49 protein-coding genes, 6 tRNA genes, 3 pseudogenes and 1 other annotated feature are annotated in these 57,671 nt (G+C 57.9%); of the genes and pseudogenes, 26 read left to right on the forward strand and 32 right to left on the reverse strand.

From position 1 onward, the window contains the following. The 10 genes and pseudogenes from D3F01_RS08945 to D3F01_RS08990 form a co-directional block, all read right to left on the reverse strand. Nucleotides 1-702: DUF4366 domain-containing protein (locus D3F01_RS08945; protein WP_242888026.1), on the reverse strand; the 702-nt coding region annotated here is incomplete at its 3' end. Further along, on the reverse strand, nt 686-958 hold the full coding sequence (locus D3F01_RS08950; RefSeq protein ID WP_015536499.1) for a DUF4315 family protein: 273 nt from the start codon (nt 956-958) through the stop codon (nt 686-688). The genes D3F01_RS08945 and D3F01_RS08950, both read right to left, overlap by 17 nt. Before the next feature lie 12 nt (nt 959-970). After that, nucleotides 971-2,713 carry a C40 family peptidase gene (locus D3F01_RS08955; RefSeq protein ID WP_207699205.1) on the reverse strand — a complete coding sequence of 581 codons (1,743 nt, stop codon included), beginning with the start codon at nt 2,711-2,713 and terminating at the stop codon, nt 971-973. Then, a pseudogene (locus D3F01_RS08960) lies at nt 2,706-3,191 on the reverse strand (conjugal transfer protein TraE); the annotation flags it as partial. The pseudogene D3F01_RS08960 and the gene D3F01_RS08955, both read right to left, overlap by 8 nt. After that, nucleotides 3,172-3,507: pseudogene (locus D3F01_RS08965) on the reverse strand (ParB N-terminal domain-containing protein); the annotation flags it as partial. The pseudogenes D3F01_RS08960 and D3F01_RS08965, both read right to left, overlap by 20 nt. Then, entirely contained in the window at nt 3,464-4,297 is an 834-nt protein-coding gene (locus tag D3F01_RS08970) for a ParA family protein (protein WP_242888028.1), read from the reverse strand. The gene D3F01_RS08970 and the pseudogene D3F01_RS08965, both read right to left, overlap by 44 nt. Next, a complete protein-coding gene (locus D3F01_RS08975) occupies nt 4,297-5,193 on the reverse strand; it encodes a DUF6017 domain-containing protein (protein WP_186850388.1) in 897 nt (298 codons plus the stop codon). The genes D3F01_RS08970 and D3F01_RS08975 overlap by 1 nt, the downstream gene beginning before the upstream one ends. Continuing rightward, nucleotides 5,156-5,410: a hypothetical protein gene (locus D3F01_RS08980; protein WP_005924919.1), complete on the reverse strand. Its 255-nt coding sequence runs from the start codon at nt 5,408-5,410 to the stop codon at nt 5,156-5,158. Before D3F01_RS08980 ends, D3F01_RS08975 begins: the two co-directional genes overlap by 38 nt. Then, nucleotides 5,407-5,667 (reverse strand): hypothetical protein, encoded by a 261-nt coding sequence (locus D3F01_RS08985; RefSeq protein WP_005924922.1) that lies wholly within the window; start codon nt 5,665-5,667, stop codon nt 5,407-5,409. The genes D3F01_RS08980 and D3F01_RS08985 overlap by 4 nt, the downstream gene beginning before the upstream one ends. Before the next feature lie 397 nt (nt 5,668-6,064). Beyond that, nucleotides 6,065-6,138, reverse strand: a tRNA-Arg gene (locus D3F01_RS08990). A 536-nt stretch (nt 6,139-6,674) separates the two neighbouring features. Here D3F01_RS08990 and D3F01_RS08995 point away from each other — a divergent pair. Then, nucleotides 6,675-8,048 (forward strand): potassium transporter TrkG, encoded by a 1,374-nt coding sequence (locus tag D3F01_RS08995; RefSeq protein ID WP_242888056.1) that lies wholly within the window; start codon nt 6,675-6,677, stop codon nt 8,046-8,048. A gap of 77 nt (nt 8,049-8,125) precedes the next feature. Here the strand turns inward: D3F01_RS08995 and pepT are convergent, their stop codons facing one another. The 8 genes and pseudogenes from pepT to D3F01_RS09035 form a co-directional block, all read right to left on the reverse strand. Continuing rightward, nucleotides 8,126-9,343 (reverse strand): peptidase T, encoded by a 1,218-nt coding sequence (pepT, locus tag D3F01_RS09000; protein WP_097770959.1) that lies wholly within the window; start codon nt 9,341-9,343, stop codon nt 8,126-8,128. Nucleotides 9,344-9,501: 158 nt separating this feature from the next. After that, nucleotides 9,502-9,909: an ATP synthase F1 subunit epsilon gene (gene atpC / locus D3F01_RS09005; RefSeq protein WP_097770960.1), complete on the reverse strand. Its 408-nt coding sequence runs from the start codon at nt 9,907-9,909 to the stop codon at nt 9,502-9,504. Next, a pseudogene (gene atpD / locus D3F01_RS09010) lies at nt 9,909-11,323 on the reverse strand (F0F1 ATP synthase subunit beta). The gene atpC and the pseudogene atpD overlap by 1 nt, the downstream one beginning before the upstream one ends. Before the next feature lie 69 nt (nt 11,324-11,392). Continuing rightward, nucleotides 11,393-12,271, reverse strand: a complete 879-nt coding sequence (gene atpG / locus D3F01_RS09015) for an ATP synthase F1 subunit gamma (protein ID WP_097770961.1) — start codon at nt 12,269-12,271, stop codon at nt 11,393-11,395. After that, nucleotides 12,258-14,012 (reverse strand): F0F1 ATP synthase subunit alpha, encoded by a 1,755-nt coding sequence (atpA, locus tag D3F01_RS09020; protein ID WP_005933083.1) that lies wholly within the window; start codon nt 14,010-14,012, stop codon nt 12,258-12,260. Before atpA ends, atpG begins: the two co-directional genes overlap by 14 nt. Beyond that, nucleotides 14,002-14,493 carry a F0F1 ATP synthase subunit B gene (atpF, locus tag D3F01_RS09025; protein WP_156065580.1) on the reverse strand — a complete coding sequence of 164 codons (492 nt, stop codon included), beginning with the start codon at nt 14,491-14,493 and terminating at the stop codon, nt 14,002-14,004. The genes atpA and atpF overlap by 11 nt, the downstream gene beginning before the upstream one ends. Nucleotides 14,494-14,510: 17 nt before the next feature. Then, on the reverse strand, nt 14,511-14,735 hold the full coding sequence (gene atpE / locus D3F01_RS09030) for an ATP synthase F0 subunit C (RefSeq protein ID WP_005933085.1): 225 nt from the start codon (nt 14,733-14,735) through the stop codon (nt 14,511-14,513). A 37-nt stretch (nt 14,736-14,772) separates the two neighbouring features. Beyond that, complete coding sequence (locus D3F01_RS09035) at nt 14,773-15,456, reverse strand: F0F1 ATP synthase subunit A (protein ID WP_242888058.1); 684 nt, start codon at nt 15,454-15,456, stop codon at nt 14,773-14,775. A gap of 1,170 nt (nt 15,457-16,626) precedes the next feature. Between D3F01_RS09035 and D3F01_RS09040 the strand changes: the two genes are divergently transcribed. Both D3F01_RS09040 and D3F01_RS09045 read left to right on the forward strand, forming a co-directional pair. Beyond that, nucleotides 16,627-16,923, forward strand: coding sequence for a hypothetical protein (locus D3F01_RS09040; RefSeq protein WP_242888060.1), 297 nt, complete (start codon nt 16,627-16,629; stop codon nt 16,921-16,923). Nucleotides 16,924-16,993: 70 nt separating this feature from the next. Continuing rightward, on the forward strand, nt 16,994-17,296 hold the full coding sequence (locus D3F01_RS09045) for a Dabb family protein (RefSeq protein WP_097770964.1): 303 nt from the start codon (nt 16,994-16,996) through the stop codon (nt 17,294-17,296). Nucleotides 17,297-17,389: 93 nt separating this feature from the next. Here the strand turns inward: D3F01_RS09045 and D3F01_RS09050 are convergent, their stop codons facing one another. The 5 genes from D3F01_RS09050 to glgB all read right to left on the reverse strand — a co-directional run bounded on the left by D3F01_RS09050 (nt 17,390) and on the right by glgB (nt 25,911). Next, nucleotides 17,390-19,423, reverse strand: coding sequence for an ABC transporter substrate-binding protein (locus D3F01_RS09050; RefSeq protein WP_242888063.1), 2,034 nt, complete (start codon nt 19,421-19,423; stop codon nt 17,390-17,392). 233 nt (nt 19,424-19,656) lie between these two features. Then, nucleotides 19,657-20,901 (reverse strand): ferredoxin family protein, encoded by a 1,245-nt coding sequence (locus tag D3F01_RS09055; protein ID WP_242888065.1) that lies wholly within the window; start codon nt 20,899-20,901, stop codon nt 19,657-19,659. A 4-nt stretch (nt 20,902-20,905) separates the two neighbouring features. After that, nucleotides 20,906-21,886 (reverse strand): trigger factor, encoded by a 981-nt coding sequence (gene tig / locus D3F01_RS09060; protein WP_242888067.1) that lies wholly within the window; start codon nt 21,884-21,886, stop codon nt 20,906-20,908. Between the two features lie 17 nt (nt 21,887-21,903). Beyond that, nucleotides 21,904-23,826: a hypothetical protein gene (locus tag D3F01_RS09065; RefSeq protein ID WP_242888069.1), complete on the reverse strand. Its 1,923-nt coding sequence runs from the start codon at nt 23,824-23,826 to the stop codon at nt 21,904-21,906. A gap of 141 nt (nt 23,827-23,967) precedes the next feature. Further along, entirely contained in the window at nt 23,968-25,911 is a 1,944-nt protein-coding gene (gene glgB / locus D3F01_RS09070) for a 1,4-alpha-glucan branching protein GlgB (RefSeq protein ID WP_242888071.1), read from the reverse strand. A gap of 196 nt (nt 25,912-26,107) precedes the next feature. Here glgB and D3F01_RS09075 point away from each other — a divergent pair, with 196 nt between their 5' ends. From D3F01_RS09075 to D3F01_RS09085, 3 genes are all read left to right on the forward strand, one after another. Continuing rightward, entirely contained in the window at nt 26,108-27,466 is a 1,359-nt protein-coding gene (locus D3F01_RS09075; RefSeq protein WP_179859123.1) for an alpha-amylase family glycosyl hydrolase, read from the forward strand. 57 nt (nt 27,467-27,523) lie between these two features. Continuing rightward, nucleotides 27,524-28,033, forward strand: coding sequence for a transcription repressor NadR (locus D3F01_RS09080; RefSeq protein ID WP_242888073.1), 510 nt, complete (start codon nt 27,524-27,526; stop codon nt 28,031-28,033). A gap of 88 nt (nt 28,034-28,121) precedes the next feature. Further along, nucleotides 28,122-28,658 carry a TetR family transcriptional regulator gene (locus D3F01_RS09085; protein WP_097770970.1) on the forward strand — a complete coding sequence of 179 codons (537 nt, stop codon included), beginning with the start codon at nt 28,122-28,124 and terminating at the stop codon, nt 28,656-28,658. Nucleotides 28,659-28,743: 85 nt separating this feature from the next. On the opposite strand, the gene recG is transcribed toward D3F01_RS09085, so the two are convergent. The 7 genes from recG to D3F01_RS09120 all read right to left on the reverse strand — a co-directional run bounded on the left by recG (nt 28,744) and on the right by D3F01_RS09120 (nt 32,490). Continuing rightward, nucleotides 28,744-30,804 carry an ATP-dependent DNA helicase RecG gene (gene recG, locus D3F01_RS09090; RefSeq protein WP_156071354.1) on the reverse strand — a complete coding sequence of 687 codons (2,061 nt, stop codon included), beginning with the start codon at nt 30,802-30,804 and terminating at the stop codon, nt 28,744-28,746. A 65-nt stretch (nt 30,805-30,869) separates the two neighbouring features. After that, entirely contained in the window at nt 30,870-31,874 is a 1,005-nt protein-coding gene (locus D3F01_RS09095) for a PDDEXK nuclease domain-containing protein (RefSeq protein ID WP_186850399.1), read from the reverse strand. A 104-nt stretch (nt 31,875-31,978) separates the two neighbouring features. Next, a tRNA-Cys gene (locus tag D3F01_RS09100) sits at nt 31,979-32,053 on the reverse strand. Between the two features lie 29 nt (nt 32,054-32,082). Further along, nucleotides 32,083-32,158: transfer RNA gene (locus tag D3F01_RS09105), tRNA-Gly, on the reverse strand. A 36-nt stretch (nt 32,159-32,194) separates the two neighbouring features. Further along, a tRNA-Asp gene (locus tag D3F01_RS09110) sits at nt 32,195-32,268 on the reverse strand. A gap of 30 nt (nt 32,269-32,298) precedes the next feature. Continuing rightward, nucleotides 32,299-32,374: transfer RNA gene (locus tag D3F01_RS09115), tRNA-Gly, on the reverse strand. Between the two features lie 40 nt (nt 32,375-32,414). Next, nucleotides 32,415-32,490: transfer RNA gene (locus tag D3F01_RS09120), tRNA-Phe, on the reverse strand. Between the two features lie 326 nt (nt 32,491-32,816). Between D3F01_RS09120 and D3F01_RS09125 the strand changes: the two genes are divergently transcribed. From D3F01_RS09125 to D3F01_RS09220, 20 genes are all read left to right on the forward strand, one after another. Continuing rightward, on the forward strand, nt 32,817-34,808 hold the full coding sequence (locus D3F01_RS09125) for a toprim domain-containing protein (protein ID WP_242888075.1): 1,992 nt from the start codon (nt 32,817-32,819) through the stop codon (nt 34,806-34,808). A 184-nt stretch (nt 34,809-34,992) separates the two neighbouring features. Then, complete coding sequence (locus tag D3F01_RS09130; RefSeq protein WP_242888077.1) at nt 34,993-37,242, forward strand: DNA gyrase subunit A; 2,250 nt, start codon at nt 34,993-34,995, stop codon at nt 37,240-37,242. 211 nt (nt 37,243-37,453) lie between these two features. Then, nucleotides 37,454-37,939 carry a 23S rRNA (pseudouridine(1915)-N(3))-methyltransferase RlmH gene (gene rlmH / locus D3F01_RS09135; protein ID WP_097770974.1) on the forward strand — a complete coding sequence of 162 codons (486 nt, stop codon included), beginning with the start codon at nt 37,454-37,456 and terminating at the stop codon, nt 37,937-37,939. A 239-nt stretch (nt 37,940-38,178) separates the two neighbouring features. Then, nucleotides 38,179-39,600, forward strand: coding sequence for a glycine--tRNA ligase (locus D3F01_RS09140; RefSeq protein WP_117505341.1), 1,422 nt, complete (start codon nt 38,179-38,181; stop codon nt 39,598-39,600). Nucleotides 39,601-39,905: 305 nt separating this feature from the next. Further along, nucleotides 39,906-41,147: an aminopeptidase gene (locus tag D3F01_RS09145; protein ID WP_242888092.1), complete on the forward strand. Its 1,242-nt coding sequence runs from the start codon at nt 39,906-39,908 to the stop codon at nt 41,145-41,147. 220 nt (nt 41,148-41,367) lie between these two features. Continuing rightward, nucleotides 41,368-41,844: a hypothetical protein gene (locus D3F01_RS09150; RefSeq protein ID WP_156075063.1), complete on the forward strand. Its 477-nt coding sequence runs from the start codon at nt 41,368-41,370 to the stop codon at nt 41,842-41,844. A gap of 177 nt (nt 41,845-42,021) precedes the next feature. Continuing rightward, complete coding sequence (rimP, locus tag D3F01_RS09155; protein WP_097770978.1) at nt 42,022-42,513, forward strand: ribosome maturation factor RimP; 492 nt, start codon at nt 42,022-42,024, stop codon at nt 42,511-42,513. A gap of 35 nt (nt 42,514-42,548) precedes the next feature. Further along, nucleotides 42,549-43,664, forward strand: a complete 1,116-nt coding sequence (gene nusA / locus D3F01_RS09160; RefSeq protein WP_097770979.1) for a transcription termination factor NusA — start codon at nt 42,549-42,551, stop codon at nt 43,662-43,664. 36 nt (nt 43,665-43,700) lie between these two features. Next, nucleotides 43,701-43,997, forward strand: a complete 297-nt coding sequence (locus D3F01_RS09165) for a YlxR family protein (RefSeq protein ID WP_005933128.1) — start codon at nt 43,701-43,703, stop codon at nt 43,995-43,997. Further along, entirely contained in the window at nt 43,984-44,361 is a 378-nt protein-coding gene (locus tag D3F01_RS09170) for a hypothetical protein (protein ID WP_005933129.1), read from the forward strand. The genes D3F01_RS09165 and D3F01_RS09170 overlap by 14 nt, the downstream gene beginning before the upstream one ends. Continuing rightward, complete coding sequence (infB, locus tag D3F01_RS09175) at nt 44,358-46,835, forward strand: translation initiation factor IF-2 (protein ID WP_242888096.1); 2,478 nt, start codon at nt 44,358-44,360, stop codon at nt 46,833-46,835. The genes D3F01_RS09170 and infB overlap by 4 nt, the downstream gene beginning before the upstream one ends. Nucleotides 46,836-47,001: 166 nt before the next feature. Beyond that, nucleotides 47,002-47,391 (forward strand): 30S ribosome-binding factor RbfA, encoded by a 390-nt coding sequence (gene rbfA, locus D3F01_RS09180; RefSeq protein WP_097772525.1) that lies wholly within the window; start codon nt 47,002-47,004, stop codon nt 47,389-47,391. A 17-nt stretch (nt 47,392-47,408) separates the two neighbouring features. Beyond that, nucleotides 47,409-48,398, forward strand: coding sequence for a bifunctional oligoribonuclease/PAP phosphatase NrnA (locus D3F01_RS09185; RefSeq protein WP_097772524.1), 990 nt, complete (start codon nt 47,409-47,411; stop codon nt 48,396-48,398). Next, on the forward strand, nt 48,398-49,282 hold the full coding sequence (gene truB, locus D3F01_RS09190) for a tRNA pseudouridine(55) synthase TruB (RefSeq protein ID WP_347567998.1): 885 nt from the start codon (nt 48,398-48,400) through the stop codon (nt 49,280-49,282). Before D3F01_RS09185 ends, truB begins: the two co-directional genes overlap by 1 nt. A gap of 6 nt (nt 49,283-49,288) precedes the next feature. Continuing rightward, entirely contained in the window at nt 49,289-50,209 is a 921-nt protein-coding gene (gene ribF / locus D3F01_RS09195) for a riboflavin biosynthesis protein RibF (RefSeq protein WP_242888111.1), read from the forward strand. Between the two features lie 148 nt (nt 50,210-50,357). After that, entirely contained in the window at nt 50,358-50,612 is a 255-nt protein-coding gene (rpsO, locus tag D3F01_RS09200; protein WP_005933138.1) for a 30S ribosomal protein S15, read from the forward strand. Nucleotides 50,613-50,821: 209 nt separating this feature from the next. Beyond that, entirely contained in the window at nt 50,822-52,966 is a 2,145-nt protein-coding gene (locus D3F01_RS09205; protein WP_005933140.1) for a polyribonucleotide nucleotidyltransferase, read from the forward strand. Nucleotides 52,967-53,119: 153 nt separating this feature from the next. Next, nucleotides 53,120-53,500, forward strand: coding sequence for a GntR family transcriptional regulator (locus tag D3F01_RS09210; protein WP_005933142.1), 381 nt, complete (start codon nt 53,120-53,122; stop codon nt 53,498-53,500). Further along, a complete protein-coding gene (locus tag D3F01_RS09215) occupies nt 53,493-54,221 on the forward strand; it encodes an ABC transporter ATP-binding protein (protein ID WP_097770986.1) in 729 nt (242 codons plus the stop codon). Before D3F01_RS09210 ends, D3F01_RS09215 begins: the two co-directional genes overlap by 8 nt. Then, nucleotides 54,215-55,084, forward strand: a complete 870-nt coding sequence (locus D3F01_RS09220; RefSeq protein WP_242888113.1) for an ABC transporter permease — start codon at nt 54,215-54,217, stop codon at nt 55,082-55,084. The genes D3F01_RS09215 and D3F01_RS09220 overlap by 7 nt, the downstream gene beginning before the upstream one ends. A gap of 57 nt (nt 55,085-55,141) precedes the next feature. On the opposite strand, the gene asnB is transcribed toward D3F01_RS09220, so the two are convergent. After that, nucleotides 55,142-56,716, reverse strand: coding sequence for an asparagine synthase B (asnB, locus tag D3F01_RS09225; protein WP_005933147.1), 1,575 nt, complete (start codon nt 56,714-56,716; stop codon nt 55,142-55,144). A 143-nt stretch (nt 56,717-56,859) separates the two neighbouring features. After that, nucleotides 56,860-57,122, reverse strand: a binding site (T-box leader). Nucleotides 57,123-57,135: 13 nt separating this feature from the next. Then, nucleotides 57,136-57,612 carry a transcriptional repressor gene (locus tag D3F01_RS09230; RefSeq protein WP_156065546.1) on the reverse strand — a complete coding sequence of 159 codons (477 nt, stop codon included), beginning with the start codon at nt 57,610-57,612 and terminating at the stop codon, nt 57,136-57,138. Between the last annotated feature and the right edge of the window lie 59 nt (nt 57,613-57,671).

Raw genomic sequence — 57,671 nt, forward strand, 5'->3', positions numbered from 1 at the left:
GTCACCATCATCCTCCGGCAGCTGGAGCGTATCTTCATCCTCATCGTGATAATCCGCATCCGGGTCCGGCTGATTTTTCTTGGACGCAGGCTTTACGCCCTTCATCTTGATATAGAGATAACCGCCGCCTGCCGCCAGTGCAATCAGCACGACCACACCCAGAAAGCCGGATGCGATCTTTGTGACCTTGTTTTCCTTGAGCTGTTCCGTGCCGGATGCCGCCGCTTCTTCTGCGGCTTTCTTGGCTTCTTCCTCGGCTTTCAGCCTGTCCTGTTCAGCCTGCGCCGCCGCTTCCTTTTCGGCGGTATAAGCGTCCGCATCTTCTTCCTCCATCAGAGCCAACAGGTCGGCTTCATCCACAAGGTTCATAAAATGGACGGTCTGCGCCCCTTTACTATTCCTGTCAATGACCAGATAGAATGTGTTGCCGGACTTCGACACCAGCGTAATGAACTGCTGACCACTGCCATCGGAATAATTGGTGTGGTAATCGTCCACCAGTGTCAGGTTGCCCTCCGGGGTCAGAGCACCGGTTTCCTCATCGGTCACGGTGACTACATCTTCTTCATCGGTGGTAGAAGTCAGGACAGGCTGTTCCACTTCCTCCGTAGGCTCACCGCCATAGGCAAAAGCAGGAGCCGCCATGCCAGCGCACAGTGCCACCGACAACATCAGGGCACAGAACTTATTCATCATCTTCATTATCAGATTCCTCCTTGTTGAACGTAGCACCGACTGCGGACAACGCAGCCGGGGTCGGAGTGGAAGTTGCAGACTGGCGCAGCAGGGCGGCAAGCTGTTCCGGCGTAACCTTGGCGGTGCGCACCATCTCATTCACCTCGGCAGCTTCTGCTTCCTGAATCCGTCGTTCAAGGCTTTCAATGCGAGTGTTGATCTTAATGCGACGCTCCCTTTCCTTTTCCAGAGAAGCGCGCAGCTTATCGAGTTTTTCGCTCATGTTTTCCTCCAATCATTTTGAGAGCCGCCCGAAACCGGACAGATATTTCTGCCAGTAGGACGAGTGAATGTTTGCGTACTTGATGGGGTCGCCGGCGGACACCATCATCCCGTTTCCAAGGTAGATGCCCACATGACTTTTTCCCGGAGTATCATACGTTCCCTCGAAGAAAACAAGGTCACCGGGCTTTGCTTCGGCTTCGCTGATGTGCTGGCTCTTGTTCCACAGGCCGTTGGCGGTGGTGCGTCCCACATCGTAGCCGTTCTGGTTGTAGACCCAACAAACGTAGCCTGAACAGTCAAAGCCAGTTTCCGGGGTAGAGCCGCCCCACACATAGGGCGTACCCACATACTTTTGGGCTTCCTTGTAGATGGCGGCAAATTCCTCATCCGTCAAGGCTTCCGCTGGAACCTGATAATCAATGCCCGGCGCGCCAGAGCCATCGGAGCCACCGGGCGGCAGTCCACCTTTGAACAGATATGGCCGACCACCCAACGTATCCTGAAAGATCTCATAGCGTTTCCACTGGTCGTTGTCCAGTTCCTCCCGGATAACGACCTCCAGCCCTTTATTCACCAGCTTTGTGTGAAAAATTCGATACTCATAGGGGACTTGCACGGTGTAGGGGATGCCAGTAAAAATGTCGATCATCACTACCGTGCGGTACCGGGTCTGGACTTCCACCCATGTGGTCAGCTTGTATTGCTTGGCAAACGTCTCCTTGAGTTTTGCCTGCACCTCGCTGCGGGTGTAGTCGTCATAAAGAGTAGTCAGGAACGAAGTGAGCTGCCAAGGATCATGTTCAATAGCATCCAGATGGTATCGGTATTCGTCATAGCCGGGGTGGTCGGCGGGGGTGCGTTTGATTTTCTTATCCAGTTCCTTTTCCAGCTTCTTGTAGTCGGTTTCGGCTCCCCGGATGTCCCGGTCCTCTGCGGTGTAAATGGTCTGACCGGATACCTGCGTGGTGCCGGAAAACAGAATGGAACAGGACGAAAATGCCGACATGACCAGCAGCAAGAGCAAAAGAAAAACGCCCACGATCAAAAGAACGTGCGCGTTGCTTTTTGCAAAATTGGCAATGCCGTTGACTGCGGTGCTGACCACCGATCTTCCTTTGTCGATGACCTGCTCCACGCCGGATCGGGTGGCAGATGCACCGTTGGATGCCGCTTTGCCGCCTGCGGTCTGCGCCGCTGTGCCCGAATGGGCGGCGGCATAGTAACTTTGCCGAATGTCCTGTTTCTGCCGCCATCGGGAGAGCCAGTTGGAGCCGCCCTCGCCGGTGCCGGATGCGCCTGCATCTTGTGCCGCAGTCGGCTTCTGTGGGGAAGATTGTGCGGTTTTGGCACCCTTCTTGCCCTGCATCTTGGCTTTCTTTTTCAGCTTCCGGGCATAGATGCTCTTGGAAATATCCCGGACATTTCCTGCTGCCTTTTCGCCCTCGCTTAAAGCCTGCGTGCCCACATTATCGTCCTCGTACTGGTCAACCTCCCGATGCACCGCAGACCGGGCGGCGGCAGCGGCATACATAGCACGTTTCTGCTGCTTTGTCATGCGGGATGCTTCATCCGGGGTGATCTCTGCTTTGCCAAAACGCAGGTGCTGCGCCTTTTCCGCTGCCTTGTCTGCATCCTGCTTCAGTTTCTGCTTTTTGGGCTTAGACTGCTCCACTTTGGACTTTTTCGGAGGAGAGCGCGTGGCCGTGCGCTCCTTGTCTTCCTCAAATTTCAGCTTTGGCTGTTTCTCACTCATGCTTTTGAGCCTCCGCAACTTCGGAAAGGCGGGTCGTAAGGATGCGGTAGAGTTCAAGGTCTTTCGGGAAGTGGTCAACAAAGGGTAGGATCACGTTGCCGAAGAACAGCAGCCCTTCGCCCTCACCAGAGTGAGTGACGTAGGAAAGCTGATGGGGCGAGATGTTGAGCTGCTTTGCGAGAATCTGCCTATCACCGTTCGCCTGATTGAGCATATACACAAAGTCCGAGTTCTCAAAAATATTCGATACTTCGGGACTTGCCAGCAGATCTTTGACGTTCTGCGTTAGGGCTGTCGGGATGCCGCCCCACTTGCGGAAACGCTTCCAGATCTCAACGGAATAAGCAGCAGTCTGCTCTTCCTTCAAGAGCAAATGGAACTCGTCTGCATAGTACCGGGTGGATTTTCCGGCACTGCGGTTGGCGGTCACACGCCCCCACACGGCATCCTGCACGATGAGCATCATCATCCATCTGACGGACGATGACAGGCAGGGCATCCAGCCCAGCAAGCTGTGCAGCGTGCTGACGGCGGTGCCCAGAGATGATCTCGTAGCCACCTTCCGGGCGTGGACGTGCAATCAGCGGAGAAAGCACGCCGTACTGTTCTACGCTTTCCACCGTGCGCTGCATGGACTCATCATCCAAGACCTTAAAGGGGTGGTTCTTGAAAGGGAACAGCTCCCCGATGGGAATTTGCTGAACCTGTTCCCGCTGCTGTTCCTGTCGGGATTCTTCGGTGGAGAAGATGTCATCTGCCCCTTTCAGCGACACGTTTAAGCTGTTTTTCGGCATTCGCCATCACCTCCTTTGTCAGAGAGCGGTAGGCTTCTGTCACCTTGCCTTTGGGGTCGTGCTGGAAAATACTCTTACCCACGGCACTGATTTCCGCAGCACGGACAGACCGGGGAATGGTCTGGTCGAACACCTTGATCTTGCTGCCATAGGCACCTCGAATCAGGTTGTCAATCTGCTGCCCGTAGTTGGTGCGGCTGTCGGTCATAGTCAGCAGGATGCCCTCGATTTTCAGCTTGGGGTTGATCTGCCGCCGGACTTTCTGCACAGTCTGCAAAAGCTGCTCCAGACCCTTTGCAGACAGGTACTGCGCCTGCACCGGAATCAGGGTGGTGTCTGCCGCCGCCAGTGCATTTACGGTCAGCATCCCAAGGGAAGGGGTGCAATCCAGCAGAATGAAATCGTAGTCGCGCTTTGCGCCTTCCAGCACCTGTTTGAGCATCTTCTCCCGGTTCATGCAGTTAACGAGAGACACTTCCATCCCTGCCAGTTCGATGTTTGCCGGAATCAGGTCAACGCCCTCCGCATGGTGCAGGATACCTTCGCCGGGCGGAATACTTTGGTCGTTCATGGCTTTCTGCATCAGGGTGGAAAGGGTTGTGGGCAATTCATCGGGCTGCTGCCAGCCCATGCTGATGGTCAAGCTGCCCTGCGGGTCAGCGTCCACCAACAGGACCTTCTTGCCCTCCATCGCCAGACCGATGCCCAGATTTTCACAGGTCGTGGTCTTACCGGTGCCGCCTTTCTGGTTGACGATGGCAATCGTAGTTGCTTTCTTTGAAATTTTCATCACCTCCGCATCGCTAAGTCGTGGTTGGTTTGGTTCTGGTAGGAAAGCTGCATCGTGGTGGGTGCGTTATACAGAGAAGCGAGCAGATATTGTTTCATGTTTCGGATTGGGCTGCTGTTCTCTGCAAGGCACTTCAGCACAAAACGGATATGGTCGGCGTTCAGCTTCATAAACCGGCTGCGTACCACCTCGGCAGGTTTATCGTCCCCGGCAATGTGCAGTAGCTTACGGTTGGTAGCGCAGGTATCCACCAGCAAATTCACGATTTGATAGATGGTGTCCTCATCATCCGGGCAAAGCCGGAGCAGAAGGTCTACCTCCAAAGCCTGAGAAAAATATTCTTCCAGTTGTTCACGTTCGCTCATCCAGTCGTTTTCATCGGAAGAGATAGGATCAGTATCGCTTATCTCTGTATTATTTCTCTCAGTCTTATTACATCGTAGTTTGGCCGGGTCTTGAAGCGTATTCTGGACGACTCCAGAATCGTCATTATCACGATTCAGAAAGCGTAGTTTTGACGATTCTGACGAAAAATTCTTCACATAGATGAGATCGGGCTTGCCCAGCCCCCTCCGTTTGCGTTCAATCAGGCCGTACTCTTCAAGTTCTCGCAGCAGCTTGGTCGCCTTTTTATCGGCACAGCCCAGTGAATCCTGCACTTCCTGCACGGTATAGATGATGAACACCCGCCCAGCCTTGTCCAACCAACCATTCCGGGCTGACAGGCTCATGCGGTCAAGCAGGATACCGTACAGCGTTTTGGCATCTGTGGAAAGCGGTTGGAAGCGGCTGTCATGAAACAACAGCTTGGGAATCCGGTAGAAGGAGAACAGCTCGCTGGACTGCCCATAGAAGTAATCAAGGTCTGCGGTTCTTGTCGGCTTTCTTTCGGGCATAGAGAATATCCCATTTTTCAGGTGTGGAACGGAATACATTGACCTGCTTCTTATAAGGGCAGTGGGCATACAGGCAGGTGCGGAACTTGAAATCGGGCCGATAGTACGGACACAGCTTGCAGCTGTCCGGGGCACGGTCAGAACCTTCGCCAGCGGCGATCACATGGTGCATGGAGTGCTGAACATGGCGCAGGGCTTCGTTTCGCTTGTGGCTCACTTGGCATCACCTCGTTTCTCCAGCGGTGTCATCAGGTCTTTGTAACAGGGAACCAGCACACAGGGCTTTGCCCGCTTGTAGGGGCACCCTTCGCACTTGCTGGGGCCTTTGGGCGGCTCGATCAGATAGTAGCAGTTCTCTTTGCCGAGAACGCAGCCCTTCTTTCGGTTCTTCCAGAAGAAGCAGTGCCGGCAATCTGCCGGGCGGGAAGCATGGTAGCGGATACCGTCCATCGTGACGGTCAGAACTTTTTTCATCGGTAAACCCTCCTTTGACGGATTCGGGAAGTTCAGCCCGAAAATAAAAAAGCGCGTTCCTCTTTCTGTTCCGAGAGAACAGCGAGTGAACGCGCTATGTATGGAGAAAAGTGTTTTGCACGGTTTCGGGCAGGAATGTGGAAAATAGATTTACACAAATTATCTTGTATTTACATGGATTTACAGGAAAGCGGCTACCAATTTTAGCAGAGAGCCGGAAAACAGAGTTCAAAAGGTGCTTTATGGGGCTTCATTAGCTGGGAACCTGATTTTATTAGCTGGAACCGAAAATTCTGCTAATGGCATTAGCTGGCTAATTTTGGTGATAGGTTCAAAATGAAAAATGCGAAGATCGTCTTTCACATGGAAAAATGACCTTCGCATTTTCTTAAAGGGATACCCCAGACAGGATTCGAACCTGCGGTCTCCTCCTTAGGAGGGAGGCGCTTTATCCAGCTAAGCTACTGAGGCATATTATGTATTATCGTTGATTTTTTGAAATTCAACGCACTTGGAAACAAATGTGTGGAATGCTTTTCACAACGAAGTGACCGACTGCATTGCAACCGGGACGATGGTAAAGTTGTTGCATCAAAATTTGTTGAGAAAACCGTGATTCTCGGTTTTGCTTTTGAATAGAGCAATCACTTCTGCACCCAAGGTATCAGGTTGACCGAATTCTTAGGAGGCGTGTGCTCTATCCAGCTGAGCTATATGGACGTGTCTGATATATGATTATAGCCCGATCAAAGTCGAACTGCAATCCCTTATTTAGTTTTTTTTGAGGTGGCCGTTGTAACGCAACCTTAGGAGGCGAACGCTCTATCCAGCTGAGCTATGAAGACGGATACCATATTATAATACCGCAACTTCCCAACAAAATCAAGTTGAATCGGAAAGAAAAAAGGTGTATCCTATAGGAGAGGCGCTCATGCGCGGCATGGGTGCAGAATGAAGTGCAGGTGCAGCACAGGCGGCCCGGCACAAAAAGGAGCCAACTTATGGGGATGAAACGGAAAAAGAGAGCATCGCGTCGGCGCGGCTGGCTGCTGGGCAGCAGTGCAACGCAGGTCATCTGCATCAGCTTTGTGCTGCTGATCGCGCTGGGAACGCTGCTGCTGACACTGCCCATTTCCAGCCGCAGCGGTCGGCTGGGCGTGGTGGATGCCATGTTCACTGCCACCAGTGCCACCTGTGTGACAGGTCTGGTCGTGCGGGATACCTGGACGCAGTTCACGCCCTTTGGGCAGGCGGTGGTTTTGCTGCTGATCCAGGTGGGCGGTCTGGGCCTGGTGACACTGACCAGCTTTTTTGCGCTGGCGGCCAAACGCCGGATGGGCTTTAAGGACCTGCGGCTGCTGGGAGAAAGCGTTTCGGCCAGCGGATACTCGCAGGCTACCGATGTGCTGAAGATCGTGGTCAAGCTGGCGATGACCTTTGAGATCATTGGCATGATGCTTCTGATGATCGCCTTTGTGCCGCAGTTTGGTGCGGAGGGCATCTGGATCAGCGCATTCACGGCCATCTCGGCGTTCTGCAATGCGGGCTTCGATCTGTTTGGCCGGTTCGGGCAGTATTCCTCGCTGGCTCCCTATGTCAGTAATTATTATGTACAGGCTGTGATCATGTTCCTGATCATGGCAGGCGGTCTGGGCTTTATGGTCTGGGTGGAGATCGGAGAGTGGCGCAAGAAGCGGCACCTGTCTCTCCATGCCCGGATGGTGTTGCTCTTTTCCTGCATCCTGTGGGTGGGCGGTGCCGTCCTCATCGGTCTGATGGAGTGGAATAACCCCAAGAGCATGGGCGGGCTGTCCGTGCCGGGCAAGGTGATGGCGGCCCTGTTCCAGTCGGTGTCAACCCGTACTGCCGGTATGAACACCATCGACCTGGCCGCCTGCGGGCCCATCACCAAGCTGCTGATGAGCGTTCTGCAGTTCATCGGCGCGGCTCCCGGTTCCACCGGCGGCGGTGTGAAGGTGACCACCTTTGCCGTTCTGATCCTGACCATGCGCAGCGTGGCGCAGGGCCGGGATGACTGTGTCATCGGCGGCCACCACATTGAATCCAAGACCGTTTACCGTGCGCTGACCATTATCATGCTGGGCATGGTGGCAGCGCTGGGCTCTGCCGTGGTGGTCTATTACAACACCTCGGATGCCGTAACGGTCATTGACGCGATCTTTGAATCCTGCTCCGCCTTTGGTACCGTGGGCCTTTCGGTGGGCGTGACCAGCCAGCTGAACACCGGGGCCAAGCTGCTGTACATGCTGGTGATGTTCATGGGCCGTGTGGGCCCGGTGTCCTTTGCCATCAGCCTGACCAGCAAACCCGATGACAACAAGCGCAAGATCCTGCCCGTTGGACAGATCAACGTAGGATAAAAAAATGGACGGCTCTCGTTTTCGAGAGCCGTCCATTTTTTATGTGCAGTCAGCGTGGAAACGTTTCGGGAGCGGAATCATTTGCTGTAGATCTCCACGATATTCAGCAGGATTTCGGTTGCCTTGTCCATGCGCTCTACGGTGGTGCACTCGCACACGCCATGGAAGTTGAAGCCGCCGGTGCCCAGGTTGGGGCAGGGCAGGCCCTTCCAGCTCAGGGTGGCACCATCGGTGCCGCCGCGCACAGGTACTTCCTCGGGGGTTAGACCGGCCTTTTCGATGGCTTTGCGGGCGTTCTCCACCAGATGGAAGTGGGGCTTGATCTTTTCCAGCATGTTGCGGTAGCTGTCCTTGATCTCCACCTCCACGGTGCCGGGGCCGTACTTGCCGTTGAGGTAATCGGCAATGTGGAGGAGGTTATCCTTCTTGTACTGCAGCTTGTCGGCATCGTGGTCGCGCAGGATGTAGCCCAGCTTAGCGTTGGTCACGTCGCCGTACATCTGGCAGAGGTGGTAGAAGCCCTGACGGCCCTCGGTGGTCTCGGGACGGGCCATGATGGGCAGGGCCGTGTGGAACTCCATGGCCACATTGGAGGCGTTGATCATGGCATCCTTGGCGGAGCCGGGATGCACCGAGAAGCCGTGGATGGTCACGGTGGCGGCAGCTGCGTTGAAGTTCTCATACTCGATGCCGCCTACGTCACCGCCATCAACGGTGTAGGCGAAATCCGCGCCAAAGCCCGGGATATCGAAGAGGGAAGCGCCCTCGCCGATCTCCTCGTCGGGGGTGAAGGCGATGCAGAGCTTGCCGTGGGGGCGGCCCTCGGCAAGGAGGATCTCGGCGGCGGTCAGGATCTCTGCCACACCGGCCTTGTCGTCTGCGCCCAGCAGGGTGGTGCCGTCGGTGGTGATCAGGGTCTCACCCTTGAGGTCGGCCAGGAAGGGGAAGGTGGAGACCTTCATCACCATGCCGGTGGCGGGCAGGGTGACATCGCGGCCGTCATAATTCTCGTGCAGGATGGGGGTGACACCCTCGCCGGAAGCATCGGGGGCGGTATCCATGTGGGCGATCAGGCCCAGGGCAGGCTTGTCCTCACAGCCGGGGGTGGCGGGGATGCTGCCGTAGACATAGCAGTGTTCGTCTACCCGGGCATCCTCGATGCCCAGAGCCTTCATCTCTTCCACCAGCTGGCGGGCCAGGTCAAACTCCCGCTCTGCCGAGGGGTGGGTGCCGCTCTCGGGGTCGGAGGTAGTGTAAACGCGGACATAATTCAACAGTCGCTCGTATGCACGCATAAGAATGCTCCTTTGCTTGTATTTGATTCTATGATACGCTTTTCCGCGGCAATTTACAAGAGGGTGCAGCAGGGGAGCGCAGATCGAAGCGCAGTGAAACAACAAAAACACCGTCAGCCCGTTGTGTCAGGCTGACGGTGTTTTGTTTGAGGGAGTGTTTAACGCTTGTATTTGGCGGCCGTCTGCAGGCGCTGCATGGCGCGGTCCAGTGCGATCTTGCTCTGGTAGTACTCGTGCATGCTCTGCTTGTGCTGCAGGCGCTCCTCGGCCCGGATGCGGGCAGCCTCGGCGCGGTTGCGGTCGATATCCTCGGGCCGCTCGGCGCTGTCCACCAGCAGCAGGACAAAGGTGGGGGTCACTTCTGCAATGCCGTCGCCCACCAGCACCTCGCGGGTCTCACCGTCCACGGTGAACTTTGCAATGCCCATGTGCAGGGCCACCAGCACGGGGTTGTGCCCGGCCTGCACGCCGTACACGCCGTCGCCAGTGGGCAGGGTCAGGCTTTCGCAGTAGCCCTGATAGAATTCACCGCTGGAAGCCGTGATGTTCAGGATGAACTTTTCCATCAGTTGGCACCGCCCTTTTCCTCCGCCTGTTTGTCTGCGTACTTCTTGCGGGCATCCGCAAGGGTGCCCACGTTGAAGAATGCCCACTCGGGCAGGTCATCGCACTGGCCGTCCACAATGGCGGCAAAGCCCTTGACGGTCTCTGCCAGCGGGACGTACACACCCTTCAGGCCGGTGAAGTTCTCGGCCACCGCACAAAGGGCTGGCTGAGGAACTTCTGCAGCTTGCGGGCACGGGTGACGGTGAGCTTGTCCTCTTCGCTCAGTTCATCCATACCCAGGATGGCGATGATGTCCTGCAGCTCCTGATAGCGCTGCAAAGTGGCCTGCACCTTGCGGGCCACACGGTAGTGCTCCTCGCCCACGATGTCGGCTTCCAGAATACGAGAGGTGGAAGCCAGCGGATCGACAGCGGGGTAGATGCCCTGCTCCACGATCTTACGGCTCAGAACGGTGGTTGCGTCCAGATGGGCGAAGGTGGTTGCAGGAGCCGGGTCGGTCAGGTCGTCGGCGGGGACGTAGACGGCCTGCACCGAGGTGATGGAGCCGTCGCGGGTGGAGGTGATGCGCTCCTGCAGGGCACCCAGCTCATTGGCCAGGGTGGGCTGATAGCCCACGGCGGAGGGCATCCGGCCCATCAGGGCGGAGACCTCGCTGCCTGCCTGCACGAAACGGAAGATGTTATCAATGAACAGCAGCACGTCCTTGTGGGTCTCCTCACGGAAGTACTCTGCCATGGTCAGGCCGGTCTCGGCGACCCGCATACGGGCTCCGGGAGGCTCGTTCATCTGACCAAAGACCAGCGCGGTCTTGTTCAGAACGCCGGAAGCGTTCATCTCGCCCCAGAGGTCACAGCCCTCACGGGAGCGCTCGCCGACACCGGTGAAGATGGAGTAGCCGCCGTGCTCGGTGGCCACGTTGTGGATCAGCTCCTGGATCAGCACGGTCTTGCCGACACCGGCACCGCCGAACAGGCCGATCTTGCCGCCCTTGGCGTAGGGAGCCAGCAGGTCGATGACCTTGATGCCGGTCTCCAGAATTTCAGTTGCAGGTTTCTGCTCCGCAAAGCTGGGGGCCTTGCGGTGGATGGGCCAGTGGGGCAGATCGTCCACCGGGCCCTTGCCGTCGATGGGGCGGCCCAGCGGGTCGAACATGCGGCCCAGAGTGCCCTCGCCCACAGGGGCATTCAGGCCGTGGCCGGTGGCGGTAACTTCCATCCCCTTGCCCAGACCCTCGCTGGCAGAAAGCATGATGCAGCGCACCGTCGTTTCATCGACGTGCTGCGCTACCTCCATGGTGCGCTCAGTGCCCTCTGCGGTCACGGTCAGCGCTTCCTGCAGGGCAGGCAGCTTGCCCCCGGTGAATTTGACATCCACCACGGGGCCTGCTACTCGAATAATAGTTCCCTGTATCATACAATTGCCTCTTGCATTATGTTGTGTGGGATGTGTTTCTCCCCCGACAGGGGAGAAACACATCCAGCATTACTCGTTATTCTGTACTGCCGCCGCGCCGCCGATGATCTCGGTGATCTCCTGGGTGATGGAACCCTGACGGGAGCGGTTGTACTCCAGCTCCAGATCGTGGATCATATCCTTGGCGCTCTTGGTGGCGGAATCCATGGCGGTCATGCGGGCGCTCTGCTCGGCGCAGAAGCTCTCGGTCATGGCACCAAAGATCATGCCGTGCATATAGATGGGGGCCGTCTGCTCGAACACCGTCCAGGCATCCGGGAACATCTCCACCTCGCCGCGGGGGTCGCCCAGACCCTTGGGAGCAGGCGTGAGGTGGGCACGGTCCAGCGGCAGCAGGCGTTCCATGACCGGCTCGCTGGTCAGCGCGTTCTGGATCTTGGTGTAGACGATGTAGATCTCGTCCAGCTTGCCGGACTTGAAATCATCGATGGCATCCACCGTGATATCACGGGCGCGCTGCAGGGTGGGAGCCGTGGCACCGTAATGGAAATCCTCCACCAGACGGGGATCCTTGCGGAACAGGGCACGGTAGCCTACCTGACCGATGACATAGAACCGGTCGTTCTGGTCGGCGTGCTCCCGCAGGAACTTGAGCAGGTTCTGGTTGTAAGCACCGGCCATGCCCTTGTCGGCGGTCAGCACGATGTAGGCCCGCTTGGGGTTCTCCAGATCCCGCTCGTGGAAGAAGGGGTGCTCCGGCTCGTCGGGCAGGTGGGGCACCACGCGGGAGATGGTATCCCGCATCCGGGTGAAGTAGGGCAGAACATTCTGGTAGTTCTGCCGGGCCTTGCGGAGCTTGGAGGAGGAGATCAGGTACATGGCATTCGTGATCTTCATGGTATCCTGAATGCTCTCGATCCGCTCCTTGAGCAGCTTACTGGATGCCATTGCTCTCCCCTCCCGCGAATGCCTTCCACGCGGTCAGGATGGTGTCCACCTGTTCCGGGGTGATCTTGCCCGTGGACGTGATCGCGTCCATGGTGCCGGAAACATCGGCGTGGAACTGGCGCACAAAGGCATTGGTCTTTGCGCGCTGGTCAGCCAGCGGCAGGTCGTCCAGCATCCCGTGGGAAGCCAGGGTCAGCACGACCACCTGCTCGGCATCGGACTTGGGCTGGTACAGCGGCTGCTTGAGCATCTCGGTCAGGGCTTTGCCGTGTTCCAGCTGGCGGCGGGTCTCAGCGTCCAGATCAGAGCTGAACTGGGCAAAGGACTCCATATCCTTGTACTGGGCCAGCTCGATACGCAGGTTGGAATTGGCCTTCTTCATGGCCTTGGTCTGGGCAGCGCCGCCCACACGGGAGACCGACAGGCCGACATTGACGGCGGGGCGGTTGCCTGCGTTGAACAGGGCGCTTTCCAGGAAGATCTGACCATCGGTGATGGAGATGACGTTGGTGGGGATGTAAGCAGAGACATCGCCCGCCTGGGTCTCGACGATGGGCAGGGCAGTGATGGAACCGCCGCCCAGATCGTCGCGCATCCGGCAGGAGCGCTCCAGCAGACGGGAATGCAGATAGAACACGTCGCCGGGGTAAGCCTCACGGCCGGGAGAGCGGCGGAGCAGCAGGGAGATGGCACGGTAGGCCACCGCATGCTTGGAAAGGTCGTCGTAGACGATCAGGACGCTCTTGCCCTTGGACATGAAATACTCGGCCAGTGCAGTGCCCGCATAGGGTGCGATGTACTGCAGGGGGGCGGAATCGGAGGCCGTGGCTGCCACGATGGTGGTGTAGCTCATGGCACCGTGCTTCTTGAGGTCCTCGGCCACGCGGGCGATGGAGGAAGCCTTCTGGCCGATGGCAACATAGATGCAGAGCACGCCGGTGTCCTTCTGATTCAGGATGGCATCGGTGGCAATGGAGGTCTTGCCGGTCTGGCGGTCGCCGATGATCAGCTCACGCTGGCCGCGGCCGATGGGGAACATGGAGTCGATGGCCAGGATGCCGGTGTGAAGCGGGGTGTCCACGCTCTGGCGCTCCAGAATGCCGGGGGCCTGCTTCTCGATGGGGTTGTAGCCTTCGGCGTTCACCGGGCCTTTGCCGTCAATGGGCTCGCCCAGCGGGTCGATGACACGGCCCAGGAAACCATCACCCACAGGGATGCCGGCGCGCTTGCCGCTGCGGGTCACCAGAGTGCCCACGCCCACGGTCTCGGCACCGTCGAACAGCATAATGCCCAGCTTGCCCGGGTCCACGCTTTCGACCATACCCTTGGCACCGTTCTCAAAGGTGACGATCTCGCCGTAAACGGCCTTGTCCATGCCCTCCACCTGCACGATGCCATCGGCAGAGGAGATGACCACGCCGCCCTCGGCAGAGGTCTGGGCAGGCTTGTAATCCTCGATGCGGGTCTTGAGGGTGGCCAGAGAGGGCTTGCCAGCCATCATCTGATCCAGCTGGTGGCGGCCAGAGTTGTCGAATACCCGGTCGCCCACCTGCAGCACATAGCCGGAGAGCAGGCTCTCGTCCACCGAGACATTCAGGATGACCTCAGTGGCATCATAGAGCTTCTTGACCTCGGCCTTGATGCGGGCGATGTCCTCCTCACGGAGCTGATGTGCGGCGCGCAGATCGGCCTTGACGATGCGGTTCTCAGAGAAGAATTCGCGGCTGAACTCAGTTGCCATGCTCAGCACCTGCTTTCTCCAGCAGATCGTCCAGCAAACGGGAATCGTCCTGCTCGGTCAGGTTTCGGCTCAGCAGCTTCTCGCACATGGCGCGGGCCAGTGCGGTGGTCTGTGCGTCGGCTTCGCGCAGCTTGTGCTGGCGCTCTGCCTCAGCAGCGGCCTTGCCCTCGGCTACAATGGCATCGGCCTGCTTCTGGGCCTCGGCCAGCAGCTGCTGTTTTGCAGTTTCGGCCTGCTGCTCGTAAGCCTCGCGGCGGGCAGCGGCCTCGGTGTCCACATTGCGCAGCTTATCCTGCGCAGCGTTCATGGCTGCAGCGGCCTCCTTTTTGGAGGTCTCGGCGGCGTTCAGTGCGTCATCCACCTGTTTCTGACGCTGTGCGATGATCCCCATAACAGGCTTGTACAGGAATTTTCGCAGCAGCAAAAACAGAATCAGAACGTTGACGACTGTATACAGAAGATTCAGATTCAGTGTCAGCATTCGTCATGCCTCCGTTATCAACCCAGGAACAGGATGATCAGCAGTGCAACGACGAAACCGAAAATTGCAGTACCTTCGGCCAGAGCAGCACCCAGCAGCAGGTTGGTCTGGATCTTGCCGGAAGCCTCGGGCTGGCGGGAAATAGCCTCGGTTGCCTTGCCGGTTGCAATGCCGATGCCAATGCCGCCGCCAATACCAGTCAGCGCTGCAATGCCAGCGCCCAGAGCGATAAGTCCGTTCATAATTTTAATCTCCTTTTGATTTGATGATGGAAAGGGTTTACTCTTCGTCTCCCATGGTCTCCTTCATAAACAAAGAGGTAAGGAACACAAAGACGTAGGTCTGGATCAGACCATCGAACAGGTCAAAATACAGGCTGAAGATGGCAGGCACGAACACAGGCACCACCAGCTTGATCAGCTCCATAATGACAAAAGCGCCCAGCACGTTGCCGAACAGTCGCATGCACAGGCTGGTGGGCCGGATGGCCACCTCCAGCACGTTCATGGGGGCCATGACGGGTGTGGGGGCAGCCAGGCTCTTGAGGAAGCCAACGCCGCCGCGTGCATGGATGCCGGCATACTCGATCAGGCAGATGCTCATCAGAGCAAGGGCCGCAGTCACGTTCAGATCCTTTGTGGGGGGCTTGATGCCGAACACACCGATCAGGTTGGAGCAGCCGATGTACAGCGCCACGCTCATCAGATAGGGGACATAGCGCTTTCCACTTTCGCCCAGCAGGCCCACAAAGAAATCATTGATCGTAGTAACGACCGTTTCCAGGATGGCCTGCCGCTTGGTGATGTGATCCACCCGCAGATTCCGCGTCAGCAGGATGGAGCCGATGACAAGAAACGCCATGATGCCCCAGCTCACGACCACGGACTCCGGAATGGAAAGCCCGAACACCGTGATCATGTCAACATTCAGCTCTTCTTTCAAAGCAGCAGTCAACGCATTCATTGATTAGCACTCTCTCCTTTCTTAATTTGTGATGGTATCATAGCACGATTTCTGTCGGTTTTACAGCCCTCCACCTAACATTCTACTTTTTGTTATATTCCGTTTCTGCTTTGGATGAAAACAGTTGTGCAGATTGCAAAAAGTACGGGTGAGAAACTATGCGATTTGCACAATCTCTTTGCTGATTCTTAGCCATCTGTACCATTTTCTGGCCTTTGGATGAGGTGAAATCGACATTATTATTCACGGATTGTATAGCGGGCATATCAGATTTATATAGCTGCATGCTCTGTGATGATACCTATTTAATATGCCGGAGCAGTTCCGCAATGGCCCGGCACGATCTGCGGGGCAGAGCCTTTGCCCGGGGAGGTGGAGGAGTGCACCGGAAAGACGAAATTCATGTATCCCAGAATTTTGGACTTTTGATGCAAAAGCATGTCTGATTTGTTGTGCACTCTGCGAATAGACAAACTGTGCATCTTCCTGTATAATAAAGCCAGAAACCAGAGAAGTACAGCAGAAGCTCAAATGAGAGCTAACCCCGCTGACTTTAAGTAGAAAGGAGCGAGACCGATGGTTGATATGGAACCCGCACAGTTCGGACAGACTGTCGGGATTCGCTGAGAAGCAAAACAGAGGCTCTCCACAAACGGGATGTTTCCCCCGTATAACAAAACAAACCAAAGAGCCGGTCTTGAGCATCAAAAATGCGAAAACAGTACAGTCTGTCAGAATAAATCCCCTGGCAATTCAAATAGATCCGCCCGAGGTGATCTCCCATGATGAGGACAGTTACACGGATGCACCTGTTTGAATGACCAAAAAGGAGTAACTCCAATGTACTAAGCAATGGAATCCCTGGCAAATCTAACTCGAAAGAATGTGGTAATATGAAATTCATCTTCAGAATCTCGGTACCGCAGTCCAACAGTTAAGAGAAGGGTCAGTCCAATGTACTAGAGTAGTTCATCCCCTTGCATAGAACTCTTCAGTTTCAGGTAGTTTCTAAGGAGAGTCACCCTATGAAACGCATACTCCGAAAATGAGAGAACCCAAGGAGAAGAGGCTTATGACTCCGAAGAAGTAAGTATCCAGCCGGACGAGGGCTTGCAACCGCCTCGATCCGGCTGGTTTTTGTTTATGGATTTTTTACGGAGGTACCCCCGCATGAAATTTGACACATCCCTTTTGCTGAACCTGTTTGCTGCCGCTGCCATGCTGGTAATGGGCTTTCGCAGTTTTTCCAAAAAGCACCAGATGAAGTTCAGCGATGACGAAGAGCGGGCTATGTGGGAGAAAAAGTTCGGTGTGTTCTATTTCTTTAATGCCGTTGTGTTTGTCGCTTCGCCGTTTTTGCCCCACACTTCCATTGGCGGCAGCCGCCTGCTCTCTATCGGCATTGCTGCGGACACCGTGTTCCTGCTGATGTACCACGCTTGGAAAAAAGGCCGGGAAGACGATTGAACCGTTTCAAAAAGCATTGCACCTCCTGCATTTCTCTGCTACAATGGAGAAAACGCAGGAGGTATTTTTTATGGTCAAGCATATCATTCTCTGGCAGCTCAAGGACGAGCTTTCTGCCGCCGAAAAGGCAGAAATCAAGGCGAACATCAAAACCGGGCTGGAGGGCCTGGCAGGGCAGATCCCGGGCCTTGTGGAGGTGCATGTGAACATCAACGGCCTGCCCTCTTCCAACGCAGACCTGATGTTGGACACCACCTTTACCGATGCAGCTGCCCTCAAGGGCTACTCCACCCACCCCGCCCACGTGGCTGTGGCCGATGGCAAGGTGCGCCCCTACACCAAGACCCGTGTCTGCCTGGATTTTGAAGTGTAACTGAACATGCAAAAAGAACACCCCCTCTGCGGTGCAGCTTCAGAAACTGCCGTGCAGAGGGGGTGCATTTTGTGTTATGAGCAGATGGAACGATCAGCGAGCGTCACGGTTTGCTTCGTACTCGTCCATGGAGATGTAGTGGTCGAGGACGTGGATCCCCTTCAGGCGCTTGTTGGAGAAGCCGGTGGAAGCGTACTGGCCCTCCCAGTAGTTCAGGCGGGTCGCCAGATAGGCGGGAACGCTCATGCCGCGCGGAATGACCAGTGCGTTGGTAATGAGCAGAGTCTCGGCATCGGCAAAGGCCTTGTAGCGGGCATCGATGTCATCGGTGATCTGCTTTGCAGCCTCGATGGCGTTCATGTAGGCCATGACAGCATCTGCGGTCTCGCCGGTGATGAAGCCGTCTTCCACGCCGGTGCGCAGGTAAGCATAGCGCATTCCACGGGAATCCTCAGCCTGATAGAACGGGTCAGTCTCGGTCTCGGGGTCGGAGTAGTCAGCGCCCCAGTTGCAGAGCAGGAACTCGAACTTGCCGTTGCGGCGCACAGCAGACAGGAAGCTGTCGGAGGGGCCGGCGGTGATGATGATGTCGATGAAGTCGGTGCCGTCGTTCAGCACACCCTCCAGCTGCTGCTTGAGCACCTGGCACTGCTTGTCCCAGTCGGTGGTGGAGGGGTTGTAGGGCAGCTGTACCTTGATGGGGAAGGTGACCCCCTGTGCGGTCAGCTCCTCAATGGCGGCATCGCGGTACTCCTTGGCCTTGGCCTCGTCAAAGAACTCGGTCAGGTCGGCCAGGCCGCCGCACTGGGTGTAGTCCACACCATCGGTGGTGGCGCAGAAGTTGGGGGGAGTGATGGTGTTCAGCTTGTAGCTGTCGTAGCCCAGAGGTGCGCTGACAGCCAGCGTAACGGCGTTGTTGATGCCGTACAGGAAGGCCTTGCGGAAGTTGGTGTTGTTGATGGCCTTGGCCCAGTTCTCGGGTTCGTATTCTGCATCCACGCCCTCAACGCTCCAGTTGGAGAACTCGTGTGCAAAGGGCATGAAGTTGAACATGTAGAAGTAGGTGTAGTTGGTGTTGGGACGATCCATGGAAACCATGTCCTTGGTGGTATCGTCGGCCAGCCAGCTGTCCAGAATGTCGGAGCCGATGGTGGCTTCGTCGATCTCGCCGCGCTTGATCATCTCGGGGCCGTTCACGGCAGCCTCGGCGTTGTAAATGCGGCTGATGGTGTCGATAAAGACATTGTCCGCATCATAGTTTTCGGGGTTCTTCTTCATGATCCAGGTTTCCAGAGACTCGTAATCGGACAGGTAGAAAGCACCGCAGCTGTACAGGGTCTCGGCGCTGGTGGCATACTGGTCGCCCATCTCGCTCAGCAGGGGGCCGTAGGCGGGCTCATAGGGCAGGTAGCACAGCAGGCTCAGGAAGCCGGGGAAATCGTAAGTCAGGGTGTAGGCCAGGGTGTGGTCATCCACAGCGGTCACGCCCACGGAATCAAAGTCCACGGGGGCGTAGGTGGAAGCGGTGCCGTCTGCTGCGGTCACGGTCACGTTGCCGCTGCCATCGGTGACATAGGTGGTGCCGTCATCGTCCACAGTGCCGTTTTCAGCATTGGTCAGGTAGACGTGATAGTTGTAGTAATCGTCCGCACCGGCAATGTAGGCGGTGACCAGGCCCACGTTGGAGGAAGCGTAATCCGGGGTCAGCACATACTGCAGGGCATCCACAAAATCCTGTGCGGTCACGGGGGCAACGACTTCGCCGTTGTTGTCCACCCAGTTCTCCTCGCGCAGGGTGAAGGTCCAGGTCAGGGTGTCGGCATCCCACTCCCACTTGGTGGCCAGGCCCTCGCGCATCACGCCCTTGTTGTCGTACTCGACCAGGGTGTCCACGCAGTTTGCACCCACGACCATTTCCAGGTCGGTGGCGGTGGTCAGATAGTTCAGGGTTGCAGGCTGGCTGGAATAAAGCACGGTGTACTTGCTGGTATCCGCACCGGAAGCAGAACCGGAGGAGCTGCCGCCGCTCTTGCCGCCGCAGCTGGACAGCAGACCGGCGGCGCAGGCACCTGCGGCTGCCAGGCCGCTTGCCTTGAGGAACTGACGACGAGAAATAGACTGTTTCATAATGAAATTCCCTCTTTTCTTCGTGTTGAAGTCTGGTTGCCGCCCAAAGCCGACAGGCCCGCTGTTTCCCCGCAGCGGGAAGCAAAAAAGGCGTAACGGAAACACATCCGTTACGCCTTTGTAACTTGTCCTCCCGACCACAGCTGGGTGGTTAAGAAGAATTATAGCATTTTTTTGGAGCTGCGTCAATAAAAACCTCTCCGTCCATGCGAAGCCCCGGAGAGGTCCAGCGATCAGCAGGTGCTTTCGGTCGGGGCGGGAGCGGCTCCTGCTTCAGGGGCAGCGGCGCTTTGCGCTGGCTGAGAGGGCTGCATCTCGGCAGCCAGCTCCTTTGCAGCTGCTTCTGCAGCCTTTTTGGCCTCGCGCTCGGCCTGACGCTCCTTGGCGCGGGCCACAGCCTCCTCCTGCCGTTTTTTGGTGCGCAGCTTGATGCGGCAGACAGAACAGATGCCGTCCGCACAGTTGGGCGCAATGGGCTTGCCGCATTCCTTGCAGAGGGTCTTGGTGCACTTGTAGACACTGACAGGGCCAAGGCTGGTGAGCTGGCGCAGCTTCAGGCCGTCCAGACCGCCGTTGGAGCAGGCGGCAACGCAGACCCCGCACTCGCTGCACTTCCACGGCGTGATCACCGCGCGGGTCTGGCCGTCGGGCAGGTCCTCAAACTTGATGGCACCGCTGCGGCAGCTCTTCTCACACCGGCCGCAGGCAAAGCACTTCTGGGTGAAGTTGGGCAGGTGGTAGCCATAGCGCAGGGGCGTTTCGGACACTGCCTTGAGCTGCTTGGTGTACTGGTGGAGCAGCAGCCGGAAATCCTGGCTGCTCTCGTCCTCGCTGCGCAGGCCGGGCAGCATCCGCAGCAGCTGCTTGGTGCCCTTTTTGGAGCCGGAGGTCACCTGCTCCATCATCTCACGGCGGGAATATTCCTTGACGTGGAAGGGGGCATCGTCCGGCTCGTATGCCAGCGTGAACCGGGCCTCGAACAGGGCCTGGCCGAAGAACTCCACCAGCCGGGTCAGAACGGCACGCAGATGCTCGGCGCAGACATCGTTCTCGCACTCGCCGCAGGGGGTCAGGTCGAGGACGATCTTCTTGTTCAGGGCAAGGTAGGCCAGCGCTTCCCACGAATAGGCCGAGACGCAGGTGCGCACCACGGTGTTCTTGCGGGTGGATTTCTCGCAGCCGATCCAGATGGTGTCGCCATCGCTGTCGGCAGGGGAGATATCCCGCTGCACCTGCTCCGGCGAGGGGGCAATGCAGCCCGACCGGCAGGCCGAGACGCACAGGCCGCAGTCGGTGCAGGGATCCCAGTCCTTGACGAGGTTGGGGCGGGTGAAGATCTCATCGCCATAGGGGCAGATGTCCTTGCAGGCTGTGCAGGGGGTGCGGTGGGGGTGCAGGTTCCAGCACTGCTTGCGGTTCACCTCGGGGTGGGTGGTCTTCATCAGCGCATCCATGGCGTAGCGCGTAAAGATACTCATAGGATCACTCCTTTTCAGGGTCCATCACCGTGGTGATGTCGGCGTTGTCCAGCAGGAAGCGCTGGACTTTCTGTGCAACCAGTGCGGCGGCAAGGGTGTCCGGGCTCAGCACCCGGCGGATGTCGGCCTCCGGGGTGTCCTGCAGCTGGGACAGGCGGCGGTACTCGTTGTTGACCTCCAGCGTGCTCACGGTGATGTTCTCGGCCTCGGCAATGGAGCGGGAGGCCAGCATGGAGCGCAGGTTCCGCTCGGCAGCGTCACGGTAGCCTGCCCGCAGGGCGGCAGCGGTGGTGTGGCTGTTCTTGCAGTGTTTTTCCAACGTGATGTTGCTGCGGGAGAGCCGCTGCTCCAGCATCCGCATCTCGTTGTCGGCGGTGCGGTCCAGCATGGCCTCGGGCAGGTCCACGGTCAGGTTGGCACCGGCCTTTGCCAGCAGCTCCTGCCCGGCGGCGCGGTCGGCGGCATCTTCGTGGATCTTTTGCTTTTTGGCCCGCATGGCCTCGCGCATGGCGGCAAGGTCTGCATAGCCCTGTGCCCGGGCAAATTCCTCGTTCAGCTCCGGGGTGGTCTTTTCGGCCACGGAGTGCAGCTTGATCTCAAACTGCGCGGTCTTGCCGGAGAGCTCCTCCACCCGGAACTGCTCAGGATAGGTGAAATCAAAGCGGAAGGTCTCGCCAGCGGTGTGGCCGTAGATGGCATCCTCGGCGGCAGGCATCAGCTTGCCGTCCCCCAGAACCACCATCACCTTTTCCATCCGGCTGTCGGGGATCTCCTCCCCGTCCATGAAGCCGACAAAATCCAGCAGGACCCGGCTGCCGCGCTTGGCGGGGGCGGTGGAGTTGTGGTAGACGGAGCGCATCCGGGTCTGGTGGACCATCTCCTGGTCAATGGTCTTTTCGGAAAGCGGCCGCACATGGCGGGTGACAGCCAGCCCCTTGTACTGGCCTAATTTTACTTCTGGCAGATTTTTTGCGTTGTTGGACATATCGTTTTACTCTCCTTTTATAAACCATGAACAGCCAGCCAGTTTTCCACAACAGAGGAAAACATTTCTGGGTATTTGGCGTTTTCAGCATCAAATTCATGGAGATAGGTCTCCACTTCCTCACGTGTCACGGGAGTGGTGCGTTCCCAGATCGTGAACACCGTACCGTTGCCCATATCGAAGGTCGCAACTTGCTGGTGGGTAGTCTCTCTCAGCTGAAGAAAAACGGCGTTGAACCGGTGGCCCAGTTCCGTGTCCGGAGCCAGTGAGAGGGGGAACGGGTCTGCAGTTACCACATATCTGGCATCAAAGAAACCGGTGGGGAAAGAGTGGGTGCCCGGCACCGAGAAGCTGTCCGGCAACTTGCCGTCCAGTGCATGGTTGGGCAGGTCACAGTTCCGCAGGTGGCCGGGATTGTAGAGCATGTCATCCGGGATCATATAGGCAACCTCGCCCTCCCCCAGATGTTCAACCAGCCATTGTGCCATGGCCTGGATCTGCGGTTTGTCCTTGCGGTCATAGGTCAGCTCGTCCAGCCGCTGATACTCAGCAAGGTCTGCCGGGTGGAACGCATGGATAACGAACTCTGGCAAGGCCATGACAGTGAGCGGGGAGCACCGCACCGACACGGCGAACAACAGTGTAAAGACCCAGAAACAAAGCTTTGGTATTTTGAAATGCTCGATACTCTCTGCCAGACCCGCCGCACCGCAGAGAAACAGAATGACATAGGCGGGCACATACAGCAGCATCTGATGGGAGCCGGAATTCTGCACTCGGGTAAACAAGAGCATACTGAGCATCAGCTCACACAGCGCCAACACAGGCAGGCTGGGCTTTTTCCGCTTGACGCAGAGCCACAAACCAAACAGGATCAAAATAAGGTTCAGCAGGCCGGTGCGCATGGCATGATAATAGAGCTCTACTGCAATGCCGCCGACATTATAGTACGAATAGCGGTCGGAGTAGTTAAAAGCCAGGATCTTGCTGACCATGGGCCAGAGCAGGACCACCATTGCTGCCATGGCGCAGATACCAAACAGGATGAGGTTGCGTACTCGGCGCAGGGCAAGGCCCTTTTGGCCCTGTTTTGCGAGCTTTGTACTGCTTACAAAGAGCAGAAGCGCATAGGAAAAATAATAGCCCACCACAAAATATAAGTACCAGCGGCGGCTCAGGATAATGGCGGCCGTTGCCAGGAAGATGAGCACGAACCGGCCCGGTTCCAGCTTTTCAAAACGGTAGTCCAATGTGAGGAGCAGAATGGCAAAAGCGAAGATCAGACCGAACCAGTCCGGCTGTGCCAGCATAGCGCTCATTCGCAGGAACGGATAGGTCAGCACCCAGGAAAAGCCGATGATAAAATACCAGAATTTATTCTTGACCTCCAGCATCTGTCCGATTTTGATCGTGAGACCAGCCAGCATCAGCATAAGGCTGGGGAGCACACAGAATACTTGCGCAAAAGCGTAGCTGTCACCCGTTTTTGCGGTGAGGCAGAACGGGAACTCAGTGAACAAGGTGATGAAATTGGTGTAGTCTTCAGAAAATGTGCTTATGATGTACTTAAAACCGGCCACCGGACCCAGCGCAAAAGCCGCTTCGGTATTGAACTGCTTCTGAATGTAGTTCACATAATCCCAGGCGTAAATGAACTGCCGCCGACCCAGCGCCCAATAGAAGTAGAGCACAGCTCCGGCCCAGAAGGCGATGATGGCTGCGCGGTGGAAGAAGTCCAGCTCCACACCGGCAGTGTGCAGCACCCACAGCGCGCCGTAGAACAGCACACAGCTGCACCACAGGCTCACCAGCGGGAAGAACGCCGCCGCGGTGGGGAACAGCAGGCCCACCAGCACCAGCAGGAGTGCTCCGGCACCCAGCCCGATGCCGCCCTTTGCCCAGGGCGAAAGGGTCCTCTTTTCAGAAAGTATCGTTGACATTGTACATGCTCCTCGGTTTTGAACCACAATATTACAGCTTACAGTATAATGGTTCCGGGCGGCGCAGGCAAGGGGGCAGCCCCCCCGGAAGATAAAATATCCCGCCTGCATTTCAGCAAACGGGATATTTTGAGTGCGATATTACTTTTTGGAATTCTGCTTTGCCGCGATGGTGGCCTTGCGCTTCTGGGCAGCGGCCTTACGGGCAGAGGCCTGCGCGGCCTCCGGGTGGGGAGCCTCCGGCGTGATGCGGTACATCCGGCTGCCCATGGCGGGCAGATCCACGCTCAGGGTGTAGTCCCGGCCGTACACGCCGCCATCGGTGGTGTGCAGGTGTCTGGTGCGGCTGCGGTCCGCACCGTTCCAGCAGGCAGCCTCGCTGTTCAGCAGCTCATCGGCGGTGCAGGGATACTGGAAGTAGAGCGGGAACTTTTTGTGGGCGGTATTCTGGGTGTTCATCACACAGAGAATGGTCTGGCCCGCGCCCTTCCGCAGCCAGGCGTACACGCCTTCGTCCCGGCTCTCGCAGGCGATCCACTCAAAGCAGTTCGGGTTGTACTCGCCATCGTAGAGGGCGGGCTCGGTGGCATACAGGCGGCCCAGCTCGGCAAAATATTTCTGGAAGCTGTCGTGGAAGGGATACTTCATCAGGCCCCAGTCCAGCTCCTTTTTCTCATCCCACTCCCGGAAATGCCCCAGCTCATTGCCCATAAAGTTCAGCTTTTTGCCCGGGTGGGTGTACATGTAGAAGTAAAGGGTGCGCAGCTGGGCGCATTTTTCCTCGTAGGTGCCCCACAGCTTATCAATGATGGTCTTTTTGCCGTGCACCACCTCGTCGTGGCTGAGTGCCAGCAGATACAGCTCGTTGTAGAAATACTGCATGCTGAAGGTCAGCTTGTGGTAGGCATCGGGCCGCTCACCAAAGGGCGTGGAAAAATAATCCAGCGTGTCGTGCATCCAGCCCATGTCCCACTTGTAATCGAAACCGATGCCATCGTAGCGGGTGGGGGCGGTGACCTTGAGGAAGTTGGTGGAGTCCTCGGCGGTGTAGATGCCGGTGGGCCAGCGCTCGTTCAGGCCGTGGTTCAGGTTCCGCAGGAAGGTAACAGCGCCCTCGTTCACGCCGCGGTTGGGGTCGCCCTGCCAATAAAGGGCACGAGAGATGGCATCCATCCGGATGCCGTCGCAGTGGTAGACATCCATCCAAAGAGCAGCGGCGCTGTTCAGGAAGCTGCATACCTCCCGGCGGTAATAGTTGAAGTTGCAAGTGCCCCACTCGCTGTGGCCCACATCGCTGTCGTACTCGTAGAGGTGGGTGCCGTCAAAGTTGGCGAGCGCGTCGCCGTTGGCGGCAAAGTGGACGGGCACAAAGTCCATGATGACACCAATGCCCATCCGGTGGCAGGCGTTGACAAAGGCCGCAAAGTCGGCAGGGTCGCCGTAGCGGCTGGTGACAGAGAAGTAACCGGTGGTCTGGTAGCCCCAGCTGCCGTCAAAGGGATGCTCTGCCAGCGGCAGCAGCTCCACATGGGTGAAGCGGTGATCCAGCAGCCAGGGGATCAGCTCCCGGGCCAGCTCCCGGTAATTGTACCAGCCATCCGAGCCGTCCTCACGGGTGGCGTTGGGCTTGTGCTTCCAGCTGCCTGCATGGAGCTCGTAGATGTTCAGGGGCAGGTTGCGGCACTTGTCCCGCCGCTCCATCCAGCTGGAATCGTCAAAGGCAAAGTCCATCCGGGCCAGCCTGCTGGCCGTGCCGGGCCGCAGCTCGGTGGAAAAGGCGTAGGGGTCAGCCCGCATCACGGTGCTGCCATCCTTGCCGTGGATGCGGTATTTGTACAGCTCTCCCTCGGCAAGGCCGGGCACAAAGCCGCTCCACACGCCGGTGTCAGCCTTCTGCATGGGAACGCCCGGCCCCCAGCCGTCAAAGCCGCCGCAGATCTCCACAGCCACAGCACCCGGGGCCCACACGGCAAACCGCCAGCCCTCCTGCCCAAAGTCATCCAGGCAGGGGTGCGCGCCCAGCACACGGTAGGCATCAAAGCATTCGCCCGCAAAGAACGAGCGGTCGATGGTGGGAAAGTTCATGCAGATTTCTCCTTTTCTCAACGGGATACACCCGGTCATATTTACCAATATTTATGGATCAAAATCGTCACACTTGCTGATTTTAACAGAGACTATGTAGAAAAAATATCAAATATCCACACAATTGGAAGAGTTTGTGGTATACTGAGCCTGCCGCTGCTGGGCGGCAGAAGAAATGATATGGGAGAGAGTAACTATGGCATGGTATGATACCGCAGTTTTTTATCACATTTATCCGCTGGGCCTGTGCGGCTGTGCGCACGAAAACGACGGCCAGCCCACACCGGGCGCGTTCGCAAAGCTGAACGCCTGGGCCGAGCACGCCTCCAAAGATCTGGGCTGCACAGCCATCTATATCGGCCCGCTGTTCGAGAGCGGCTCCCACGGCTATGATACCATCGATTACCGCCGGGTGGACCGCCGTCTGGGCACCAACGAAGAGTTCAGGGAGTTTGTGGCCAATTGCCACGCCCGGGGCCAGAAGGTCATTGTGGACGGTGTGTTCAACCATGTGGGCCGGGACTTCTTTGCCTTCAAAGACCTGCAGGCCAACCGCGAGAACGCCCGCTATAAGGACTGGTTCTGCGATGTGAACTTCTGGGGCAACAACGAGTACAACGACGGCTTTTCTTACGGCAACTGGGGCGGCTTCAACCTGCTGGTCAAGCTGAACCAGCGCAACCCCGAGGTGCAGAACTACCATTATGATACCATCCGCTTCTGGGTCGATGCATTCGACATTGACGGCATCCGGCTGGATGCAGCGGATGTGCTGGACTTCGACTTTATGAAGGGCCTGCGCCGCCTTGCCAACGAGGTCAAGCCTGAGTTCTGGCTGATGGGCGAGGTCATCCACGGCGATTACAGCCGCTGGGCCAACCCTGAAATGCTTCACTCTGTTACCAACTATGAGCTGCACAAGGGTCTGTGGAGCGGCCACAACGACCACAACTATTTTGAGATCGCACACACCATGCGCCGTCTGCAAGGGCTCTGCCACGACACCCGGCTTTATACCTTCTCGGACAACCACGATGTGGAGCGCCTGCCCAATAAACTGCGGAACAAGGCGCACATCCGGCACATTGCAATTCTAGTATACACGCTTTGGGGCATTCCGTCCATCTATTACGGTTCCGAATTTGGCATCGAGGGCAAAAAGGAGTGGGGCAGTGACTGGCCCCTGCGCCCCTGCCTGGAGCTGGACAAATTCCGGGATGACCTGACCACCAACCCCGTCACCAGTGTGTACGCTGCATTGGGCAGGCTGAAGGCCGAATACCCGGCCCTGAGCTGGGGCGAGGTGAAGGAGCTCCAGCTGACCACCCAGTGCTATGCCTTTGCCCGGGTGCTGGATGGAAAAGCCCTGGTGGCCGTATTCAACAACGGCGACAGCCCGGCGGAGATGGAGTTCCAGCTGCCGGTGGAGGCCAACGCTGCAACGGACCTGCTGGCCGATACCGTGGGCGCTGAGAATGTGATGGTCAGCCTTGCATCTGGCCGGATGAAGGTCCAGCTGCCCTCCAATTACGCCACTGTCCTGCGTCTGGATTGACAGGACACCTGTCATGCACTATTATAATAGGGAAAAATGCTGACAGGGGGAAAAACAATGAACGCAGCACAGCGCCGGGAAAAGATTTTGGAGCAGCTCCATGGGGCCAGCGCACCCATCAGTGCCAGTGCACTGGCCGCAAAGCTGGGGGTCAGCCGCCAGATCGTGGTGGGGGACGTAGCCCTTCTGCGGGCCGGCGGGGCCGAAATTGAGGCCACCCCGCGGGGGTATCAGTTCCACCCGACCCCCGGCGGCTACACCGGCATCCTGGCCTGTGTGCACAAGACTGCCGATGAGATGCGCACCGAGCTTTACACGGTGGTGGATCAGGGAGGAGTGGTGGTCGATGTGGCGGTGGAAAACCCGCTTTACGGCGAGCTGCGGGGCAACCTGAACCTCGCCAGCCGATACGATGTGGATACCTTTATCACCCAGGCAGCCAATACCCCGGAGTGCCTGCTCAGCCGGATGACCGGCGGCGTGCACCTGCACACCCTCCGCTGCCCGGATGAAGAAACATTCCAGAGGATCGAAGCGGCATTGAGAGAGAAAGGGATTCTCTATTGATATTGTAAGAAAACTCGAACAAACTGTCTATCCCCGAAAAACGAAAAGCGTTGGATATCCAACGAAACAATGAAAGTGGTGGATTATTTTGGACATCCGCATTGAAAAGACTGACCGCGCCATCGAAAAGGCATTCATGGAGCTGCGTGCCCGCCAGCCGCTGGAGAAGATCAGGATCAAAGACCTGTGCACACTGGCCAAGGTGAACAAATCCACCTTTTATGCCCACTATGAGGATATCTATGAGCTGTCCAGCCGGTTGGAGAACAAGCTCATCCATGTCATTCTGGACAGTGTGCCCAATGTGGGGCTTACCGCTGCACACACAGAGCAGCTGACCCGTGAACTGTTCCATGCCTTTGTTCAGAACCAGGAGGCGGTGAACATCCTTTTCTCCGGGGCAAGGCAGGGAATCTTTGCCAACTGCATTGAAAAGGGTCTGCGAGACCGTCTGGCGGCCAAAGACCCCACCTTTGCGGCGGACCCCGACCGGGGCATCCTGCTTTCCTTCTGCGTGCAGGGCTGCTTCTATGCCTTTGCCAACAACAGCGGCCAGATGGACGTGGAACATCTGGTCGATCTGCTGGCTGTGATCGCCAAAGCGGCGCAAAGCCTGAACCGATGACAGAATGGTAATCATGAGAAAGGCTCCTGCTTTCGCAGGAGCCTCTCTCATTTAAAATACATGGAAACCGGTTCTTTTTATTGTTTCAATTCATGGCGCCGGCCTTTGTGAACATCTGTTCGACCTGCGCGGCGAGCAGGCTGTGCTCCGGCGCTTCCAGCAGGGGGTCTGCGGCCAGCAGAGCGGCGGCCTCGGCCTGGGCGGCGTGAAGGGTGCGGGTGTCGTTCATCAGGTCGGCGATCTGCAGGGTGGGCAGGCCGTGCTGTCGACTGCCGAAAAAGTCGCCGGGGCCGCGGGTCTCAAGGTCGAACTGCGCCACGGCAAAGCCGTCAGAGGTGGAGCAGAGGAACCTGAGCCGCTTCTGGACGCTCTCGGCGGTGTTGTCGCTGACGAGGAAGCACCAGCTCTCGGCGGCACCCCGGCCCACGCGGCCCCGCAGCTGGTGCAGGGCACTCAGGCCGTAGCGCTCGGCATTCTCGATGACCATGACGGTGGCGTTGGGTACATCCACGCCCACCTCGATGACGGTGGTGGATACCAGGGCATCCAGCCGGCCGGCTTTGAAATCGTCCATTACAGCGGCTTTTTCCTTTGGCTTGAGCTTACCGTGCATCAGGCCGACCCGGCGGTCAGGGAGAAGGGCTTTGGCAATGTCCTCGTAGTAGCTCTTTACGGCGTTCAACCCGCCGTCCGGCGTGTCCTCGATGGCGGGACAGACGATATACACCTGCCGTCCGGCTCCGATCTCCCGGTCAAGAAAGCCGTAGAGATCCCGCCGCTTTTTTCCGGTGATGCACCGGGTCTTGACGGGCTTGCGGCCCGGGGGCAGCTCGTCGAGAATGGAAATGTCCAGATCACCGTAGATCAGCAGGCCCAATGTGCGTGGAATGGGCGTGGCGCTCATCACCAGCAGATGGGGGTTCGCAGCCTTTTCGGCCAGCATTCCGCGCTGGCGCACGCCGAAGCGATGCTGCTCGTCCACCACAGCCAGACCCAGCCGGGCAAACTCCACGCCCTCGCTCAGGATGGCGTGGGTGCCCACCACAAGGTCGGCCTCGTCACTGCGGATGGCAGCCAGCGTGGTGCGGCGGGCGGCGGCTTTCATACCGCCGGTCAGCAGGGCCACACGCATCCCGAAGGGGGCCAGCATCCGGTTCAGGTTCTCTGCGTGCTGGGCGGCAAGGATCTCGGTGGGGGCCAGCAGGGCCGCCTGGTATCCGCTGCGGATGCAGGCCCAGATGGCGGCGGCGGCAACCAGCGTCTTGCCGCTGCCCACATCGCCCTGCAAAAGGCGGTTCATGGAGGTGCTGCCGGACAGATCGGTCAGAATTTCGTCTACGGCCCGGCGCTGGGCACCGGTGGGGGAGAAGGGGAGCGATGCCCAGAAGGGGGCCGGATCGAGCCGCTGCATGGGTGCACCGGTGGAGGCGCTGCCCCGGTTCTTCATCCGCCCAATGCCCAACTGGAGCACCAGCAGCTCCTCATAGATGAGCCGCCGCCGGGCTGCAAAAGCCTCCTCCTCTGTGGCAGGGCAGTGGATGGCCCGCACGGCATCGGCCTTGGAGAGCAGGCGGTATTTTTTCAGCATCTCCTCTGGCAGCGGGTCGGGCAGGAGTTCCGCATGGGGGAGCAGCTGCCGGATACATTTTGCAATTACGGTGCTGGAAAGTCCCTCGGTCTGGGGGTAGACGGCCTCGAAGGGAGCGGCGGTGATCTGTGCCGCCGTGCGCACCTGCGGGTTGACCATCTGACGGCGAAGCATCCCGCCGGTCACGATGCCCTCAAAATAGTATTCCTGCCCCAGCTCCAGCTTCTGGGTGGCATAGGGATTGTTGAACCAGGTGATCTCCAGGCTGGAAACATCATCCCCGGCGGTGATGCGCTCCATCCGCCGCCCGCCCGGCAGGATGCGCCCGGCAGGTTTGGCGAACACTTCGGCCTTCACCACGCACTCGGTGTCTGGCGGGGCCTCGGCAATGGAGTAGGGACGGGAAAAATCGATGTAGCGCCGGGGATAGTGGCAGAGCAGGTCGGCCAGTGTCACGATGCCCAGTTTCTCAAACCGCTCGGCGGTCTTGGGCCCCACGCCCTTGAGGTAGCGCACCGGCGTGTCCGGGGTCAGGGTGGTGTGATGTTCAGCGGGCATGGCAGGCCCTCCTTTCCGCAAAAATAGTATCCCCATTGTAACACGGGAACGGGGAAAAATCTGCCTTACAAAATTCGCTTTTGAAGATCCTCAACAGAAGGCAGCTGCTTTTCAAACTCTTCCGGCAGGCAGCTTGTGATACGGTATGCGCTGACTCCGATGGGTTTGCTCATATCTTTAAGGGAGTACTCTGCAACCAGATCGTTCTTGCTTTTGCAGAGAAGAAGGCCGATGGAAGGGTGATCCTGCTCTTTTTTCAGTAATCCATCTACCGCAGAAAGATAGAAATTGAGCTGTCCGGCATACTCTGGTTTGAATTCACCGGTTTTCAATTCGATCACAACATAACAGCGCAGGCTCAGATTATAAAACAGCAGGTCGATATAAAAATCATCACCGCCGACATTCAGATGATACTGGTTGCCCAGAAAAGCAAAGCCAGTGCCCAGCTCCAGCAAAAGCTTGGTGACATCTTTGACAAGAGCCTGCTCGATATCCCGCTCAAGCATATTTTCCTTCAAAGGGATAAAATCAAAGAGATAGGGGTCTTTCATCGTTTGCAAGGCAAGCTCACTTTGCGAGGCGGGCAGACGAGCTTCAAAATTTGTGATTTTTGATGCAATGGCCTGACGTTGATATAATCCACCCTCGATCTGATGAATCAAAACATTCCGAGACCAACCGTTTTCAATAACTTTTTCAGCGTACCATAGGCGTTCTTCTGGTGAGGAAAGCTTATCCAGGAGAACGGTATTGTGTCCCCATGGAATTTGTGCAACAGGCTGTTGCACAAATTCCTCGTCAGGGTAAGCAAGTGCAAATTTTGCCATATACTTCAAGTTGCGAACGGAATAACCGGAAGCGTCCGGAAAAGCAAGTTTGATATCGGCAGAAAGGCTTTCAATGAATTTGCTGCCCCAGGTCTTATGTGCATTGATCGTATTGCCGATCGTATGATAGAGAAGCAGAAGCTCCCGGTTGACACTGACAGATGCGCGATACTGCGCCGCGCGAATTTCCTGCTTGATGGATTCAACGGTATTCAGATATTCGCTGGAATTCAAGAGCACTTTGCCGGCCCCCTTCGCAAAAATAGTATCCCCATTGTAACACGGGAACGGGGAAAAGAAAAGCAAAACAAAAAATCCCGGAAGCCGCAGCTTCCGGGAACTTTTGGAGGTGACGACCAGATTTGAACTGGTGGATGAGGGTTTTGCAGACCCTTGCCTTACCACTTGGCCACGTCACCATATTTGGAGTGAATATTTCCACTCCATTTGGAGCGGCCGACGAGGCTCGAACTCGCTACCTCCACCTTGGCAAGGTGGCGCTCTACCAGATGAGCTACGGCCGCATATTGGTGCATTTACCCTTGCACCACAGGGAAAGACGACCCGGATCGGGCTCGAACCGACGACCCCCAGCGTGACAGGCTGGTGCTCTAACCAACTGAGCTACCGGGCCATATCCGGAGTGATTATTACCACTCCGTTATGGAGCGGCCGACGAGGCTCGAACTCGCTACCTCCACCTTGGCAAGGTGGCGCTCTACCAGATGAGCTACGGCCGCATATCAGAGGAACAGGAGTAATTCTTGTTCTTCTGAAAGGTGGTGCCTCCGATCGGAATCGAACCAATGACACGGGGATTTTCAGTCCCCTGCTCTACCGACTGAGCTACAGAGGCGCACCGGACGATGACTATTATACCTGAAATTTTGATTTTGTAAAGGGGTAAATTCAAAATTTTTGAAAAAAACTGAAACTTTTTTCGTTTTATGCGTTTCAACGCGCAAAATAAGAATGACTTTCTGGGCTTTTTTCTGCCGGATCAGGAGGACAAGAAATCTGCCCGAAGAAATTGACAAGTAATACAACCTATGGTTTAATAAAAGAAAAGAACACCGACGCTTTTGCTCTTTACACATCGCTTATACTTATTATAAGGGAAAGAGCAAAGGCGTTTTGATTTGACGACCTGCTCATTACAAGAGAACAGGCCCGGAGGACAGCATGGCAAGAAAACAGGAATATGGCAACGAAAGCATTACTTCGCTGAAGGGTGCCGACCGTGTGCGCAAGCGCCCGGCCGTCATCTTTGGCTCAGACGGCGTGGAAGGCTGCGCCCACTCTATTTTTGAGATCGTCTCCAACTCCATCGATGAAGCCCGCGACGGCCACGGCGATACCATCAATGTGACCCGCTGCAAGGACGGCAGCGTGATCGTGGAGGACTTTGGCCGCGGTATGCCCGTGGACTGGAACAACGGCGAGGGCCGCTACAACTGGGAGCTGCTGTTCTGTGAGATGTACGCGGGCGGCAAATACGGTGAGGGCGAGGACAACTACGAGTTCAGCCTGGGCCTGAATGGCCTGGGCCTGTGCGCCACCCAGTACGCCTCTGCCTGGATGACCGCCGATATCTACCGCGACGGCTTTCATTACCACCTCGACTTCAAAAAGGGTGAGAACGTGGGCGGCCTGCAGAAGGAGCCCTACAAGGGCCGCCGCACCGGCAGCATCATCCACTGGAAGCCCGACGATGAGGTGTTTACGGACATTGACGTGCCCGGCAGCTACTATAAGGATGTGCTGCGCCGTCAGGCCGTGGTCAACGCGGGCCTGACCCTGAACTTTACGGACGAAAAGGAAAAGGACCCCGCCACCGGAAAGTCCTGGAAGGAGAGCTGGTGCTACCAGAACGGCATCGCCGACTATGTGCAGGAGGTGGCAGGAGAGGACACCCTGACCCCGGTGTTCAGCTGCGAAAGCGAGGCCTCCGGCCGTGACCGTGAGGATCAGCCGGATTATAAGGTGCGGATGAGCGCTGCCTTCTGCTTCTCCAATAAGGTGCAGCTGCTGGAATACTATCACAACTCCTCCTGGCTGGAACACGGCGGCAGCCCCGAGCACGCCGTCCGCACGGCTTTTGTCTACCAGATCAACAAATACCTGAAGGACAAGAACCTCTATAAGAAGGGCGAGAGCGCCATCAGCTTCCAGGATGTGCAGGACTGCCTGGTGTACGTTTCGTCCAGCTTCTCCACCCGTACCAGCTACGAGAACCAGACCAAGAAGGCCATCACGAACAAGTTCGTCTCGCAGGCCATGACTGATTTCCTCAAGCATTACCTGGAGGTCTACTTCCTTGAAAAGCCGGAGGAGGCCCAGAAGATCTGCCAGCAGGTGCTGGTGAACAAGCAGAGCCGCGAGCACGCCGAAAAGACCCGCCAGAGCATCAAAAAGACGCTCTCCACCCAGATCGATCTGGCCAACCGGGTGCAAAAGTTCGTGGACTGCCGCACCAAGGATGCTTCCCGCCGGGAGCTCTACATTGTGGAGGGCGATTCCGCTATGGGCGCGGTCAAGCAGAGCCGCGACAGTGAATATCAGGCCATCATGCCCATCCGCGGCAAGATCCTGAACTGCCTGAAGGCCGATTATGCCCGCATCTTCAAGTCCGATGTCATCGTGGACCTGATCAAGGTCATGGGCTGCGGCGTGGAGCTGGGCGGCAAGCACAACAAGGAGCTTGCCACCTTCAACATCGATAATCTGCGCTACAATAAGATCGTTATCTGTACCGATGCTGACGTGGACGGCTACCAGATCCGCACGCTGGTGCTGACCATGCTCTACCGGCTGACCCCCACTCTGATCAACGAGGGCTATGTCTATATCGCGGAATCGCCGTTGTATGAGATCACCACAAAGGATCACACCTATTTTGCCTACACCGAGCCGGAAAAGGCAGCATTCCTGAAGGAGATCGGCGACAAAAAGTATACCATCCAGCGCTCCAAAGGTCTGGGCGAAAACGACCCCGAGATGATGTGGCTGACCACCATGAACCCCGAGAGCCGCCGCCTGATCAAGGTACTGCCCACGGACGTGGAGGAAACGGCCCGGGTGTTTGACCTGCTGCTGGGAGACAACCTGGCCGGACGCAAGGAGCATATTGCACAGCACGGCGCGGAATATCTGGATGATCTGGATGTGAGCTGACGAGATAAACCCCTCTGTCAATGCTTTGCATTGCCACCTCCCCTAGTAGGGGAGGCCCTGGCGTTGCGGAACGCCCTGCGAGTTCCCCTCTATGCCAAGGGCCCCACTATTAGGGGGGCTGTCGAGCGTATGCGAGACTGAGGGGTTGGATCCGGGATATAGATGCTGATATAGAGGAGCAAAAATGGCAAAACGAACAACCAAAAAAACGACCAAGCCTGTCCGCCCGCAGCTGGGCGACGGCGTTGAGATCCTGAACGCGGGCAGTGTGCTGGAAGATCCCATCACCAGCACGCTGGAGACCAACTATATGCCCTACGCAATGAGCGTCATCGTCTCCCGCGCCCTGCCCGAGATCGATGGCTTCAAGCCCGCCCACCGCAAGCTGCTGTACACCATGTACGGGATGGGTCTGCTGAAGGGGGCCCGCACCAAGTCGGCCAACATCGTGGGCAGCACCATGCACCTGAACCCCCACGGTGATGCCGCCATCTACGATACCATGGTGCGCATGGGCCGGGGCAACGAGAGCCTGCTGGTGCCCTTTGTGGACAGCAAGGGCAACTTTGGCAAGGCGTACAGCCGGGATATGTCCTGCGCCGCTGCCCGTTATACCGAGGCCAAGCTCGAGGGTGTCTGCGAGGAACTGTTCCGGGACATTGATAAGGAGACCGTGGACTTTGTGTCCAACTACGACGGCACCACCACCGAGCCGACCCTGCTGCCCGTGACCTTCCCCACCATTCTGGCCAACAATACCCTGGGCATTGCGGTCGGTATGGCCTGCAACATCTGCTCCTTCAATCTGGCAGAGCTGTGCGCCACCACCGTGGCCCTGATGAAAGATCCCAAACACGATATCTCCACCACCATGCCCGCCCCGGATTTCGTGGGCGGCGGCCAGATCCTGTACGATGAGGCCCAGATGCGGGAGGTCTATGAGAATGGCCGGGGCAGCATCAAGGTGCGTGCCCGATACAATGTGGTGCCCGGTGAGAATATGCTGGAGATCACGCAGATCCCGCCCACCACCACTGTGGAAGCCATCATGGACAAGATCGCTGAGCTGGTCAAGGCGGGCAAGATCAAAGAGATCAGCGATATGCGGGATGAGACCGACCTGAACGGTCTCAAGCTGACCCTTGACCTCAAGCGCGGCGTGGACCCGGAAAAGCTGATGGCCAAGCTCTACAAGACCACCCCGCTGGAGGACAGCTTCAGCTGCAATTTCAACGTGCTGGTGTCCGGTCAGCCCCGGGTCATGGGCGTGCGGGAGATCCTGCAGGAGTGGACCGCTTTCCGGATGGAGTGTGTCCGCCGCCGCACCTACTACGATCTCCACGGCAAGGAAAAGCGGCTCCACCTGCTCAAGGGCCTTGCCGCCATCCTGCTGGATATCGATAAGGCCATCCATATCATCCGCACCACCGAGGAGGAGACCGAGGTGGTGCCCAACCTGATGATCGGCTTTGGCATCGACGAGGTGCAGGCCGACTATGTGGCTGAGATCAAGCTGCGTCACCTGAACCGGGAGTATATCCTCAAGCGGACGGGTGAGATCGAACAGCTGGAAAAGGACATTGCCGACCTGAACGATATTCTGGCAAAGCCTGCCCGCATCCGCCGCATCATCATCAATGAGCTGAACGATGTGGCTAAAAAGTACGCCCAGCCCCGCCGCAGCGAGATCCTGTATGATCTGCCCGAGGAGGAGAGCGGTGCCGAAGAGGAATCCATCCCGGATTATCCTGTTACCGTGTTCTTTACCCGTGAGGGCTACCTGAAAAAGATCCCGCCCCAGAGCCTGCGCACCGCCGGTGCCCACAAGCTGAAAGAGGGCGATGAGATCATCCATCAGGTGGAGACGCGGAACAACGTGGAGGCCCTCTTCTTTACCGACAAACAGCAGGTGTACAAGGTGCGCCTGAACGAGCTGGAGGACGGCAAGGTGGCCCAGATGGGCATCTACCTGCCGGGTCGTCTGGGAATGGATGAGGGCGAGAACATCCTCGCTATGGTCATCACGGGCGATTACAGCGGCTATGTCCTCTTCTTCTTTGCGGGCGGCAAGTGCGCAAAGATCCCGCTGGCCTCTTACGCCACCAAGCAGAACCGCCGCAAGCTGCTCAAGGCCTACTCCGACAAGGAGCCGCTGGCAAAGCTGCTCTTCCTGCCCGAGGACACGGAGCTGGCCATCCGCACCAGCGCAGGCCGGATGCTGCTGGTCAACACGGCGCAGATCGCTGCCAAGACCACCCGCGACAGCCAGGGCGTTGCTGTTGTGACCCTGAAAAAGAACCAGACCATTGCATCTGTCGTCCCGGCGGAAACGCTGGAGCTTGCCAACCCCCACCGCTACCGTGTCCGCAGCCTGCCCGCCACCGGCGCTCTCATCCGCGCCGAGGACGAGGGCGAGCAGCTGAGCCTGCTGTAAAGGGCAGCGTGCTCGCCCTCTCCGTCAAATCCTGACGGATTTGCCACCTCTCCCAAAGGGAGAGGCAAGAAGCGTTTCCTCTACGTCCTTGGCTCTCCCTTTGGGAGAGCTGTCACCGCAGGTGACTGAGAGGGCGAGGACGCTGGCGGGGAGCGCCTGAGAGGGTTTGTTTTCACAAAGAACATGATGATATGCAAGAAAGGACGACCCAATGCAAAACATCGACCTGATCTGTATTGGTAAAATGAACGCAAAATATTTTGCCGAGGGCGTGGCAGAGTACCAGAAGCGTCTGGCTGCCTTTGCGGCATTCCGGATCATCGAGCTGCCGGAGGAAAAGATCGAGGAGAAAAATGCCTCCGATGCTGTGGTGAAAAAAGCACTGGAGAAGGAAGGAAAAGCCATCCTCTCCAATGTACGCAAGGGTGCTGCCATCGTTGCCATGTGCATTGAGGGCAGGCAGATCTCCTCCGATGAGCTGGCCCAGTTCCTGGCCGACCGCGCAAACAGCGGGGCAGGGGATGTGGCGTTCGTCATCGGCTCCTCCCACGGCCTGTCCGATGAAGTGAAGAAAGCCGCAGCCCTCAGATTCAGTATGGGCCGCATCACCATGCCCCATCAACTGGCCCGCCTGGTGCTGACCGAACAGATCTACCGGGCCTGTACCATCAATGCCGGTATGAAGTATCATAAGTAAAACTTGCAAAGAGAAACAGAGGACGGAACAGGCAGCCGTCGCCCGGTGTTAGGAGATGCGGGAAACGTCACCCCGCCTGTTTCTCAGAAAGAAAGGGCCGTTGCAGAAATGCAGCGGCCTTTTGCTTTACAAAAATAAGAAAACATGGTAAAGTAGAGGTACGCGGCAGTGGGGAAAGCTGCCCGAAACAACACACACGACACGGCAAGCCAGCCGCGGACGGAAAGGATGTTATTACAATGGAACAGAGCGAAAAGACCCTTGATATGATCGTCAATCTCTGCAAGAACCGTGGTTACGTGTTCCCCGGTTCTGAGATCTATGGCGGTCTTGCCAACAGCTGGGACTACGGTCCCCTGGGCGTTGAGTTCAAGAACAACGTCAAGAAAGCATGGCTGAAGAAGTTTGTCCAGGAGAGCCCCTACAATGTGGGCCTGGATGCCGCCATCATTATGAACCCCCAGACCTGGGTGACCACCGGCCACGTTTCTAGCTTCTCTGACCCCCTGCTGGACTGCCGTGCCTGCAAGGCCCGCCACCGTGCCGATAAGCTGATCGGTGAGGAGCATCCTGAGGTCAATGTGGATGCTATGAGCTTTGATGAGATGGATCAGTTCATCGCCGACCACGAGGACATCGTCTGCCCTGTCTGCGGCAAACATGACTTCACCCCCATCCGCAAGTTCAACCTGATGTTCAAGACTGCCATCGGTGTTACCGAGGACAGCTCTTCTACCTGCTACCTGCGCCCCGAGACCGCACAGGGCATTTTCGTCAACTTTGCCAACATCCAGCGCACCACCCGCCGCAAGCTGCCCTTTGGTGTCTGCCAGGTGGGCAAGGCTTTCCGCAACGAGATCACCCCGGGCAACTTCACCTTCCGCACCCGTGAGTTCGAGCAGATGGAGTGCGAGTTCTTCTGCAAGCCCGGCACCGATCTGGACTGGTTCGCTTACTGGAAGGACTACTGCGAGAACTGGCTGCTGAGCCTGGGCATCAAGAAGGAGCATCTGCGCCTGCGTGACCACGAGCCCGCAGAGCTGGCCTTCTACAGCCGTGCCACCACCGATATCGAGTATGCCTTCCCGTTCACCGACTGGGGCGAGCTGTGGGGCATTGCAGACCGCACCAACTACGACCTGACCCGTCATCAGGAGGCCTCCGGCAAGAGCCTGGAGTACTTCGACAGCGAGACCAACGAGCACTACATCCCCTACGTGATCGAGCCCTCTCTGGGCTGCGACCGTGTGGCACTGGCTTTCCTGTGCGAGGCTTACGATGAGGAGCATCTGGTCGATGCCAAGGGCAAGGAAGATGTCCGCACCGTCCTGCGTCTGCATCCGGCTCTGGCTCCCTACAAGTGTGCTGTGCTGCCCCTGAGCAAGAAGCTGGGCGACAAGGCCATGGAGATCCGCAACGAGCTGAGCAAGTACTTTATGGTGGACTACGATGATACCGGTTCCATCGGCAAGCGTTACCGCCGTGAGGATGAGATCGGCACTCCCTACTGCATCACCGTGGACTTCGACACCGTGGGTGACGAGGCCAAGGGGATCGCAGCTGACAACTGCGTCACCGTCCGCGACCGTGACACCATGGAGCAGGTGCGTATGCCCATCTCCGAGCTCAAGAGCTATATCGAGAGCAAGATCGAGTTCTGATCCAAATAAAAACAGCCCCGCCGTTGCAATTTCGGCGGGGCTGTGGTATTTTATAGATAAAGAGAGTGCTGCCCGGCAAACGGTCAGTACCTTCCTGGCAAATTATTCACAAAGAATGACCGCTCAGGTTTGGACGCTGAGGGCGGTCATTTTTTGTGTGTAAAGATTCTTCTTAAACAGACGTTTCCCCGTTTTTCAACGACGGAAGCGTCTGTTTTCTTTTATCCGATGGACAGAATTGAAAAAAGAGGGTATACTTAGGGCAAAACAACCATGCCGTTTCTTGCGGCAGAAAGGAACCTTTTGTGAAAAACTTTGATGAACTGCTCAAAAAATATGCTGACTTTATCGTCCGGGTGGGCGTGAACCCTCAGCCGGGCCAGACCATGATCATCCGCTGCCCGTTGGAGGCTGCCCCGCTGGCCCGCCTGTGCGTGCGCAGCGGCTTCGAGGCCGGAGCCCGTGATGTTCAGGTGGACTGGAGCGACAATGCCGTATCCCGCACCCGGATGGAGCTGGGCAGCGAGGAAGCCCTGACCGACAGCAAGCCCTACCAGCTGCGCCGCTACCTCGACTACGCAGAGAGCGAGGGCAGTGTCTGCGTGCTGCACCTCATTGCGGATGACCCCGAGGTCTACGCCGGTCTGGATGGTGCCAAGATCAGCCGTGTGAACGCCGCCAACCGGAAATTTATGGCTCCTTGGCGGGAGTACACCATGAATGACAGGGTGCAGTGGTCCATTGCCGCCATGCCCAGCGCCCCCTGGGCAAAGAAGATGTTCCCCGAGCTGGACACGGATGCCGCCATCGAGAAGCTGTGGCAGCTCATCTTTGATGTCTGCCGCGTGACCGGCGGTGACCCCGTCAACGAGTGGAAGGCTCATCTGGACCGTCTGACCAGTCTGGGCGAGAAGATGAATGCCCTTGATCTGGAAAGCGTCCACTTTGAGAGCGCCAACGGCACTGACCTGACCGTGGGCCTGGCCGAACAGGCAATCTGGGAGAGCGCCGGAAGCAAGAACGAGAAGGGCGTGTTCTTCCTGCCCAACATCCCCACCGAGGAAGTGTTCACTGCTCCCCACAAGGATAAGGTGGACGGCATCGTCTACGGCACCAAGCCCTATGTGTTCAATGGCCAGCTCATCAAGGGATTCCATGTCACCTTCAAGGATGGCAAGGTCGTTGACCATGGAGCCGAGGAGGGCGCTGACCTGCTGGGCCGGCTGCTGGATACCGACGAGGGTGCCCGCCATATCGGTGAGGTGGCACTGGTGCCCGCATCCAGCCCCATCAACCGCAGCGGCGCGCTGTTCTACAGCACCCTGTTCGATGAGAACGCTGCCTGCCACATCGCCTTTGGTGCCAGCTACCCCGGCACAACCGAGGGCGGCACCGGCCTGACCAAGGAGCAGCTGGAAGAGCGCGGCATGAACCAGTCTACCATCCATGAGGATGTGATGATCGGTGCAGAGGACAGCCATATCACCGGCAAGTGCCGTGACGGACGGACCGTGGACCTCTTCCGGGATGGTGTCTGGGTGCTGTAATCGTTCAATATAAATAATTCGTTAAATCCTTACAGTCTGTGATTAGTCTGTAAGGATTTTTGCTTATTTAGAACGACTAGAAACTTGATAATTGTATGAATGCACAAAATATATTTCACATGAAAGAAAAATATTGACATCAAAAAAAGGCGTGTTATACTTTTATTGTAAGAAGTGTACTTTGACAGAACTGCATCATAAGCCGAAGGGAGATGTAATTATGAAACGTTTGACTGCTGTATTATTGAGCCTGATTTTTGTAGTAGCAATTGGCGCAACGGCTTTTGCGGCGTTTGACACCTCCAGAATCGATCGATATTTTGAAACAGAGACCCAGAAACGGATTGACAGTATGCTGGAGCTGGTTCTGGGAAAAGAAAAGGCAGAAGAACTTGTTGAAACTTCAAGAACTTCCAGCTATGATTTTACGCAAGTGGAAGCGTATGTAAATCAACATGTGGCGCAGCAGTCGAGCGAAATGTTCCGTTTGATTGAAGCGGCAGAACAAAAAGCACGTGATGTATCCCCGGAACCGATTATACCTGATACCTGCAAGCATAATTATGATCTTGATAAGGTTGTCCGGGAGGAATTCCGGAATATGCCGATTGGAAGAGATTTTATCAAGGTGACTTATTATTATGTCTGTACCAAGTGTGGAGATACAAAAACAGAAGTGGAAACCTATGATGCATAAGAAGATTGTGAGAAGGTTTTGATTCTTGAAGTGCTGTGGTACGGCAAAGGATAAGGCAAAATTTCACGAAACCCCTTGCATAATTACCGGAAGTATGCTATATTCTAATAGTACGATATAACTTTTACTGAAACGTGGGCCGCAAGGTCCGCGTTTCTTGTTTGTTTGGAGGTTTTTATGGCGAAGCAGTCTGGCGGAAATACCGCCCAGAGAGTCGAAGCGCTTGTCCGCCCCACTGTGGAGGGCATGGGCCTGCGCCTGTGGGACGTGGTCTTTGAAAAGGAAGGGCCGGACTGGTATCTCCGTGTCCTCATCGACAAAACGGACGGCACCACCATGGACACCGACACCTGTGCCGATGTCTCCCATGCGCTGGACCCCATCCTGGATGAGGCAGACCCCATTGAACAGAGCTATTATCTGGAAGTCGGCAGCCCCGGCCTGGGCCGCAAGCTGACCCGCCCGGAGCACTACGAAGCCGTTCGGGGCCAGAAGATCAGCGTCAGGCTGTACCGGGCCAACGAGAACGGTGTTAAGGAGTTTTCCGGCCTCCTGACTTCCCGCGAAGGCAATACCATCACGCTCGAAGGCCCGGCCGGCCCCATGCAGTTTGAGCTTTCCGCCGTCAGCACGGTGCGCCTGTGTGACGACGAGGACCTGTTTGATTAAAAGAGAAAGAATGATATTTAGGAGGAACCCGAAAAATGGCTGCAGCGAACAATGAATTTTTTGAAGCTCTCTCCATGTTGGAGCATGAGCGCGGCATCACCGCAGAGTACCTGATCGAGAAGATCAAGGCTGCCATCGTGATCGCTGTCAAGAAGAACTATGAGGTCGAGGACGACAACGTTCTGGTGGAGATCGACCCCGACAGCGGCAAGTTCAACGTCGCTCTGGTGCAGAACGTTGTCGCCGATGAGGACTGGTACGATGAGCACGCCGAGATCGGCATCACCGAGGCCCAGAAGATCCGCAAGAGCTATGAGGTCGGCGACCGCGTTGTGACCCCCCTCAAGACCAAGGACTTCGGCCGCATTGCCGCCCAGACCGCAAAGCATGTCATCCGTCAGGGCATCCGGGAAGCCGAGCGCAGCCAGCAGCTGAGCGAGATCCAGTCCCGCGCCCATGATATCATCCAGGCCACCGTTACCCGTGTGGACAACGAGAAGGGCATTGTGGCCCTGGACCTGGGCAAGGGCGGCGAGGCCATCCTGCCCCGCAACGAGCAGGTGCCCGGCGAGACCTACACCGAGGGCCAGACCCTGCAGGTCTACGTTGTGGACGTGGTCAGCGGCGAGCGCGGTGCCCGCGTGATGATCAGCCGCACCCACCCGGGCCTGGTCAAGCGCCTGTTCGAGCTGGAAGTGCCCGAGATCTATGACGGCACCGTTGAGGTCAAGGCCATCAGCCGCGAGGCCGGTGCCCGCACCAAGATGGCTGTCTGGAGCAAGGATGCCAACGTCAATCCTGTTTCTGCCTGCATCGGCCCCCACGGCGACCGTGTGGCCGCTGTGGTCGAGAAGCTGGGCGGTGAGAAGATCGATATCGTCAAGTGGAGCGAGGATGTCTCCGAGTTCATCTCCGCTGCCCTGAGCCCCGCCAAGGTGCTCAAGGTCGAGCTGCTGCCCGGCGAGACTCGTTCCTGCCGCGTCACCGTGCCCGACCAGCAGCTGAGCCTGGCCATTGGCAACAAGGGTCAGAACGCCCGCCTGTGCGCCCGCCTGACCGGCTACAACATCGACATCCGCCCCGAGAGCGGCTACTACGGCGAGGACGAGGAGCCCAAGGCTGCCGAGCCCAAGACCGAGGACGCTGAGTAAGAGCGGCTGTGACCGCACCTGAAGGAGGGAAACCGGATGGCACAAAAAAAGATCCCTGCCCGCCAGTGCATCGGCTGCATGACCAGCCGCCCCAAAAAGGAACTGGTGCGGGTGGTGCGCGCCCCCAGCGGCGAGATCAGCATCGACCCCGTGGGCAAGAAGCCGGGCCGCGGCGCTTACCTCTGCCCGGACCCGGCCTGTCTGGCAAAGGCCAAAAAGAAAAAGGCGCTGGAGCGCTGCTTTGAGCAGCCGGTTCCCGCCGAGGTTTACGATGCGCTGGCCGCACAGCTGGCCGACGTGGAAAAGGAGGCTCAGCCGAATGGCGAAGCATAACAATACCCCCGAAAAGCCCAAAATGGCCCCGGAAGAAGCGCTGTTTCAGGCGCTGAGCCTCTGCCGCAAGGCAGGCGCGCTGACCATGGGCTTTGATGCCGTGGAAGATGCCTGCGTCAAGAGCAAGGCGTGGCTGGTAATGGTCGCGTCCGATGCCAGCGCCAAGACCGTGCAGCGCCTGAACTACGCTGTGGGCGACCTGGTGGACGTGATCTCCATGCCGCTGACCCAGGACCGCCTGGCCGATATCAGCCGCAAGCCTGTGGCTGTTTACGCGGTGACTGACCGCAACCTCGCAAAGCTCTGCTTTGACCGTCTTTCGGACTGCGGGGCAATCAAAAATGAGGAGGATATGAGCGAATGACCGTAAAATATAAAGTGAGCGATTTTGCAAAGGACCTGAATGTTTCTGCAAAGAAGGTCCTGGATGAGCTGGCTGCCATGGGCAGCACCGGCAAGAAGAACAGCTCTACCCTGGAAGAGAACGAGCTGAACTATCTGCTGGAGAAATTCAGCAAGGACAACAGCGTTGCCAGCCTGGACGAGTATCTGAACAGCGCAAAGCAGCCTGCCCAGCCTGAAAAGAAGGCTGAGAAAAAGGCCGAGAAGCCTGCGGAGAAAAAGGCAGAGCCCAAGGCTGCTGAGAAGAAGCCCGAGGCAAAGTCCGCTGCCCCTGCCGCAAAGGCAGAGCAGCCCAAGGCAAACAATAACAACAATAAGCACGGCGAGAAGAAGAACGAGCAGCACAAGAAGCGCGAGGAGAAGACTGTCTCTCTGAGCGAGCTGGCCCGCGAGACCGGTGCCAAAGCCTCTGCTGCCCCGGCTCAGTCCGTCTCTGTCCGCCGCGAGGACAGCCAGGTGACGGTCGATACCCGCACCGTGGATGTGAACGTGGACCGCTTTGATGCCCGCTATGACGATCTGGCTTCCACCAAGAACACCGAGAACCGCCGTAAGCCCACCCCGCAGGGCAACAAGCAGAAGTTCACCCAGCGCGGCCAGCGCCAGCGCCAGCAGTTCCAGAAGGGCAAGCGCGAGACCGAGTTCGAGCGCCTGCAGCGCATCCAGCTGGAAAAGGCCCGCAACGCACAGCTGAAGGTGATGATCCCCGATGAGATCACCGTCGGTGAGCTGGCTGCCCGCCTGAAGCAGCAGGCCGGCAAGGTCATTGCCAAGTTCATGCAGATGGGCGAGATGCACGCCATCAACGATGTGATCGATTTCGATACCGCATCCCTGCTGGCTGAGGAGTTCCACGCAAAGGTCGAGCACGAGGTGCATGTGACCATCGAGGAGCGCCTGTTCACCCAGGAGGAGGATTCCGCCGAGGATCTGGTGGAGCGTCCTCCCGTTGTCTGTGTCATGGGCCACGTTGACCACGGCAAGACCAGTATCCTGGATGCCATCCGCAAGACCAATGTCACCGCAGGCGAGGCTGGCGGCATCACCCAGGCCATTGGTGCATATCAGGTCAAGATCAACGACAGCCTGATCACCTTCCTGGATACGCCGGGCCACGAGGCATTCACCTCCATGCGTGCCCGCGGTGCCAACATGACCGATATCGCTGTTCTGGTCGTTGCCGCCGATGACGGCATCATGCCCCAGACCGTGGAGTCCATCAACCACGCCAAGGCTGCCAATGTCAAGATCATCGTGGCCATGAACAAGATGGATAAGCCCACTGCAAACCCCGAGCGCGTGATGGAAGGCCTGACCAAGTACGGCATCATCACCGAGGACTGGGGCGGCGACGTTGCCTGCATCCCCGTTTCCGCACTGACCGGCATGGGCATCAGCGACCTGCTGGAGCGGATCGCGCTGGAGGCCGAGGTCATGGAGCTCAAGGCCAACCCCAACCGCCGCGCCAAGGGTGCTGTTGTTGAGGCCCGTCTGGACAAGGGCCAGGGCCCCATCGCCACCATTCTGGTGCAGAACGGCACCCTGCATGCCGGTGATGTCATCATTGCCGGTACCGCTGTGGGCCGTGTGCGTACCATGCGCAGCGACAAGGGCATGCTGCTGAACGATGCAGGCCCCTCCACCCCCGTGGAGATTACCGGCCTGACCGCTGTGCCCGAGGCAGGCGACCTGTTCGAGGCCGTTGCTGACGAGCGTCTGGCCCGTGAGCTGGCAGAGCAGCGCATTGCCGCTGCCAAGGAGAAGCAGTTCTCCTCCTTCCAGAAGGTCACTCTGGATAACCTGTTCAGCCAGATGGCACAGAACGATATGAAGGAGCTGGCCATTGTCGTCAAGGCTGATGTGCAGGGCTCCGCCGAGGCCGTCAAGCAGAGCCTGGAGAAGATCTCCAATGATGAGGTGCGCGTCCGCGTCATCCACGCCGGTGTCGGTGCCATCAGCAAGTCCGACGTTGACCTGGCCGATGCCTCCAACGCCATCATCATCGGCTTCAATGTCCGCCCCGACAACGTGGCCAAGGAAGAAGCCGCTGCCACCAAGGTCGAGATGCGGATGTACCGTGTCATCTACGATGCCATCAACGATGTCACCGACGCTATGAAGGGTATGCTGGCTCCCAAGTTCCGCGAGGTGGCTCTGGGCGAGCTGCAGGTCCGTCAGGTCTACAAGATCAGCAATGTGGGCACCGTTGCAGGCTGCCGCGTGACCAGCGGCAAGATCACCCGCGACAGCAAGGTGCGCGTTGTCCGTGACGGCATCGTCATCACGGAGGACGAGATCGCATCTCTGAAGCGCTTCAAGGATGATGCCAAGGAAGTGGCCGAGGGCTACGAGTGCGGCGTTACGCTGGCAAAGTTTGCCGATGTCAAGGAAGGCGACGTTTACGAGGCCTTCAAGATGGAAGAATATCGGGACTAAGGAACGGATTAAACCTCTCCGTCATTGCTTCGCAATGCCAAGGCCTCCCCTAGTAGGGGAGGCCTTGGCAGCCGGGTGAAGCCTCATCTTTATGCCAAAGGCACCCCCATTAGGGGAGCTGTCGAGCGCAAGCGAGACTGAGGGGTTTTGTTTTAGAGGAGAAGCTATGTCTCAGAAAAATATGGGTCGTCTTGCCCAGGATATGAAGCGTGAGGTCATTGCCATCATCGGACGGCTGAAGGACCCCCGCCTGGAGGGCGGTCTGCTGACCGTCACCCGTCTGGATGTGACACCTGACCTGGATGTTGCAAAGGTCTATGTGAGCGTGATGGGCCGCGAGGACGGCCCCAAGCCCGCCATCGAGGCACTGAACCGTGCCGCAGGCCATGTGCGCACCGAGGTCAGCAAGAAGATGCACATCCGTAAGGCTCCGCGCTTCATCTTTGTGGAGGATGACGGTGCCGCCTACGCAGCCCACATCAATGAGCTGCTCCGCACGCTGAACGTGAACGGTGACGCTGAGGAAACCAGCCAGCCGGAAGAGACCGAGGAATAATCAGCCTTGCGGAAAGGATGGAACATGGGATGACAGAACAGCTGAATGTACAGCAGATGGCAGAAAAGCTGCTTGCTGCGGATAACATCTTGATTCTGTGCCACAAAAACCCGGATGGTGATACGGTCGGCTGCGGCAGCGCGCTCTACTATGCGCTGCTTGCACTGGAAAAACACGCAGCCGTGCTCTGCGCCGACCCCATCCCCGGCCGGTACGCATTTACCAACCCCCGCCTGTTCAAGGGCGAATTTGAGCCGCAGATCGTGGTGGCTGTGGATGTTGCCAGCGTCCAGCTGTTTGGCGAGGGCAACGGCGTTCCCCAGTACACGCGCCATGTGGACCTGTGCATCGACCACCATGCAGGCAACAGCGGCTACGCCGAGTTCACGCTGCTGGACGGCAGCGCCGCCGCTGCGGCAGAGCTGCTGTATGAGGTGATCTGTGCCATGCATGTGGAGATCACCCCCCACATTGCCGATTGCCTGTATACCGGCCTGTCCACGGATACCGGCTGCTTCAAGTTCTCTTCCACCAAGGCCAGCACCCACATCACTGCTGCCAAGCTGATGGAGGCCGGTGCCCATGTGGAGGAGCTGAACACCCTGCTGTTTGACACCAAGTCCCGGGAGCGGATGGAAGCCGAGCGGATCGCCCGCAACCATCTGGAATATCATCTGGATGGCCGCTGCGCCCTCATCTACCTGACCCGGGATGAGATCGAGCAGAGCAGGGTAGACCCTGCGGATCTGGAAGAGCTGACCAGCCTGCCCATCAGCATTGAGGGCGTGAAGGTCGGCCTGACCCTGCGCCAGCAGCCCGGCGGCAGCTATCGCATCAGCGTGCGCACCGCCAAGGGTGTGGATGCCTGTGCCATTGCCCGCCGTCTGGGCGGCGGCGGCCACACCCGTGCGGCGGGCTGTGAGCTGCTGGGCAACCTTGACAACGCCAAGAGCGCGATCCTCTCTGAGGTGGAAGCTGTTCTTGATGCACCGCAGGAGGAAGCATGATGCAGGGAATCCTCATTGTTGATAAGCCTGCCGATTGGACCAGCTTTGATGTCATTGCCAAGCTGCGGGGCATTCTGGGCACCCGGAAACTGGGCCACAGCGGTACGCTGGACCCCATGGCCACCGGTGTTCTGCCGGTGTTCTGCGGCGGGGCCAGCAAGGCAGTTGATCTGCAGCTCGACCACACCAAGGCCTACCGCGCTGTCCTCAGGCTGGGCCAGCGCACCGATACCGGGGATGTGACCGGCACTGTGCTGGAGACCGCCCCGGTAACGGCAGGGGAGCAGGAGCTGCTGGCCGTTCTGCCGCAGTTCCTCGGCCCCCGGATGCAGACCCCGCCCATGTACTCGGCGGTCAAGATCAACGGCCAGCCGCTCTATAAGCTGGCCCGTGAGGGCAAGACGGTGGAGCGCAAGGCCCGGCCGATCGAGATCCTGGACATCCGGTACGAGGGCAGCCCTGCAGAAAACGAGTATGCCCTGACCGTAAAGTGCTCCAAAGGCACCTATATCCGGGTGCTGCTGGAGGAGATCGCCGAAGCCATGGGCCAGAAGGGCACCATGAGCGCCCTGCGCCGCGTGGCCGCCGGGGTGTATTCCGAAGCCGATGCCCACACGCTGGAAGAGCTCCAGGCGGCAAAGGACGCGGGGCCGGAGGCCTTGCAGGCTCTGATGCTGCCGGTGGAAAGCGTGTTCGCCAGCCTGCCGCTGCTGGTGGCGGACGAGCGGGTGGAGCAGCACCTCTACAACGGGTGCCCCACCAGCCGCTATCCCGCTGCCGACGGCCGCTACCGCGTGCGGAACGCCGGAGGGCAGTTTCTGGGTCTTGCCAATGTGGTGAACGGTGTGCTCAAGGTGGAAAAGCTGTTCGTGGAAAGGAACTGACGACCAATGCAAATCGTTTCATCTCTGTCGCCGCTGGCGCTGGAACATGAGGGCGGCACTGCTGTTGCCATGGGCTACTTCGATGGTATCCACATCGGCCACCGTGCCGTCATTGAGGGAGCAGTGGAGTGGGCAAAGGCCCACGGCGCTGCCCCGGCGGTGTTCACCTTCAAGCTGCCCGCTGACAGCAAAATGAAGGGCCGCCGTCTGCTCTCCACCGAGGATAAGCATGCCCTGATCGCAAGCCTGGGTGTGGAGTATTACCTCTGCCCCGAGTTTGAGGAGATCCGCGCCATGACCCCGGAGCAGTTCGTGTACGGCATCGTGCAGGACTGCCACGCCAAGGCGTTGTTCTGCGGCGAAAACTTTACCTTTGGTGCCAAGGCCGCCGGGACCCCCGAGCTGCTGAAGGAGCTCTGCGCCCCGCTGGGGGTGGAGGTCGTGGTGGTGCCCATGGCACAGTTTGAGGAAAAGCCGGTGTCCTCCACCCGCATCCGCACGGCATTGGAGGGCGGCGATGTGCCTGCCGCCAACGCCATGCTGGGGATGCCCTATGCCATCCGTTTCGCGGTGCAGCACGGGGCGGGTCTGGGCCGCACGCTGGGCGTGCCCACCATCAATCAGATCTATCCGACGGGCTTCCAGATGCCCCGCTACGGCATCTATATCACCCGCACCCGGATCGGTGATACCTGGTATCCCTCGGCCACCGGCCTGGGGACCCGGCCCACCGTCAATTCGGACGAGACCAAGGTGACCTGCGAGACCTTTATCCCGGATTTTTCCGGCGACCTCTATGGCACCGACCCGGTGGTGGAGTTCTACGCCTACCTGAGTCCCAGCAAAAAGTTTGATACCCTGGACGAGCTGAAGGCCTGCATCGACCATGCAGCCCGGCGCGCCAAGGCCTATTTTGCAAAAGCATAGTAAAATTTTTCTTGCTTTTTGCACGGATTTCTGTTATACTAGCCATGTTACCGCGGCACGGGGCTGGGAGTATGCCCATTTGGGAGTACCGTTTTCCCGCATTCTGTGCCGACGGCAAATAAAATTTTAATAAAGAGGTACTGTTACTATGAACAAGCAGGAAGTTATGGCCAAAGTCGCTCTGACCGAGAAGGACACTGGCTCCCCCGAGGTTCAGGTCGCTCTGCTGACCGCTCACATCAACGAGCTGAACGAGCACCTGAAGAAGAACCCTAACGATCACCACAGCCGCCGTGGTCTGATGAAGATGGTTGGCCGCCGCCGCAATCTGCTGGCCTACCTCCAGAAGAAGGACATCGAGCGTTACCGTGCTCTGATCGCAACCCTGGGTCTGCGTAAGTAATAGAAAACAGAGGGCAGGTACCGCATTGTGGTGCCTGCCCTTTGCTCTTTTTTGAGGAACAACAGGCCGCTGCTGCGCGTTGCAGCAGTAAATCGAGCGCCTGTGCTGTAAAAAAGCACGGGCGTTGGCTTTATTGCTATGATGCGCTGGCCGCTGCCTTTTGGAAGATAAGAAGATAAACCGCAAAAGGACAAAGGAGGCAAAACCAAATGGCAATTGAATTTGGTTCCCGCAAAGAGACCTTTGAAAACTTCAAGGTCTACGAGACCACGCTGGCTGGCCGTCCGTTCAAGGTCGAGATGGGCAAGATGTGCGGCCTGTCCAACGCAAGCGCCCTGATCCGCTACGGCGAGACCTGCGTGCTGTGCAACGTTGTGATGAGCCCCAAGCCCCGCGAAGGTGTGGATTTCTTCCCCCTGAACGTGGAGTATGAGGAAAAGCTCTACGCCGCAGGCCGCATCCCCGGCAGCTTTATGCGCCGTGAGGGCCGCCCCGGTGAGCGCGCCATCCTGACCAGCCGCGTGGTGGACCGCCCCATGCGCCCGCTGTTCCCCAAGGAGATGCGCAACGATGTCTGCATCACCATGACCGTGATGAGCCTGGACCCCGATTGCAGCCCTGAGATCGCCGGCATGATCGGTGCGTCTCTGGTCACCGCTGTGTCTGAGATCCCCTGGAACGGCCCCATCGGCGGTGTTCAGGTGGGCCTGGTGGACGGCGAGATCGTCCTGAACCCCACCCAGGAGCAGCGCAAGGTGAGCGACCTGGCCCTGACCGTTGCCGCCACCATGGACAAGATCGTGATGATCGAGGCCGGTGCCAACGAGGTGGACGAGGACACCATGCTCAATGCCATCAAGGCTGCCCACGTTGAGATCAAGAAGATCATCACCTTCATCAACGGCATCGTTGCAGAGCGCGGCAAGCCGAAGATCGATTTCCAGGTGGTGGGTCTGGATATGGACGTGTTCCACGCCATCCAGAACAAGTATCTGGACGACTTCAAGGCCGCCATGGATACCGACGACAAGAATGTGCGGGATGCTGCCCTGCTGCCCATCATGGACAAGATCGCCGAGGAGTACCCCGACCTGTCTGACGCAGATCTCGACCTTGTCAGCTACAAGATGCAGAAGTACGTTGTCCGCCGCTGGCTGCTGGATGAGGGCAAGCGCGTGGATGGCCGCGGCATCAACGAGATCCGCCCGCTGGCTGCCGAAGTGGGCATCCTGCCCCGGGTCCACGGCTCCGGTATGTTCACCCGCGGCCAGACCCAGGTGCTGACCACCTGCACCCTGGGCGGCACCAAGGACAACCAGCTGATGGACGATCTGACCGACGAGCAGACCAAGCGTTACATCCATCACTATAACTTCCCGCCGTATTCTGTCGGCGAGGCCCGCGCACCCCGCAGCCCCGGCCGCCGCGAGATCGGCCACGGCGCACTGGCAGAGCGCGCTCTGGTTCCCGTGCTGCCCTCTCTGGAGGAGTTCCCCTACACCATCCGCTGTGTCTCTGAGGTCCTGAGCTCCAACGGCTCCACCTCTCAGGCTTCCATCTGCGGTTCCACTCTGGCCCTGATGGATGCCGGTGTGCCCATCAAGGCACCTGTTGCCGGTATCTCCTGCGGCCTGATCACTGAGGGTGACCGCTGGATGACCATGCTGGATATTCAGGGCGTGGAGGATTTCCACGGCGATATGGACTTCAAGGTGGGCGGCACCCGCAAGGGCATCACTGCCATCCAGATGGACATCAAGATCGACGGCCTGACTTACGATATCATTGCCGAGGCCTTTGAGAAGTGCCGCAAGGGCCGCCTGTACATCCTGGACGAGATCATCAAGCCTGTGATCGCACAGCCCCGTGAGGAGCTGAGCCGCTGGGCTCCCAAGATGTTCAGCATGATGATCCCCACCGACAAGATCAAGGACGTGATCGGTAAGGGCGGCAAGGTCATCCAGGACATCTGCGCCACCTGCAACTGTAAGATCGATGTGCAGGAGGACGGCCATGTGTTCGTCTCCGCCGTGGATCAGGAGGACGCAAAGCGCGCCATCTTCACCATTAAGACCATTGTGGAGGACCCCGAGATCGGTGCCATCTACAAGGGCAAGGTGACCCGCCTGATGAACTTTGGTGCCTTTGTGGAGATCGCACCGGGCAAGGAAGGTCTGGTGCATATCTCCAAGCTGGACACCAAGCGTGTGGAGCGCGTGGAGGATGTGGTCGCCGTGGGCGATGCCATCGTGGTCAAGGTCACGGACATCGACCAGCAGGGCCGCATCAACCTGAGCCGCCGCGATGCCATTCTGGCGCTGGAAGCCAAGCGCGCCGCGCAGGAGCAGCAGTAATCCATAAATCAGAGGGACCCCACAGCCGGTTGGCTGCGGGGTCCCTTTTTGCTGTCCGAAAAAACTTTTGGGTTTCCTCTTGACAGAAATGCAAAAATGTGTATTATTGTATTAGCTGCTTAATACAGCAACACATAAGGAGGGCAAAGCAGAATGAGTGAACAGTTTGATGCCAGCCGCCCGATCTATGCCCAGCTGGTGGAACGGCTCAAAGCCAGAATTCTGGCGGGCACCTACCCGCCGGGGGGCCATCTGGATTCGGTGCGGGATCTGGCCGCAGCTGCCGGGGTCAACCCCAACACGATGCAGAGGGCTCTGGCCCAGCTGGAAAGTGAGGGCCTTGTGCGCACCGAGCGCACCAGCGGACGCTACGTCACGGAGGATACGAATTTGATCGAACAACTGCGGGCTGCCGCCGCCCATGACATCGCGGCAGATTTTCTGGAGAAGATGCGCAGCATCGGCTACACGCCGGAAAAGGCGGCAGCCCTGTTGGAGCACTGGGATACAGAGGAGGTAGAACCCCATGAGTAAGGTGCTGACCTGTGAAAAATTGACAAAAGTATACGGAAAGGAAAAGACCGCGCTGGACGGTATCGATCTGGAGCTGGATTTTGGCCGCATCGTAGGGCTGCTGGGCCCCAACGGCAGCGGCAAGACCACCCTGCTCAAGCTGGCCAATGGTCTGCTGCAGCCCACGGAAGGCCGCATCCGGATCGCGGGCATGGCCCCCGGCCCGGAGACCAAGGAGCTGGTCTCCTACCTGCCGGACGCCGACTGGCTGCCCGACTGGATGCGGGTGGAGGAGCTGGTGGAGATGTTCCGGGATTTTTACGGCACGCCCAGTCAGGCCAAGGCTTACATCGGCTTTGACGCCGACAAGGCCAATGAGATGCTGGCCCGGCTGAACATCGCCCCCAATGCCCGGCTCAAGACCCTTTCCAAGGGCAACAAGGAGAAGGTTCAGCTGGTGCTGGCCATGAGCCGCAACGCCCGTCTCTACCTGCTGGATGAGCCCATCGGCGGCGTGGACCCTGCGGCCCGGGACTACATCCTGAACACCATCATTTCCAACTACAGCAAGGACGCGACCGTTGTCATTTCTACCCACCTCATCGAGGACATTGAGCCGGTGCTGGACGAGGCCGTGTTCCTGAAGGACGGCCGAATCTTTGCTCACCGCGCTGTGGATGATATCCGCGAGACCGAGGGCAAGAGCGTCGATGCATATTTCCGGGAGGTATTCAAATGCTGAAACAATTGCTGAAATATGAGTTCAAGGCCACGAAACGCCGGTATTTCGGGCTGTATCTGGCGCTGGCGCTGTTGAGCGTGGTGCTGGGCGTGACCTTCCGGCAGGAACACGCGCTGGCTCACAGCACAAGCTTCCAGAATCTCGAAGTGATTCTGATGATCGTGTATGTCTCGGTCATCCTTGCCATCGCGGTGCTCTGCTTCGTGAACACCATCCAGCGCTTTTATCAGAACCTGCTGGGCCGGGAAGGCTACCTGATGCACACGCTGCCGGTCAATGAGAACCAGCTCATCCTCTCCAAGCTCCTCACCAGCATGGTCTGGGTGCTGTGCAGCGGCCTTGTGGGCATCGTCTGCATCACGGTGATGGTCAGCATCGGTGTGATTGACTCGGAGACCTTCGGCATGGTGGACTGGAACAGCTGGAAGCAGCTGTGGGGGATGCTGTATGGGGAACTGGGCGCGAAGTTCTGGCTGGTGACGTTCTGGACCATCCTCATCAATCTGGCCCGGCTGGCAAGCCTCATCCTCTGCGTTTACGCTGCCTGTATGATCGCCCATCAATTCCCCAAGCATGTGATGGTGGCCGGGATCCTCGCGTTTATCGGCCTGAACATCGTGGAGACCCAGCTCGATAAGCTGCTGGGCACGAATGATGTGAGTATGATCGTGGATGTCACGTACCGGGTCGTGGATGTGAACGTGACCGGTGTGAGCTATGGAGTGACCCCGATGCGCTGGCTGACGGCGGCACTTGGAACAGACGTTGGCTATCTGTTCTGCTTTGCCGTGACTGCAGCCCTTGCGGCGGCATACTTCTTCCTGACCCGGTGGCTGATGAAAAATAAACTGAATCTGGAGTAAACAAAAAGGCGGTGTGCCCGGAGCGGACACACCGTCTTTTGCTGTCTGGAAAAAGGATTACACGCCGGAAGCGCCGTAGTTTGCCAGCACACGGGCAGAGGGGTCGTTGACGTTGCAGCCGGGCCATGCCTTGTTCGGCATCCAGAAGCCCACGATGGTGCGGCTCTGGTCGTGGTAGTATTTCTCGAAGATCTCACGGTAGAACAGGCTCTCCTTGGTAAAGGGCATACAGTGGGCCGAGTAGTTTGCCCGGCGGAGCTGGAACTCCTCATCAGTGTACAGGCTCTCGGCATACTCCTTGATGTCGTCCACCATGCTGTGGCCCACGGCATCGGAGAAGGCGGCTTTTTCGCGCCAGAGGATCTCCGGGGGCAGCCAGTCGCCCTCAAAGGCCTTGCGCAGCAGGTACTTGCCCTTGCCGTAGCTGTTCAGCTTCTTTTCGGGGTCAATGGCCATGACGTAGCGCACAAAATCCAGATCGCCAAAGGGCACGCGGGCCTCGATGCTGTTGGCGGAGATGCAGCGGTCGGCCCGGAGAACATCGTACATGTACAGCTCCCGGATGCGCTTCTGGCTCTCCTGCTGGAAGGCATCGGCGGTGGGGGCGTAGTCGGTGTACTTGTAGCCGAACAGCTCATCGGAGATCTCGCCGGTCAGCAGCACGCGCACATCGGTCTGCTCGTGGATGGCCTTGCAGAGCAGGTACATGCCCATGCTGGCGCGGATGGTGGTGATATCCCAGGTGCCCAGCAGCCGGATGACCTCCTCCAGGCTCTGGATGACCATGTCCCGGTTGATGATGATCTCATGGTGTTCGCTGCCCAGATAATCGGCGGTCTGGCGGGCATATTTCAGGTCGATGGCATCGGTGTCCATGCCGATGGCAAAGGTGCGGATGGGCTTGCCCAGCTTCTTGGCTGCAATGGAGCAGACCAGCGAGGAATCCAGACCGCCCGAGAGCAGGAAGCCCACAGGGGCATCGGCATCCAGACGCTTTTCCACGCCTGCGATCAGCTTTTCACGGATGTTCCGCAGGGTGGTCTCCATGTCATCCTCCATGGGGGCGGGCACGTCGGCAATGTCCTCGTAGCGGACAAAGCGGCCATCGCAGTAGTAGCTGCCGATGGGGAAGGGGCGGATGTCGTCGCACCAGCCGATCAGGTTCTGCATCTCGGAGGCAAAGGCGATCTGGTGGCTGGACTTGGAATAGCCGTAGAACAGCGGGCGGATGCCGATGGGGTCGCGGGCTGCGATCAGCCGATCCTTGCGGGAATCATACAGAATAAGCGCGAACTCGGAGTCCATGTGACGGAACATATCCAGACCGTACTCGTAATACAGCGGCAGCAGAATCTCGCAGTCGCAGTCGGAGGCAAACTTGTAGCCCCGGCGCTTCAGGATCTCCTTCTCAAAGCGGAAGCCGTAGAGCTCACCGTTGCAGACCACGCAGTCGGCACCGCGGTAGAAGGGCTGCATCCCCTCCGGGGTCAGGCCCATGATGGCAAGGCGGCCAAAGCCCATCAGACCAAAAGGCCCTTCCACCACACGCTGGTCGTCCGGCCCGCGCATCACGGTGCGCAGCAGATACTCCTTGAATTTGGCGGCACTCAGGTCGTGTCCCGTGTAACCCATAACACAACACATATTTCTTACCCCTCTCTCTCTAAACCTCTCCGTCAATGCTTCGCATTGCCGCCTCTCCTGATAGGAGAGGCAGGTTTCCCGGTGACGGAGAGGTTTTTGCAAATAAAAAAATACGGCAGCCTTCATCCCATTGCTAGGACGAATGCTGCCGTATCCGTGGTGCCACCTAAATTACCGGTGCGCGAACACACCAGTCACTTTTGTGTACTCTCCCCGTTGAAAGCACTGCCGCGATAACGAGCGGCTGCCGTCGGCCCCTACTAACTGCCCGAAGCAGGTTCAGGGGGAAGCTCACGGGGGTTCGTTCGGGGCTCATTCTCTGTGCGGCTTCCACCGGCCCGCACTCGCTGCAAAAGAACCTTGAGCACTTACTTTTCCCGATCAACGCTTTTCCTGCCTGCATTGTATCACGGCTCTTTGTCCGTGTCAACACAGTGTTCGCATTTTTGTGCGGTCTGCCCCGGTTGAGAGGGCTTTTGTGCGCAGCTGCGGCACAATCCGTACAAAACGCTGCCCTCGCACTGCAGGGTGAAGCCGTGCTCCGCCATCAGATGGGCACGCACCTCATCCATAAAGTGGCAGTCCAGGTGATAGATGCGCCCGCACTGCACGCACTTCAGGTGCAGGTGCTCGCGGCAGTGGCGGCCTTCGTCCACATACTGGAACACGGCCTTTTCGCCCTTATCGGCCACATATTTCATAATGCGCTGCTCGCCTGCCAGCTTGTCCAGATACCGGTACACCGTGGTGGGATTGGGGCTGGCCCCCTCTGCCTCCAGATGTTCCAGAATGTTGGATGCACTGACCGCGTGCTGGCGGTTGTTGATGAGATAATCCAGGATCAATTGCCGGGTTTTGGTGTTGTACCCCCCGCGACCTGCCATGGTATCAGCCTTCCTTTCTGGGTCAAGTGTACCACAATTTATCCTTCGATGCAAAACAA

Source organism: Faecalibacterium sp. BCRC 81149 (genome assembly GCF_022750605.1).
Taxonomy (GTDB): Bacteria; Bacillota; Clostridia; order Oscillospirales; family Ruminococcaceae; genus Faecalibacterium; species Faecalibacterium duncaniae.

Coding starts and splice junctions, on each gene's coding strand:
- D3F01_RS09040 (WP_242888060.1), top strand. CDS start 16,627: ATGAAATTTGACACATCCCTTTTGCTGAACCTGTTTGCTGCCGCTGCC.
- D3F01_RS09055 (WP_242888065.1), bottom strand. CDS start 20,901: ATGAGTATCTTTACGCGCTACGCCATGGATGCGCTGATGAAGACCACC.
- atpA (WP_005933083.1), bottom strand. CDS start 14,012: ATGGCAACTGAGTTCAGCCGCGAATTCTTCTCTGAGAACCGCATCGTC.
- D3F01_RS09185 (WP_097772524.1), top strand. CDS start 47,409: ATGGAACATGGGATGACAGAACAGCTGAATGTACAGCAGATGGCAGAA.
- atpG (WP_097770961.1), bottom strand. CDS start 12,271: ATGGCATCCAGTAAGCTGCTCAAGGAGCGGATCGAGAGCATTCAGGAT.
- D3F01_RS09140 (WP_117505341.1), top strand. CDS start 38,179: ATGGAACAGAGCGAAAAGACCCTTGATATGATCGTCAATCTCTGCAAG.
- rlmH (WP_097770974.1), top strand. CDS start 37,454: ATGCAAAACATCGACCTGATCTGTATTGGTAAAATGAACGCAAAATAT.
- D3F01_RS09125 (WP_242888075.1), top strand. CDS start 32,817: ATGGCAAGAAAACAGGAATATGGCAACGAAAGCATTACTTCGCTGAAG.
- D3F01_RS09210 (WP_005933142.1), top strand. CDS start 53,120: ATGAGTGAACAGTTTGATGCCAGCCGCCCGATCTATGCCCAGCTGGTG.
- D3F01_RS09230 (WP_156065546.1), bottom strand. CDS start 57,612: ATGGCAGGTCGCGGGGGGTACAACACCAAAACCCGGCAATTGATCCTG.
- D3F01_RS08955 (WP_207699205.1), bottom strand. CDS start 2,713: ATGAGTGAGAAACAGCCAAAGCTGAAATTTGAGGAAGACAAGGAGCGC.
- asnB (WP_005933147.1), bottom strand. CDS start 56,716: ATGGGTTACACGGGACACGACCTGAGTGCCGCCAAATTCAAGGAGTAT.
- ribF (WP_242888111.1), top strand. CDS start 49,289: ATGCAAATCGTTTCATCTCTGTCGCCGCTGGCGCTGGAACATGAGGGC.
- D3F01_RS08950 (WP_015536499.1), bottom strand. CDS start 958: ATGAGCGAAAAACTCGATAAGCTGCGCGCTTCTCTGGAAAAGGAAAGG.
- D3F01_RS09075 (WP_179859123.1), top strand. CDS start 26,108: ATGGCATGGTATGATACCGCAGTTTTTTATCACATTTATCCGCTGGGC.
- glgB (WP_242888071.1), bottom strand. CDS start 25,911: ATGAACTTTCCCACCATCGACCGCTCGTTCTTTGCGGGCGAATGCTTT.
- D3F01_RS09220 (WP_242888113.1), top strand. CDS start 54,215: ATGCTGAAACAATTGCTGAAATATGAGTTCAAGGCCACGAAACGCCGG.
- D3F01_RS09170 (WP_005933129.1), top strand. CDS start 43,984: ATGGCGAAGCATAACAATACCCCCGAAAAGCCCAAAATGGCCCCGGAA.
- nusA (WP_097770979.1), top strand. CDS start 42,549: ATGGCTGCAGCGAACAATGAATTTTTTGAAGCTCTCTCCATGTTGGAG.
- atpE (WP_005933085.1), bottom strand. CDS start 14,735: ATGAACGGACTTATCGCTCTGGGCGCTGGCATTGCAGCGCTGACTGGT.
- atpC (WP_097770960.1), bottom strand. CDS start 9,909: ATGGAAAAGTTCATCCTGAACATCACGGCTTCCAGCGGTGAATTCTAT.
- recG (WP_156071354.1), bottom strand. CDS start 30,804: ATGCCCGCTGAACATCACACCACCCTGACCCCGGACACGCCGGTGCGC.
- D3F01_RS09130 (WP_242888077.1), top strand. CDS start 34,993: ATGGCAAAACGAACAACCAAAAAAACGACCAAGCCTGTCCGCCCGCAG.
- D3F01_RS09205 (WP_005933140.1), top strand. CDS start 50,822: ATGGCAATTGAATTTGGTTCCCGCAAAGAGACCTTTGAAAACTTCAAG.
- D3F01_RS09150 (WP_156075063.1), top strand. CDS start 41,368: ATGAAACGTTTGACTGCTGTATTATTGAGCCTGATTTTTGTAGTAGCA.
- D3F01_RS08975 (WP_186850388.1), bottom strand. CDS start 5,193: ATGCCCGAAAGAAAGCCGACAAGAACCGCAGACCTTGATTACTTCTAT.
- D3F01_RS09165 (WP_005933128.1), top strand. CDS start 43,701: ATGGCACAAAAAAAGATCCCTGCCCGCCAGTGCATCGGCTGCATGACC.
- D3F01_RS08995 (WP_242888056.1), top strand. CDS start 6,675: ATGAAACGGAAAAAGAGAGCATCGCGTCGGCGCGGCTGGCTGCTGGGC.
- atpF (WP_156065580.1), bottom strand. CDS start 14,493: ATGCTGACACTGAATCTGAATCTTCTGTATACAGTCGTCAACGTTCTG.
- pepT (WP_097770959.1), bottom strand. CDS start 9,343: ATGCGTGCATACGAGCGACTGTTGAATTATGTCCGCGTTTACACTACC.
- D3F01_RS09045 (WP_097770964.1), top strand. CDS start 16,994: ATGGTCAAGCATATCATTCTCTGGCAGCTCAAGGACGAGCTTTCTGCC.
- truB (WP_347567998.1), top strand. CDS start 48,398: ATGCAGGGAATCCTCATTGTTGATAAGCCTGCCGATTGGACCAGCTTT.
- rimP (WP_097770978.1), top strand. CDS start 42,022: ATGGCGAAGCAGTCTGGCGGAAATACCGCCCAGAGAGTCGAAGCGCTT.
- D3F01_RS08970 (WP_242888028.1), bottom strand. CDS start 4,297: ATGAAAATTTCAAAGAAAGCAACTACGATTGCCATCGTCAACCAGAAA.
- D3F01_RS09065 (WP_242888069.1), bottom strand. CDS start 23,826: ATGTCAACGATACTTTCTGAAAAGAGGACCCTTTCGCCCTGGGCAAAG.
- tig (WP_242888067.1), bottom strand. CDS start 21,886: ATGTCCAACAACGCAAAAAATCTGCCAGAAGTAAAATTAGGCCAGTAC.
- D3F01_RS09080 (WP_242888073.1), top strand. CDS start 27,524: ATGAACGCAGCACAGCGCCGGGAAAAGATTTTGGAGCAGCTCCATGGG.
- rbfA (WP_097772525.1), top strand. CDS start 47,002: ATGTCTCAGAAAAATATGGGTCGTCTTGCCCAGGATATGAAGCGTGAG.
- D3F01_RS09050 (WP_242888063.1), bottom strand. CDS start 19,423: ATGAAACAGTCTATTTCTCGTCGTCAGTTCCTCAAGGCAAGCGGCCTG.
- D3F01_RS09035 (WP_242888058.1), bottom strand. CDS start 15,456: ATGAATGCGTTGACTGCTGCTTTGAAAGAAGAGCTGAATGTTGACATG.
- D3F01_RS09215 (WP_097770986.1), top strand. CDS start 53,493: ATGAGTAAGGTGCTGACCTGTGAAAAATTGACAAAAGTATACGGAAAG.
- infB (WP_242888096.1), top strand. CDS start 44,358: ATGACCGTAAAATATAAAGTGAGCGATTTTGCAAAGGACCTGAATGTT.
- D3F01_RS08985 (WP_005924922.1), bottom strand. CDS start 5,667: ATGAAAAAAGTTCTGACCGTCACGATGGACGGTATCCGCTACCATGCT.
- rpsO (WP_005933138.1), top strand. CDS start 50,358: ATGAACAAGCAGGAAGTTATGGCCAAAGTCGCTCTGACCGAGAAGGAC.